General features: G+C 68.0%; 44 protein-coding genes and 1 tRNA gene (2 of these 45 running past the window's edge). 29 read left to right on the top strand and 16 right to left on the bottom strand.

The features are described from left to right. The 4 genes from ACVCMB_RS01025 to ACVCMB_RS01040 form a co-directional block, all read left to right on the top strand. Positions 1–1918 carry the 3' portion of a diguanylate cyclase domain-containing protein gene (locus ACVCMB_RS01025; protein ID WP_447105908.1) on the top strand. 1838 nt of this gene lie to the left of the window's left edge, so 1918 of the gene's 3756 nt are visible here — the last part of the coding sequence; the start codon falls outside the window, past its left edge; the stop codon is at positions 1916–1918. A gap of 178 nt (positions 1919–2096) precedes the next feature. Then, a complete protein-coding gene (locus ACVCMB_RS01030) occupies positions 2097–5816 on the top strand; it encodes an EAL domain-containing protein (RefSeq protein WP_447105909.1) in 3720 nt (1239 codons plus the stop codon). A 147-nt stretch (positions 5817–5963) separates the two neighbouring features. Next, a tRNA-Val gene (locus ACVCMB_RS01035) sits at positions 5964–6038 on the top strand. 155 nt (positions 6039–6193) lie between these two features. Continuing rightward, positions 6194–6535 carry a lipid-A-disaccharide synthase N-terminal domain-containing protein gene (locus tag ACVCMB_RS01040; RefSeq protein ID WP_395117545.1) on the top strand — a complete coding sequence of 114 codons (342 nt, stop codon included), beginning with the start codon at positions 6194–6196 and terminating at the stop codon, positions 6533–6535. A 56-nt stretch (positions 6536–6591) separates the two neighbouring features. On the opposite strand, the gene metH is transcribed toward ACVCMB_RS01040, so the two are convergent. The 3 genes from metH to ACVCMB_RS01055 are packed head-to-tail and all read right to left on the bottom strand — an operon-like array spanning position 6592 to position 11343. After that, positions 6592–9291 (bottom strand): methionine synthase, encoded by a 2700-nt coding sequence (metH, locus tag ACVCMB_RS01045; protein WP_447105910.1) that lies wholly within the window; start codon positions 9289–9291, stop codon positions 6592–6594. Further along, a complete protein-coding gene (locus ACVCMB_RS01050; RefSeq protein WP_447105911.1) occupies positions 9288–10388 on the bottom strand; it encodes a homocysteine S-methyltransferase family protein in 1101 nt (366 codons plus the stop codon). The genes metH and ACVCMB_RS01050 overlap by 4 nt, the downstream gene beginning before the upstream one ends. A gap of 25 nt (positions 10389–10413) precedes the next feature. Next, a complete protein-coding gene (locus tag ACVCMB_RS01055) occupies positions 10414–11343 on the bottom strand; it encodes an ArsR/SmtB family transcription factor (RefSeq protein WP_447099221.1) in 930 nt (309 codons plus the stop codon). 99 nt (positions 11344–11442) lie between these two features. On the opposite strand from ACVCMB_RS01055, the gene ACVCMB_RS01060 reads away from it, so the two are divergent. Then, entirely contained in the window at positions 11443–12636 is a 1194-nt protein-coding gene (locus tag ACVCMB_RS01060) for an acyl-CoA dehydrogenase family protein (RefSeq protein WP_395121363.1), read from the top strand. 199 nt (positions 12637–12835) lie between these two features. Here ACVCMB_RS01060 and ACVCMB_RS01065 read toward each other — a convergent pair whose 3' ends face one another. Together ACVCMB_RS01065 and ACVCMB_RS01070 are read right to left on the bottom strand one after the other, a co-directional pair. Further along, positions 12836–16003: a multidrug efflux RND transporter permease subunit gene (locus tag ACVCMB_RS01065; protein ID WP_447100581.1), complete on the bottom strand. Its 3168-nt coding sequence runs from the start codon at positions 16001–16003 to the stop codon at positions 12836–12838. Positions 16004–16015: 12 nt separating this feature from the next. Further along, the gene (locus tag ACVCMB_RS01070; RefSeq protein WP_447100580.1) at positions 16016–17209 is read right to left on the bottom strand and encodes an efflux RND transporter periplasmic adaptor subunit; all 1194 of its coding nucleotides are present in this window, start codon (positions 17207–17209) and stop codon (positions 16016–16018) included. A gap of 457 nt (positions 17210–17666) precedes the next feature. Between ACVCMB_RS01070 and ACVCMB_RS01075 the strand changes: the two genes are divergently transcribed. From ACVCMB_RS01075 to ACVCMB_RS01085, 3 genes are all read left to right on the top strand, one after another. Then, positions 17667–22592, top strand: a complete 4926-nt coding sequence (locus ACVCMB_RS01075; protein WP_447105912.1) for an NAD-glutamate dehydrogenase — start codon at positions 17667–17669, stop codon at positions 22590–22592. 148 nt (positions 22593–22740) lie between these two features. Next, positions 22741–23502 carry an NAD kinase gene (locus tag ACVCMB_RS01080; RefSeq protein WP_447099217.1) on the top strand — a complete coding sequence of 254 codons (762 nt, stop codon included), beginning with the start codon at positions 22741–22743 and terminating at the stop codon, positions 23500–23502. Positions 23503–23612: 110 nt separating this feature from the next. Beyond that, on the top strand, positions 23613–24536 hold the full coding sequence (locus ACVCMB_RS01085) for a 5'-nucleotidase (RefSeq protein ID WP_447105913.1): 924 nt from the start codon (positions 23613–23615) through the stop codon (positions 24534–24536). Positions 24537–24567: 31 nt separating this feature from the next. Here the strand turns inward: ACVCMB_RS01085 and ACVCMB_RS01090 are convergent, their stop codons facing one another. Further along, on the bottom strand, positions 24568–25203 hold the full coding sequence (locus ACVCMB_RS01090; RefSeq protein WP_447105914.1) for a LysE family translocator: 636 nt from the start codon (positions 25201–25203) through the stop codon (positions 24568–24570). After that, complete coding sequence (locus tag ACVCMB_RS01095; RefSeq protein ID WP_447105915.1) at positions 25200–26060, bottom strand: NIPSNAP family protein; 861 nt, start codon at positions 26058–26060, stop codon at positions 25200–25202. Before ACVCMB_RS01095 ends, ACVCMB_RS01090 begins: the two co-directional genes overlap by 4 nt. A gap of 94 nt (positions 26061–26154) precedes the next feature. Here ACVCMB_RS01095 and ACVCMB_RS01100 point away from each other — a divergent pair, with 94 nt between their 5' ends. Continuing rightward, the gene (locus tag ACVCMB_RS01100) at positions 26155–27156 is read left to right on the top strand and encodes a helix-turn-helix transcriptional regulator (RefSeq protein WP_447105916.1); all 1002 of its coding nucleotides are present in this window, start codon (positions 26155–26157) and stop codon (positions 27154–27156) included. On the opposite strand, the gene ACVCMB_RS01105 is transcribed toward ACVCMB_RS01100, so the two are convergent. Beyond that, a complete protein-coding gene (locus ACVCMB_RS01105) occupies positions 27098–27973 on the bottom strand; it encodes a DMT family transporter (protein WP_395117569.1) in 876 nt (291 codons plus the stop codon). The genes ACVCMB_RS01100 and ACVCMB_RS01105 overlap by 59 nt on opposite strands. A gap of 143 nt (positions 27974–28116) precedes the next feature. Between ACVCMB_RS01105 and ACVCMB_RS01110 the strand changes: the two genes are divergently transcribed. The 4 genes from ACVCMB_RS01110 (at position 28117) to ACVCMB_RS01125 (ending at position 32809) form a co-directional block, all read left to right on the top strand. Then, complete coding sequence (locus tag ACVCMB_RS01110; RefSeq protein ID WP_395117571.1) at positions 28117–29286, top strand: acyl-CoA dehydrogenase family protein; 1170 nt, start codon at positions 28117–28119, stop codon at positions 29284–29286. Between the two features lie 167 nt (positions 29287–29453). Then, complete coding sequence (locus tag ACVCMB_RS01115; protein ID WP_395117573.1) at positions 29454–29996, top strand: GNAT family N-acetyltransferase; 543 nt, start codon at positions 29454–29456, stop codon at positions 29994–29996. Continuing rightward, a complete protein-coding gene (locus tag ACVCMB_RS01120; protein ID WP_447099214.1) occupies positions 29993–30499 on the top strand; it encodes a hypothetical protein in 507 nt (168 codons plus the stop codon). The genes ACVCMB_RS01115 and ACVCMB_RS01120 overlap by 4 nt, the downstream gene beginning before the upstream one ends. A gap of 39 nt (positions 30500–30538) precedes the next feature. Next, positions 30539–32809, top strand: coding sequence for a thiamine pyrophosphate-dependent enzyme (locus ACVCMB_RS01125; protein ID WP_447105917.1), 2271 nt, complete (start codon positions 30539–30541; stop codon positions 32807–32809). Positions 32810–32855: 46 nt separating this feature from the next. Here ACVCMB_RS01125 and ACVCMB_RS01130 read toward each other — a convergent pair whose 3' ends face one another. The 4 genes from ACVCMB_RS01130 to ACVCMB_RS01145 form a co-directional block, all read right to left on the bottom strand. Next, a complete protein-coding gene (locus tag ACVCMB_RS01130; RefSeq protein ID WP_447105918.1) occupies positions 32856–33086 on the bottom strand; it encodes a hypothetical protein in 231 nt (76 codons plus the stop codon). A gap of 70 nt (positions 33087–33156) precedes the next feature. Then, positions 33157–34863 (bottom strand): diguanylate cyclase, encoded by a 1707-nt coding sequence (locus ACVCMB_RS01135; protein ID WP_447105919.1) that lies wholly within the window; start codon positions 34861–34863, stop codon positions 33157–33159. A 410-nt stretch (positions 34864–35273) separates the two neighbouring features. Beyond that, entirely contained in the window at positions 35274–38762 is a 3489-nt protein-coding gene (gene mfd, locus ACVCMB_RS01140) for a transcription-repair coupling factor (protein ID WP_447107199.1), read from the bottom strand. Between the two features lie 89 nt (positions 38763–38851). Then, complete coding sequence (locus ACVCMB_RS01145) at positions 38852–39454, bottom strand: GNAT family N-acetyltransferase (RefSeq protein ID WP_395117581.1); 603 nt, start codon at positions 39452–39454, stop codon at positions 38852–38854. Positions 39455–39654: 200 nt separating this feature from the next. Here ACVCMB_RS01145 and ACVCMB_RS01150 point away from each other — a divergent pair, with 200 nt between their 5' ends. Both ACVCMB_RS01150 and ACVCMB_RS01155 read left to right on the top strand, forming a co-directional pair. Next, entirely contained in the window at positions 39655–40056 is a 402-nt protein-coding gene (locus tag ACVCMB_RS01150; RefSeq protein WP_447105920.1) for an MmcQ/YjbR family DNA-binding protein, read from the top strand. Beyond that, the gene (locus ACVCMB_RS01155) at positions 40053–40454 is read left to right on the top strand and encodes a VOC family protein (RefSeq protein ID WP_447099210.1); all 402 of its coding nucleotides are present in this window, start codon (positions 40053–40055) and stop codon (positions 40452–40454) included. Before ACVCMB_RS01150 ends, ACVCMB_RS01155 begins: the two co-directional genes overlap by 4 nt. Positions 40455–40571: 117 nt before the next feature. Here ACVCMB_RS01155 and ACVCMB_RS01160 read toward each other — a convergent pair whose 3' ends face one another. After that, complete coding sequence (locus tag ACVCMB_RS01160) at positions 40572–41111, bottom strand: DUF2058 domain-containing protein (RefSeq protein WP_447105921.1); 540 nt, start codon at positions 41109–41111, stop codon at positions 40572–40574. Between the two features lie 332 nt (positions 41112–41443). Between ACVCMB_RS01160 and ACVCMB_RS01165 the strand changes: the two genes are divergently transcribed. The 4 genes from ACVCMB_RS01165 (at position 41444) to ACVCMB_RS01180 (ending at position 44706) form a co-directional block, all read left to right on the top strand. Further along, positions 41444–41863, top strand: a complete 420-nt coding sequence (locus ACVCMB_RS01165) for a GntR family transcriptional regulator (protein WP_447105922.1) — start codon at positions 41444–41446, stop codon at positions 41861–41863. Next, positions 41860–42744 carry an ATP-binding cassette domain-containing protein gene (locus ACVCMB_RS01170; RefSeq protein ID WP_447105923.1) on the top strand — a complete coding sequence of 295 codons (885 nt, stop codon included), beginning with the start codon at positions 41860–41862 and terminating at the stop codon, positions 42742–42744. Before ACVCMB_RS01165 ends, ACVCMB_RS01170 begins: the two co-directional genes overlap by 4 nt. Beyond that, positions 42741–43427, top strand: a complete 687-nt coding sequence (locus tag ACVCMB_RS01175) for an ABC-2 transporter permease (RefSeq protein WP_447105924.1) — start codon at positions 42741–42743, stop codon at positions 43425–43427. Before ACVCMB_RS01170 ends, ACVCMB_RS01175 begins: the two co-directional genes overlap by 4 nt. Before the next feature lie 94 nt (positions 43428–43521). Beyond that, positions 43522–44706 (top strand): acyltransferase family protein, encoded by a 1185-nt coding sequence (locus tag ACVCMB_RS01180; protein WP_447105925.1) that lies wholly within the window; start codon positions 43522–43524, stop codon positions 44704–44706. Positions 44707–44763: 57 nt separating this feature from the next. Here ACVCMB_RS01180 and ACVCMB_RS01185 read toward each other — a convergent pair whose 3' ends face one another. The 3 genes from ACVCMB_RS01185 to ACVCMB_RS01195 form a co-directional block, all read right to left on the bottom strand. Beyond that, on the bottom strand, positions 44764–45663 hold the full coding sequence (locus ACVCMB_RS01185) for a cation diffusion facilitator family transporter (RefSeq protein WP_447105926.1): 900 nt from the start codon (positions 45661–45663) through the stop codon (positions 44764–44766). A 131-nt stretch (positions 45664–45794) separates the two neighbouring features. Beyond that, positions 45795–46310 (bottom strand): Slp family lipoprotein, encoded by a 516-nt coding sequence (locus ACVCMB_RS01190; protein WP_447105927.1) that lies wholly within the window; start codon positions 46308–46310, stop codon positions 45795–45797. Positions 46311–46349: 39 nt separating this feature from the next. Then, a complete protein-coding gene (locus tag ACVCMB_RS01195) occupies positions 46350–47264 on the bottom strand; it encodes a 23S rRNA (adenine(2030)-N(6))-methyltransferase RlmJ (RefSeq protein WP_447105928.1) in 915 nt (304 codons plus the stop codon). A gap of 163 nt (positions 47265–47427) precedes the next feature. Here ACVCMB_RS01195 and ACVCMB_RS01200 point away from each other — a divergent pair, with 163 nt between their 5' ends. The 10 genes from ACVCMB_RS01200 to ACVCMB_RS01245 form a co-directional block, all read left to right on the top strand. Then, a complete protein-coding gene (locus ACVCMB_RS01200; protein ID WP_447105929.1) occupies positions 47428–47763 on the top strand; it encodes a hypothetical protein in 336 nt (111 codons plus the stop codon). 147 nt (positions 47764–47910) lie between these two features. Next, the gene (locus ACVCMB_RS01205; RefSeq protein ID WP_447107200.1) at positions 47911–48258 is read left to right on the top strand and encodes a hypothetical protein; all 348 of its coding nucleotides are present in this window, start codon (positions 47911–47913) and stop codon (positions 48256–48258) included. A 121-nt stretch (positions 48259–48379) separates the two neighbouring features. Next, the gene (locus ACVCMB_RS01210) at positions 48380–50113 is read left to right on the top strand and encodes a copper resistance system multicopper oxidase (RefSeq protein WP_447105930.1); all 1734 of its coding nucleotides are present in this window, start codon (positions 48380–48382) and stop codon (positions 50111–50113) included. After that, complete coding sequence (locus ACVCMB_RS01215) at positions 50110–51132, top strand: copper resistance protein B (protein WP_447105931.1); 1023 nt, start codon at positions 50110–50112, stop codon at positions 51130–51132. The genes ACVCMB_RS01210 and ACVCMB_RS01215 overlap by 4 nt, the downstream gene beginning before the upstream one ends. Positions 51133–51141: 9 nt before the next feature. Beyond that, positions 51142–52233 (top strand): c-type cytochrome, encoded by a 1092-nt coding sequence (locus tag ACVCMB_RS01220; protein ID WP_447105932.1) that lies wholly within the window; start codon positions 51142–51144, stop codon positions 52231–52233. A 2-nt stretch (positions 52234–52235) separates the two neighbouring features. After that, positions 52236–52688 carry a DUF411 domain-containing protein gene (locus tag ACVCMB_RS01225; RefSeq protein WP_447105933.1) on the top strand — a complete coding sequence of 151 codons (453 nt, stop codon included), beginning with the start codon at positions 52236–52238 and terminating at the stop codon, positions 52686–52688. A gap of 83 nt (positions 52689–52771) precedes the next feature. Further along, a complete protein-coding gene (locus ACVCMB_RS01230) occupies positions 52772–53194 on the top strand; it encodes a hypothetical protein (protein ID WP_447105934.1) in 423 nt (140 codons plus the stop codon). Positions 53195–53276: 82 nt separating this feature from the next. Further along, a complete protein-coding gene (locus ACVCMB_RS01235) occupies positions 53277–54548 on the top strand; it encodes a TolC family protein (RefSeq protein WP_447105935.1) in 1272 nt (423 codons plus the stop codon). After that, on the top strand, positions 54545–55840 hold the full coding sequence (locus tag ACVCMB_RS01240) for an efflux RND transporter periplasmic adaptor subunit (protein WP_447105936.1): 1296 nt from the start codon (positions 54545–54547) through the stop codon (positions 55838–55840). Before ACVCMB_RS01235 ends, ACVCMB_RS01240 begins: the two co-directional genes overlap by 4 nt. Next, positions 55837–57671: the 5' portion of an efflux RND transporter permease subunit gene (locus tag ACVCMB_RS01245; protein ID WP_447105937.1), read on the top strand. 1330 nt of this gene lie beyond the right edge of the window; the window shows 1835 of its 3165 coding nt (coding positions 1–1835); it begins with the start codon at positions 55837–55839; its stop codon lies beyond the right edge, outside the window. The genes ACVCMB_RS01240 and ACVCMB_RS01245 overlap by 4 nt, the downstream gene beginning before the upstream one ends.

Below are 57671 nucleotides of genomic sequence, written 5' to 3' on the forward strand. Positions count from 1 at the left end.
GGCGCGGGAGGCGTTCGAGGAACGCCTGGCGCGCCATCTGCAAACCCTGTGTTATCCCGAGCTGGAAGAAGCCGGCCAGCGCGCAGGCGCGATCCGCGCCGGTATCTGCCAGGCCGCGTGCGGGCTGGAAGAAGCGTGGCTGGCCGAGGCGATCGAGCAATTGCGCGGGATCCTCGCCGGCACCCTGGGACGCGGTCCGCGCGCCCAGCGCGATGCGCTGGCGATCGTGCTGCAGCGACTGGCGATGGACCAGCAATGGCAGCTGGAAAGCATGCGCGACCTGCAGCGCCGGCGTGACGCGGCGCTGGCGAAGATCCACGCCGCGGCGTGGTCGGCGCACGACAGCCTGGACTTGCTCGAAGACGCCGTACAGGTGCTGGCGGCGCACGAGGAACTGGTCGTCTGCGCCGCCGGTCGCCCGGATGCCTCCGGCGACATGGTCAGCGAGCTGGTGGCCGGCGCGGTGCCGGCCGAATACCTGCGCATCACCAACCACGGCGTGGCGCCGCCGCTGCAGGTCGATCGCGCCGCGGCACGGGCGGAAGAACCGCTGCGCCGCGCCTGGCAAAGCGGCGCCGTCGAACGCAGCGCGCACTACGGCAGCGATCCGGTGATGGCCTTGTGGCGCGACACCGCCGAACGCCACGGCATCGTTTCGCAGGTCGCGGTGCCGCTGTGCCTGGCCCCGGGCCGACCGGTGGCGCTGCTGGCGCTGTACAGCGGTTATGCCGGCGGCTTTCGCAGCGAGCACCAGCGCGCGTTCATCGCGCAGATCAAGCAGGTACTGGAACTGGCGCTGCTGCGCATGGCGCCGCAACGCCAGTTGGCGACCCTGCTGCCGGCCTTCGTGCGCCAGCGCTGGCGCAGTCTGCTGGCCGGCGGTGCGCTGCGCATGCACTACCAGCCGATGGTGCGCCTGGCCGACAACCAGATCGCCGGCTTCGAGGCGCTGGCGCGGCTGCGCGACGCCGCCGGCGGCCTGCAGCTGCCGGCCAGTTTCATGCCGGCGCTCGGTGCGGCAGGGCTGATGCGGCTGTTCCGCGACGGCATCATCCAGGCGGTGGCGCGGCAGCAGTCGCTGGCACGCAGCGGGCTGGCGCTGGGCATGTCGGTCAACGTGCCGGTGGCGGCGCTGCGCGATGCCCGCTACGCGCGCACGGTCGAGACCATCCTGCAGGCCAGCGGCTGTCCGCCCGACGCGCTGCGTTTCGAGGCTTTCGAGAACGCCAGCGGCATCGGCTGCTGGGCGTTGCTGGCCGAAACCGGCGTGCAGTCGCTGAAGTCGATCGAGCACCACGCGCCGGGCGACGACCGCGCGCTCAGCCGCAACCTGGTGGCGCGGCTGAGCCAGTCGCCGTTCGACCGCATCAAGGTCGACCACGCCATCATCGGCCAGGTCCGGTTCGACCCGCTGGGCACCCTGCGCGCGCTGCGCCAGTTGATCCGGGTCAGCCACGACCTGGGTCTGGAGGTGGTCGTCGAAGGCCTGGAATCGGCCGGCATGCTGGAGGCCGCCGCGATCCTCGGCGCGGATTTCGGCCAGGGCTTTGCGCTGGCCCACCCGATGCCGGCGGAGGCGTTGCCCGGGTGGCTGGGGACCGTCCGTTCTCCGCGGCCGGGCGCATCGCCGCGCCATGCGCTCGGCGCGCTGGCCAGCGCGCTGCGTTGGGAGGAGCGTTTCGCCGCGTTGTTCGACGTGCCCGATGCGCTGCGCCGCCACGTCCATGCCGGCGGCGGCGTCGGGGACTGGCTGCGCACCGCCGAGGGCGTCGGCGCGCCGTTGCGGCTGGCCTGGCGCGAGATGCTCGACGGCGCCGCCGCGGGGCCGTTCGACCCCGGCCACGGCCGGCGCCGCGACCGGCTGTTCGCGCTGCTGGTCGAGCACGCGCTGGCCGAGGAGCAGGCCCCGGTCCGTTGACCGGCGCGGGCCGATCTGCACAAGCGCAAATTGATGCGGCGACAGACCGATTTCCGGTAGGCTGATGATCGTTGCACCGAATCACCCACGACTGCCGCTTTGCCGGTGACTCCCGGCTTGTGCGGCAGGCAAACGCGCCGACACGATCCACGACGACGAGGAGCCGCCGAGGGAGTCCATGCCGAACCGAGCTGCCGTGCCCGGCGAACTGCGCGAGCGCTTCTATCGAAGCGTGGCGGAAACCTTGAGCCTGTTGCATGCCGCTCCCGGTCACGATCGCCGCCGGGCACTGCTGGAAGTCAGCCGCATCCTTGCTGCCACCATGAAGCTGCCGTTGGTGTGGATCGGCAGGCGCGAGAGCAACATGCACGCGGTCGAGGTGCTGGCCGCCGCGGGACCGGCGCAGGCCTATGCCGAGACCCTGCGCTTGAGCGATGCGATGGACGAGCCCGGCGGCCGCGGCCCGGTCGGCATCGTGCTGCGCGAGGAGCGCGCCCGCGTCACCCCGGTGGCCTCCGCCGAGTTTGCGCACTGGCGCGCCGCCGCCCGCCAGCACGGCTTCGGTGCCTGCATCGTGGCCGCCTCGCGTACCCGCGACGGCGGCCAGCTGGTGCTGGCCTCGTACTCGCGCGAGGGCGGCCCGGCGCTTGGCGAGGAGCTGCTGGACTGGGCCCAGCGCCTGGTCGACGAGCTGAGCCGGTTCTGGGACCACCAGATGCTGCTCGAACGCAGCATCCGCATGAGCCGTTACCGCGATGCGCAACGCACGATCCAGCGCGCGTTGCTGGAGCAACCCGACCCGGAAGCGATCTATCCCACCTTGGCGCGTGCGCTGGCGGACATCGCCGGCGCTGCGGCGGTCGACGTGTTCGCCGCCGTGGAGGGCCAGGACACCTTGCGCCGGGTGGCCCTGGTCGGGCCGATCGCCGAGGTGATGCTGACCCTGCCGATGCCGCCGCGGCACCAGGACGGCCCGCGCACCATCGCGCCTACCCAGGCGTTCATGCAGGGCACGCCGGTCATCCGGCGCAAACCCACGGCAGGCACGCCGAGCGACAACCCCTGGCGCCCCGAGCTGAGCGAGCACGCCAGTGCGGTCGGCTGCTGGCCATTGTTTGCCGGGCCCGTCGATGGCACCGACCCGAATGCGCGCACGCCGACCGGTGTATTCGTGGTGGTGACCGCCGAACCCGATGCGTTCGACGAGGAAATGTGCCGGTTGCTCGACGAGATCGCCGACGCCGCCGGGCTCGCCCTGCGCCAGCATGCGCAGCGCCACGCCCTGCGCCAGGAGCAGGAGCGGCAGACGTACCTCGCCTCGCACGACGACCTCACCGACCTGCCCAACCGGCGCGCGCTGGATCGCCATCTGGACGCGGTGCTGGCCAGCGCGCGGCGGCAGGGGCGGCGGGTCGCGGTCGGTCTGCTCGACCTGGACGATCTCAAACCGATCAACGATCGCCACGGCCACGCGGTGGGCGACCGAGTGCTGGCCGAGGTGGCCGAGCGGCTGCGGCTGCTGCTGCGCGGCGGCGACTACGTGGCGCGCTTCGGCGGCGACGAGTTCGTGCTGGTGTTCGACGACCTGCAGCACGAGAGCGACCTGGACGACCTGCTGGAACGGATCGGTGCCGCGTTGCTGCAACCGGTGCCCATCGACGGCCGGCTGCTGCCGATCGGCGCCAGCCTGGGCATCGCCACCTATGCCAGCGACGGCCATGCCAGTGGCGAGCAGTTGCTGCGCCTGGCCGACCAGGCGATGTACCAGGTCAAGGCGCGCAAGCGCCATCGCACGCGCTGGTGGGCGATGGCGCGCTCCGACGGCGCGCTGGCCACGGTGGAACCGGAAGGGCCGGTCGCACCCTACGGCGAGCAGGCCACCATGTTGCTGCGGGCCTGCCGCGACAGCTGGCAGCCGCGGCTGCAGGCGGTGGTGGAGAGTTTCTGCGCGGCGCTGCTCCAGCACGAAGGCATCGGCACGCTGCTGCGCGCGTTGCCGGACGGCGAGTACCGCGCGCTCAAGCTGCACATGCTGGCGCATCTGCAGGTGCTGGCCCGCGCGGACCTGGACCTGGCCGCCCACCGCAAGCGCGCCACGCGCACCGGCCTGTTCCACGCCGCCTGCGGGCTGGAGGAAGTGTGGCTGCTGGAGGCGATCGAGCAACTGCGCGACAACCTGGTCACGGTGCTGGCCTCGGCCGACCGCCGCGCGCTGGACGTGGTGCTGCAACGGCTGGATGCCGAGCGGCAATGGCAGCTTGAAAGCATGCGCGCGCTGCAACGCCGGCGCATGGCGCTGCTGGCCCGGCTCAATGCGCTGGCGTGGTCGGCCGAGGGCTATCTTGGCCTGATCCAGGGCGTGGTCGACATCCTCGCCTCGCACCAGGAATTTGCCGCCTGCGCGGTGGGGCGCCCGGACGATTCCGGCCGGCTGACCTACGAGGCGGTGGCGGGCAATGCGTTTGCGGCCTACCTGCGCGCGCTGAGCGCGGGCGAGGCATTGCCGATCCGCGTCGATCCCGATCACCCGGAGGGCGGCGGACCGAGCGGGCGCGCCTGGCGCACGGTCAGCATCCAGCGCTGCGTGCATTTCGGCAGCGATCCGGCCATGGCCAGCTGGCGCGACATGGCGCTCGGGCTCGGGGTGGTCTCCAGCGTTTCGATCCCGCTGTGTCCGTCGCGCGACAACCCGGTGGTGGTGCTGTCGCTGTACAGCCCGTATGCCGGCGGCTTGCAGAGCGAGGATCAACGTGCCTTCGTGGAGCAGGTCAAGTCGGTGCTGGACCTTGCGCTGGCGCGGCTGTCGCCACCGCGGCAGGGCGCCGAATTGCTGCCGTTCTTCGTGCGCGAGCGCTGGCGCGCGCGGATCGCCACCGATGCCTTGCAGATGCACTACCAGCCGCTGATCCGGCTGGCCGACGGCGCGGTCACCGAGTTCGAGGCGCTGGCGCGCTTGCGCGACGTGGACGACCAGCTGCTGGCGCCCGGCCGCTTCCTGCCCGCGCTGGATGCCGATGACCTGATCGTGCTGTTCCGGCATGGCCTGGCGCTGGCCACCGCCTGCCGGCAATCGCTGTGCGGTGCGGGCCACCCGCTGGACATGTCGGTGAACGTGCCGGCGGCGGCGCTGGAAGATCCCCGCTACGGCGCGGCTGCCGCCGCGGTCCTCGCCGACAGCGGTTGCCCGCCCGCGGCGCTGCTGCTGGAGATCCTCGAATCCCCGCTGGCCAGCGAACACCACGGCTCGCTGGACGAGCCGGGCATGCAATCGCTGAAGGCGCTGGGCGTTCGGCTGGTCGAGGACGACCTCGGTGCCGGCTACAGCTCGCTGATCCGGCTGCGCCAATGGCCGTTCGACCGCATCAAGATCGACCAGGCGATCGTGCTGCAGGCCCGGCGCGACCCTTTGAACACGCTGCGTTTCATCCGCCAGCTGATACGCATCGGCAACGACCTGCGGCTGGAGGTCGTGGTGGAAGGGCTGGAAACGCCCGACCTGATCGAGGCGGCCTCGCTGCTGGGTGCCGATTTCGGCCAGGGCTACGCACTGGCCCGGCCGATGCCGGCCGAGGCGCTGCAAGGCTGGCTGCGCGCGCATCGCCCCGCTCCGCGGGCGCAAGTCCCGCTCACCAGTCTCGGCGCGCTGGCCAGCGAGTTGCTGTGGGAGGAACAATTCGTCGCGCTGCCGGCCGAGTCCGCGTTCTGGGCCACCCACAGCGGACGCACCTGCGGCCCCGGCGAATACTTCCATCTGGCCGATCTCGACGACAGCCTGGGCGCCAGCCACCACGCCATGCACGTAGCCGCGCTGAAAGGCCCGCAAGACCCGCACTACCGCCGCCTGCGCGAAACGTTTCTGGCCGCACTGGTCGCCCACGTGCTCGAATCGTCGGGCTGATCGTGCCGGGGCAGGCGAGATCCGTGTCGCTTGCCCGGCCCAGCCATTGATCACCGGGCGCCGGCCATCCCAGCGTCGGTGCCGCGCCGGAGTTCGCGCGATGGTTGACCGGCTCGGCATGTATCCCTAAAATTGCGCGTTCTCGGCGGGCGATTAGCTCAGCGGTAGAGCACTGCCTTCACACGGCAGGTGTCGCAAGTTCGATCCTTGCATCGCCCACCATACAGAATCGCGAAAAGGCCACCCAGCGGGTGGCCTTTTTCGTGTTCGCGGCGAAGGAGACGGCCTTGCCGATCGCCGCCGGCTGCGGCGGCGTGCAAGGAGCGATGGTGGCGAATTGCTAGACTTGTCGCCTTTCCCGACGCAAGCGCACGCTCATGGCATTCCTCGACACCGAACTGGTTCGCATCCTTCACGCGCTGCAGCAGTTCGAGCTGACGCCGTGGAAGATCGTCGGCTTCGCCGGCACGCTGATGTTCACCAGCCGCTGGTTCGTCCAGCTCTACTACACGCGCAAGTACAAGCGCGTGGTGATGCCGTTGGCGTTCTGGTGGCTGTCGGTGTGCGGCAGCGTGTTGCTGCTGGCGTACTTCGTGTTCGGCAAGAACGACTCGGTGGGCATCCTCTCCAACTTCTTCCCGGTGTTCGTGTCGGTCTACAACCTGGTCGTGCACCTCCGCCATCGAAAGAACGGCATGACCGGCGACGCCACCGCTTGAGTTGACGCAGGGCGGGCCCTGCCCGCCGCCAGTGCCCGCCCTGCCCGGGCGATCGGTCAATCGGGGTCGTAGTCGAGGTTGGCGGCGAGCCAGCGTTCGGCCTCGGCCTGGCTCCAGCCTTTGCGTTTGGCGTAGTCCTGCACCTGTTCCAGGCCCAGGCGGCCGACCACGAAGTACTGGCTGCCGGGGTGCGAGAAGTACCAGCCGGAGACGGCGGCTGCCGGGTACATCGAGAAACCTTCGGTGAGTATGATGCCGGCGTTGTTCGTGGCGTCGAGGAGCTTGAAGAGCGTCGCCTTCTCGGTGTGATCGGGACAGGCCGGATAGCCGGGGGCGGGGCGGATGCCCTGGTATTTCTCGGCGATCAACGCCTCGTTGTCGAGGCTTTCGTCGGGCACGAAACCCCAGAACTCCTTGCGCACGCGCAGGTGCATGCGTTCGGCGAAGGCTTCGGCGAGTCGGTCGGCCAGCGCTTTCAGGATGATCGCGGAGTAGTCGTCATGGTCGGCGTGGAAGCGCTCGAGGTGCGGCTCGATGCCGAGGCCCGCGGTGACGGCAAAGCCGCCGATCCAGTCGGGCTTGCCGAACGACTTCGGCGCGATGAAATCGGCCAGGCACAGGTTGGGGCGTTCCACCGGCTTGTCGGCCTGCTGGCGCAGGTGGTGCAGCGTGGCCAGCGGCTGGGTGCGGGTGTCGTCGGTGTAGATCTCCACGTCGTCCATGAGGTTGGCGGCCGGCCAGAAGCCGATCACCGCGCGGGCCTTCAGCCACTTCTCGTTGACGATCTTGTCCAGCATCGCCTGCGCGTCGGCGAACAGTTCGCTGGCCTGCGTGCCGACCACGGCGTCGGTGAGGATGGCGGGATAGTGGCCGGCCAGTTCCCAGGCCTGGAAGAACGGTGTCCAGTCGATGGTTTCGCGCAGCTCGGCCAGCGGGTAGTCGTCGAACACGGTGAGGCCGGGCTGCACCGGCTGCGGCGGGTCGTAGTTGGCCCAGTCGCAGCTGAAGCGGTTGCCGCGTGCGTGCGCCAGCGTCACCAGCTTCTTGCCGGGGCCGCGGTGCTTGTGGCGCTCGCGCACCTCCGCGTACTCGCTGCGCACCTTGGCCAGGAAGCCGTCGACCAGCTCCTTGCTGACCAGCGATTGCGCCACGCCGACCGCGCGCGAGGCGTCCTTCACCCACACGCAGGCGGTTTCGTAGTGCGGCTCGATCTTGATCGCGGTGTGCGCGCGCGAGGTGGTGGCGCCGCCGATCAGCAGCGGGATGCTGAAGCCGCGCCGCTTCATTTCGCGGGCGACGTTGGCCATCTCCTCCAGCGAAGGGGTGATCAGGCCGGAGACGCCGATCATGTCGGCCTTCTCCTCGATCGCGGTGTCGAGGATCTTCTGCGCCGGCACCATCACGCCGAGGTCGATCACCTCGAAGTTGTTGCAGGCGAGCACCACGCCCACGATGTTCTTGCCGATATCGTGCACGTCGCCCTTGACCGTGGCCATCACGATCTTGCCGTTGCTCTTGCTGGTGTTGCCGCTGAGTTTTTTCTCCTCTTCCATGAAGGGCAGCAGCCACGCCACCGCCTTCTTCATCACGCGGGCGGATTTCACCACCTGCGGCAGGAACATCTTGCCGGCGCCGAACAGGTCGCCGACCACGTTCATGCCGTCCATCAGCGGACCTTCGATCACGTCCAGCGTGCGGGTGACGGTCTGGCGCACTTCCTCGGTGTCTTCCACCACGAACTGGTCGATGCCGTGCACCAGTGCGTGTTCCAGCCGCTTGCGCACCGGCAGTTCGCGCCAGGCCATGGCGTTGCTATTGTCCTGCTCGCGCGCGCCTTTCTTGTGCTTCTCGGCGATCTCCATCAGCCGCTCGGTGGCGTCGGCGCGGCGGTTCAGCACCACGTCTTCCACGCGCTCGCGCAGCTCGGGTTCCAGCTCGTCGTAGATCGCCAGCTGGCCGGCGTTGACGATGCCCATGTCCATGCCGGCCTGGATGGCGTGGTAGAGGAACACGCTGTGGATCGCCTCGCGCACGGCGTCGTTGCCGCGGAACGAGAACGAGACGTTGGAGACGCCGCCGGAGAGGTGCGAGTACGGGAAGCGCTTCTTCAGTTCCTTCGCCGCCTCGATGAAGTTCACCGCGTTGTCGGCGTGCTCCTCGATGCCGGTGCCGATCGGGAAGATGTTGGAGTCGAAGATGATGTCCTCGGGCGGGAACCCCACTTCCTCGGTGAGCAGCCGGTACGAGCGCTCGCAGATTTCCAGGCGGCGCGCCACGGAGTCGGCCTGGCCGTCCTCGTCGAACGCCATCACCACGGTGGCGGCGCCGTAGCGCAGGATCTTCCGCGCCTGTTCCAGGAACGGTTCCTCGCCTTCCTTCAGCGAGATCGAATTGACCACGCCCTTGCCCTGCAGGCACTTCAGGCCGGCTTCGATCACGCTCCACTTGGAGGAGTCCACCATCACCGGGATCTTGGCGATGTCCGGCTCGGCGGCGATCAGGTTGAGGAACTTCACCATTGCCGCTTCGGAATCGAGCAGGCCTTCGTCCATGTTCACGTCGAGGATCTGCGCGCCGCTCTCCACCTGCTGGCGGGCCACTTCCACCGCTTCGTCGTAGCGGTCTTCCTTGATCAGCTTCTTGAACTTGGCCGAGCCGGTGACGTTGGTGCGCTCGCCGATGTTGATGAACAGCAGGTCGGGGGTGATGACCAGCGGTTCGAGGCCCGACAGGCGGGTGTGGCGCGTCATGGTCATGCGGCCTCCGCTTGATCGACGCAAGGCAGCGCACGCGGCGCGCAATCACGCACCGCCTCGGCGATCGCCTTGATGTGAGCCGGCGTCGTGCCGCAGCAGCCGCCGACCAGGTTGAGCAGGCCGTCGCGGGCGAAGTCGGCGATCACGCCGGCCATGTGCTCGGGCGTCTCGTCGTATTCGGCGAAGGCATTCGGCAGGCCGGCGTTCGGGTGGGTGCTGACATGGCTTTCGGCGATGCTCGCCAGGGTCTGGATGTGTGGGCGCAGGTCCTCGGCGCCGAGCGCGCAGTTGAAGCCGACCGACAGCGGTTGTGCGTGGCGTACCGAGTAGTAGAACGCCTCGGCGGTCTGGCCGGAGAGCGTGCGGCCGGAGCGGTCGGTGATGGTGCCGGAGATCATCACCGGCACGCGCGCGCCGCGCTGGTGGAACAGTTCGGACAGCGCGAACAGCGCGGCTTTCGCGTTCAGCGTGTCGAAGATCGTCTCGACCATGATCACGTCGGCGCCGCCGTCGATCAGGCCGCTGGCCGCCTCGGTGTAATTCGCCGCCAGCTCCTCGAAGGTCACGTTGCGGAAACCCGGGTCGTTGACGTCGGGCGACAGCGAGGCGGTGCGGCTGGTCGGGCCGAGCACGCCGATCACGAAGCGTGGCTGCTGCGGCGTCTTCGCCGTCATCGCGTCGCAGGCGGCACGGGCCAGCTTTGCGCCTTCCAGATTCAGCTCGTGGGCCAGGTGCTGCAGCTTGTAGTCGGACTGGCTGATGCGGGTGGAGTTGAAGGTGTTGGTCTCGACCAGGTCGGCGCCGGCTTCCAGGTAGGCGTCGTGCACGCTGCGGATGATCTCGGGGCGGGTCAGGGTGAGCAGGTCGTTGTTGCCCTTGAGGTCGCAGCCCCCTGGATGGTCATGGGCATGACCGTCGTGCGCGTGCGCGTGGCCGTCGTGGCCGTGCTCGAAGCGCTCGCCGCGAAAGCCCTCTTCGTCGAGGTGGTGCGCCTGCAGCATGGTGCCCATGGCGCCGTCGATGATCAGGATGCGTTGGCGCAGCGCCTGTTTCAGGGCGGCGACGCGATCGGGGTGGAGCCAGGGCAGGGTGTTCATTGCAACGTCCTTGCAGACAAGAGGGTCAGGCGCGCTTGCGCGCCAGCAGGCTGATGACTTCGAAATGCGGCGCCTTGCGCTCGCGGCTGAGCCGGTTGCCGCTGAGCACGTCGAGCCCGGCGCTGCGCGCGTAGCCTTCGAGTTGCTCGATGCGGAAACCGAGATTGCGGTGGTCGAACGGCTCGACCGCGGCGCGGTGGTCGTGCTGGCCCAGCGTCACGGCCAGCAAGCGGCCGCCGGGGCGCAGCAGGCGGGCGGCCTCGGCCACCGCCTTGGCGGGGTGTTCGGCGTAGGTCAGCGCGTGCAGCATCAGCACCAGATCGAAGCGCTGCTCGCCCAGCTCCAGCGCGTGCATGTCGCCCTGGATCACGCGCACGTTGGCGAACGACTTCAGTCGTTTCGCGGCGGCCTCGACCACGCGCTCGCTGGAATCGACGCAGACGATCGAGTGCGCATGCGGCGCCAGCAGCTCGGCGGTGATGCCGTCGCCGGAGGCGATGTCGAGCACGTCGCCGGTGCCCAGCAGCTGCAGCAGCGAGCGCGCCAGCGTTTCCCAGGTGCGGCCGGGCGAGTAATGGCGCTCCATGTCGCCGGCGACGGTGTCGGCCCAGCCTTCCTCGCGGGCGCGGTTGGCCAGCACGCCGGGCAGTCGTGCGGTGTCCTCGCGCAACAGGGCGTCGTCGATGCTGGCGCGCAGCGAAACCACCAACGCGTGCTGCGCCTCGTCGCCCTCGTTGTTGGCGCGGTAATAAGCCGAGACGCCGGCGCGGCGGTCGCGCACCAGGCCGGCTTCCTTGAGCTTGGCCAGATGCGTGGATACCCGTGGCTGCGCCAGATGCAGCACCGCGGCCAGTTCGGCCACGGTCAGCTCCTCGTTCTCCAGCAGGGCCAGCAGGCGCACGCGGGTGGGGTCGGCGAGCAGGCGCAACACGCTGGACGCGGTGGCCAAGTCCATGATTATCCCTGTATCGCGATATAAAGATGTATAGGCTAGGCCGGGCTTTGCCATGCGTCAAGCGGGCTGCGCGGGGCCGATCGGCCATTTGCCGCTAAAATCGGCGGCTCGATTGCCTCAAGGAGCCCACCCGTGGATTTCCGTTTTACCGAAGACCAGTTGTCGATCCAGTCGATCGCCCGTGATTTCGCGCACAAGCGCATCGCGCCGGTGGCGGCCGAGCTGGACGCGAAGGGCGAGTTTCCGCTGGAGAACATCCGCGAGATGGGCCGGCTCGGACTGATGGGCATCGAGGTGCCTGAGGCGTACGGCGGTGCCGGCATGGACCCGATCGCCTACGTGCTGGCGATGATCGAGATCGCTGCCGCCGACGCGGCCACTTCGACGGTCATGTCGGTGAACAATTCGCTGTTCTGCAACGGCATCCTCAAGCATGGCACCGAGGAGCAGAAACAGCAGTACGTGCGCGCCATCGCCACCGGCGAGGCGATCGGTGCCTATGCGCTGACCGAGCCGCAATCGGGCTCCGACGCCTCGGCCATGCATACCCGCGCCACCAGGAACGCCAACGGCGACTGGGTGATCAACGGCAAGAAGAGCTGGATCACCTCCGGCCCGGTGGCGCGCTACATCGTGCTGTTCGCGATCACCACGCCGGGCATCGGCGCCAAGGGGGTGTCGGCCTTCATCGTCGATACCCGGCTGCCCGGCTTCCACGCCGGCAAGACCGAGCCCAAGCTCGGCATCCGCGCCTCGGCCACGTGCGAGATCGAGTTCACCGATTACGTGTTGCCAAAAGCCAATTTGCTGGGCGAGGAGGGCAAGGGCTTCTCGATCGCGATGGGCGTGCTCGATGCCGGACGCATCGGCATCGCCTCGCAGGCGGTCGGCATTGCCCGCGCCGCGTACGAAGCCACGCTGCAGTGGTCGCGCGACCGCAAGGCATTCGGCCAGCCGATCGGCACCTTCCAGATGACCCAGTCCAAGATTGCCGACATGAAGTGCAAGCTCGATGCGGCCACGCTGCTCACCCTGCGTGCCGCGTGGACCAAGGGCGAGGCCGAAAAGCACGGCGGTCGCTTCGGTACCGAGGCTGCGGTGGCCAAGCTCACTGCCTCCGAAGCGGCGATGTGGATCGCCCACCAGGCCGTGCAGATCCACGGCGGCATGGGCTATTCGAAGGAAATGTCGCTGGAACGCTACTTCCGCGACGCCAAGATCACCGAGATCTACGAAGGCACCAGCGAGATCCAGCGGCTGGTGATTGCACGGGCGGAGACGGGATTGCGGTGAGGCAGGGAATCGGGAATAGGGAATAGGGAATGGGGAATGGGGAATCGGACGAGCATGCGGCAGGCGCAATCCGGTTGATTGAGGCTCCGCCGCTCTCAAGGGAAACAAAAAACGCCCCGGCTGATACCGGGGCGTTTTTGTCAGGGGCTTGCGGGGCGTGCTTTTCCGATTCCCTATTCTCGATTCCCTATTCCCGGCTTCAAAGCCCCCGCTGCGGATCGGAGTCGAAGGTGTGTGGCCCCTGGATGCCCGGGTGGTCGTGGCCATCGAGCTTGTCGCCGAGCAGGCGACGCACCACCACGTAGAACACCGGGATCAGCAGCACGCCGAGGAAGGTGGCGAACAGCATGCCGCCGATCACGCCGGTGCCGATGGCGTGGCGTGCGTTGGCGCCGGCGCCGGAGGAGACGAGCAGCGGGAACACGCCGAGGATGAAGGCCAGCGAGGTCATCAGGATCGGGCGCAGGCGCAGGCGGGCTGCGTCGACCGTGGCCTCGCGCAGGCTGCGTCCGGCCTGCTGCTCGGCCACCGCGAATTCCACGATCAGGATCGCGTTTTTCGCGGCCAGGCCGATTACCGTGATCAGGCCGATCTTGAAGTAGATGTCGTTGGGAAGGCCGCGCAGCAGGGTGAACACCACCGCGCCCAGGAACGCCAGCGGCACGATCAGCAGCACCGAGACGGGGATCGACCAGCTTTCGTACAGCGCGGCCAGCGCCAGGAACACGATGAAGATCGACAGCACCATCAGCAGGGTAGCCGCGTTGCCGGAGAGGATCTCCTGGTACGACTGCCCGGTCCAGTCGTAGCCGAAGCCCTTGGGCAGGTCGTTGCGGATGATCCGTTCCATCTCGCTCATTGCCTCGCCCGAGGCGTGCCCGGGCGCCGGCGAGCCGACGACCTCGACCGCCGAGTAGCCGTTGTAGCGGGTCAGCGAGGGCGATGACACGTCCCACGTCGAGTGCACCACGTTGGCCAGCGGGATCATCTGCGCGGTGCCGTCGCCGGCCAGCTTGGAGCTGGGCGTGAAGATGTGCTGCAGCGCATCCGGGCCCATGCGGTAGGGCGCGTCGGCCTGCATGATCACGCGCTTGATGCGCCCGCCATAGGTAAAGTCGTTGACGTACACCGGCGCCAGCATCAGCCCGATCGCGTTGTAGATGTCGCCGATCGACAGGCCCATCGACTGCGCCTGCACGCGATCCACCTGCAGGTGCAGCTGCGGTGCTTCCTCCAGCTCGTTCGGACGCACGCCGGCCAGCTTGCTGTCCTGGTTGGCCTTGCCGATCAGGGTGTTGCGTGCCGCGGTCAGGGCGTCGCGACCGGCACCGCTGCGGTCCTGCAGGTACATGTCGAAGCCGCCGAACTGGCCCAGCCCCTGCACGGTGGGGATGTTGATCACGAAGATGCGCGCATCGCGGATCTGGTGCAGCTTGCGGTTGGCGCGCTGGATGAACTCGCTGGCGCCGACATCGCGGTCGGCCCAGTCCTTGAGCTTGATGAAGGCCATGCCGGCGTTCTCGCCGGAGCCGATGAAGCTGAAGCCGGTGACCTGCATCACCCCGTCCACCGCGGGGTCCTTGCGCAGGATGTCGCGCATCTGCGTCATGACCTCGGTGGTGCGCTGCTTGGTTGCGCCCGGCGGCAGCTGGATCACCGACATCGCGTAGCCCTGGTCTTCCTCCGGCAGGAAACTGCCGGGCAGGCGCGTGTAGAGGAAGCCGCCGAGCAGCGCGACCACCACGAACGCCAGCATCCACCGCGGCGCGTGGCCGATCGCGACGCCCACGTGGCGGGTATAGGTGTGTGTGGTCCAGTCGAACAGCCGGTTGAACTTGCGATAGACGACGTTCTTCTTCTTCTCGTGCTCCGGCTGCAGGAAGCTGGCGCACAGCGCCGGCGTGAAGCTCAGCGCGAGGAAGGCGGAGAAGCCCATCGACAGCGCGATGGTCAGCGCGAACTGCTTGTAGATGATGCCGGAGGCGCCGGGCTGCAGCGACGAGGGCACGAACACCGCCGCCAGCACCACGGTGATCGCCACCACCGCGCCGGTGATCTGGCCCATCGCCTTGCGCGTGGCATCCTTCGGCGAGAGACCCTCCTCGGTCATGATGCGTTCGACGTTCTCGATCACCACGATCGCGTCGTCGACCACGATGCCGATCGCCAGCACCATGCCGAACAGGGTCAGCTGGTTGATGGTGAAGCCGAGCACCAGCATGCCGAGGAAGGTGCCGAGCAAGGCCACCGGAATCACCAGGGTGGGGATGATGGTGGCGCGGAAGTTCTGCAGGAACAGCAGCATCACCAGGAACACCAGCACGATCGCCTCGATCAGCGTGTGCACCACCTCGTTGATCGAGATGGTCACGAAGGTAGTGCTGTCGTACGGGCTGAACCAGGTCACGCCCGGCGGGAAGCTGGGCGCCAGCTCATCCATCTTGGCGCGCACCGCGGTGGCCACGTTGAGTGCGTTGGCGCCAGGCAGCAGCTGGATCGCGAAGGCGCCGATCGGCTTGCCGTCGTACTGGGTATCGAAACCGTAGTTGCCGGGCCCGAAGCTGATCCGCGCCACGTCGCCCAGGGTGACGGTGGTGCCGTCGGTGTTGGTGCGCAGGATGATCCCGGCGAACTGCTGCGGCGTGGTGAAACGGCCTTCGGTCGACACCGTGGCGCTGAAACCCTGGCCGGGGATGGCCGGGTCCGCGCCCAGCGCGCCGGCGGCGAACTGCACGTTCTGCGAGCGCACGGCGGCGAGCACCTGGCTGGCCGACAGATTGTAGCCGTGCAGCTTGTCCGGGTTGAGCCAGATGCGCATGGCGTACTCGGAGCCGAACTGCCGCGTGCTGCCCACGCCCGGCACGCGCGAAATCTGGTCGAGCACCTGCGAGCCGACGATGTCGTTGAGGCGGTCGCGGTCGATGCCCGGGTTGGTCGATTGCAGCGCCACCACCATCAGGAAGCCGGCGTTGGCCTTGGCCACCACCACGCCCTGCTGGGTCACTTCGGAAGGCAGTCGCGGTGTGGCCAGCGCCACCTTGTTCTGCACCTGCACCTGGGCGATGTCGGGGTCGGTACCGCTCTCGAAGGTCAGCGTGATGCTGGCGCGACCGCTGGCGCTGGACGAGGAGCTGAAATACAGCAGGTGGTCGATGCCGGTCAGCTGCTGCTCGATGACCTGGGTGACCGTTTTCTCGGTGGTGTCGGCGCTGGCGCCGGGGTAGCTGGCGCTGACCGTGACCGACGGCGGCGCGATGTCCGGGTAGGATTCCACGCCCAGGTTGAGGATGGCCAGCACGCCACCGAGCGAAATCAGGATGGCGACCACCCAGGCGAAGACAGGGCGGTCGATGAAGAAGTTGGGCATGTCGGCGCTCCGTTACTGGCCGTTCGCGGAAGCGCCGCCCGCCGGCGCCGTGGACGTCGCGCCGGCCGGCGCATCGCGGTGCCAGGGACTCGGCTTGGCCGGCTCGCCTTCCTTCACGTTCTGGATGCCGGAAACCACCACCTTGTCGCCGGCCTTCAGGCCGCCGCTGATTACCCAGTCGCCGTCGCGCATGTCGGCCGTGGTGACGTCCTTGCGCACGACCTTGTTGTCCGCACCCACGGTCATCACGTAGGCGCCGGTGGTGTCGCGCTGCACCGCCTGCTGCGGCAGCACGAACACCTTGTGGCGCTGGCCCAGGTTGGCCTGCAAGGTCACGTACATGCCCGGCAGCAGCTTGTGCTTCGGGTTGGGGATGGTGGCGCGCAAGTCCACCGAGCCGGTCGCCGGGTTGACCGTGGCGGCGGAGAAATCGACCGTGCCCGGCTCGGCGTAGGTGCTGCCGTCGGGCAGGGTGATGCGCACGCTGGCCTTGTTCTGGCCGGCCAGGGTGACGTTGCCCTCGCTCTGCGCCTGGCGCATGTTCTCCAGCGATTCCACGCTGAGCGTGAAGTTCACGTACAGCGGGTCGATCTGCTCGACCGTGGTGAGCAAGGTGGCCGCGCCGCTGCCCACCAGCGCGCCCTCGGTCACCTGCTGCTGCCCGGCGCGGCCGGCGATCGGCGCGGTGACGTTGGCGTAGCCCAGGTTGATGCGCGCGGTCTCCACGTTGGCGCGCGCGGCCTGCACGGCCGCGGCGCTGCTGCGCTCGGCGGCCAGCGCGTTGTCGAGGTCGGCCTTGGACACGTAGCCCTTGGGCGCCAGTTCGCGCACGCGCTGCGCGGTGACCTTGTTGTTGGTCCAGCTGGCCTGGGCCTGCGCCAGCGAAGCCTTGGCCGCGTTCAACTCGGCCTGCAGCGGCGCCGGGTCGATCTGGAACAGCAACTGGCCGCGCGTGACGTCGGTGCCTTCCTCGTAATCGCGCTTGAGCAGCACGCCGGCCACCCGCGCGCGCACGTCGGCGCTGCGATAGGCGGAAAGGCGCCCGACCAGGTCGCGGGTCAGCGGCGAGTTCTGCGGTTGCACCGTGACCACGCCCACCTCGGGCGGCGGCATTTGCGGCGGACCGTTGCCGGTGCTCTTGCCGCAACCGGCCAATACCAGCAGGCACAGGCCCAGCAGCGGCGAGCGCAGTGACGAAGGCTTCATGGGGACTCCGGTTCTCTTTCTTGTTCGGGGTGTGGGGAGGGGCGTCGCATGCGCCGCGCGGGAATCCGTTTCCGCCGCGCATCGGGTGTTGCCGGTGGCGCCCGAAACGCCGCCGTGGCGGCGCTTCGGAGATGTCACAACGTACAAACTGGACTGCGCAGTATACATTTTCCGGCGGCGTCGTTTCCAGCGCGGGTCGCGCGCGCAACCTCGCATGGTCGGAGGCAGCGGTCGATGAATATCCGCCGCCGCGCCACGCGCCGTTCGACACGCCGTTCGACACATTGTTCGACATCCGCGCGGGCAGCGCTGCGCGGCGGATCATCCGCGCCGCGTGCGGCGCCTCGCAGACGTTCGCCCCGCCCCGCGCGCGGGTGGATTCGGGAGGTGCCGCGGCGTATCCTTCCGAGGATTTATCGCGGCCCTTCCCACCTCCGTCCAACTAACAGCAGATGCCATGAATGCGACCCTTGCGGCAAATGACCCCTCCCTCCCGTCCGTAGTGCTCGCCGAGCTGAAAAAGAGCGGCATGTCGCCCCAGCGCCTGACCCAGGCCGAGGTGTTCTGCACCGCCTTCTTCGCACGGGTCGCCGGCAGCGATGTCCAGCTGCACACGCCGGTGCAGTGGGCGGCGCTGGTCGGCAGCCTGCTGGAGTTCATGCAGCAGCGCCCGGCCGGTCGCGCCGCGGTGCGCGTGCTGAGCCCCGCGGACCTCCACGCCGGGCGCAGCCTGCTGCAGGTGGTCACCGACGACATGCCGTTCCTGATCGACACGGTGAGCATGGTGGTGTCGACCAACCTGCAGATCCACGCGGTGATCCACCCGGTGCTGACCGTCTCGCGCGACGCCGCCGGCGCGCTGCAGGAGCTGGGCGGCAAACAGGGTCACGCCGAGTCGGTGATGCATTTCGAGATCGACCGCCCGGCCGACGCCGCCGAGCAGGAGCAGTTGAAGGCGCAGGTCGAGGCGGCGCTGGAAGACGTGCGCGCCGCGGTCAACGACTGGAGCGCGATGCGCGAGCAGGCGCTGGCGGTCGCCGCCGAGCTGCCGCAGCGCAAGATCCCGCTGGACGAAGCCTCGGCGAAGGAGGCGGCTGCCTTCATGCGCTGGCTGGCGGAGGACAACTTCACCTTCCTCGGCTACCGCGAATACGAGGTGGTCGATGCCGACGGCGACCGCGTGCTGCGTTCGCGCGAAGCCTCGGGCCTGGGCATCCTGCGCAAGACCGACCGCTCGCTGGCCCCGCGCTCATTGCGCACCCTGGCCGCCAGCGAGCTGCCGCAATCCGGCGCCACCGACGCGATCATCCTGACCAAGACCAACGCGCGCTCGCACGTGCATCGCCCCGGCTACATGGACTACATCGGCGTGCTGCAGTTCGGGCCTGATGGCCGCGCGGTCGCCGAGCAGCGCTTCCTGGGCCTGTTCACCTCCAGCGCCTACATGGCGCGCCCGCAGGAGGTACCGCTGGTGCGGCACAAGGTCGAGGCGGTGCTGGCCCGCTCGGGCCTCAAGCGCGATTCGTACTCCGGCAAGTCGCTGCGCCACATCCTGGAAACGCTGCCGCGCGAGGAGCTGCTGCAGGGCACCGAGGAGGAGCTGTTCAACACCTCGATGGGCATTCTCGAACTGCGCCAGCGCGCACGCACGCGGCTGTTCGTGCGCCGCGACCGCTACGGGCGGTTCTTCACCTGCATGGTGTTCGTGCCGCGCGACCGCTTCAACACTTCGGTGCGCGAACGCATTGAAGCCACGCTGGGCATGGCGCTGCACGCGGTGCAGAGCGATTCCTCGGTGGAGATGGGCGAGTCGGCGCTGGCGCGGCTGACCATCGTGATGCGGCCGAAGATCGGCGACCAGCCTGCCTGCGACGTCGCCGAACTGGAGCACGCCGTGGCCGCGATCGTGCGCAACTGGCACGACGAGGTGCGCGACGCGCTGGTGCGCCTGCGCGGCGAACACGAGGGCGTGGTGCTGGCCAACCGCTACGCCCGCGCGCTGCCGGCCGGCTACGTCGAGGACGTCAGCCCGGCGGTGGCCGCGGAAGACATCCACGAGTTGTCGCAGCTGAGCGGCGAGCACGGCATCCGCATGTCGTTCTACCACCCGCCGCAGAACCCCGAGTCGCTGCGCTTCAAGGTGTACCGCAACGGCAGCGACATCTCGCTGTCCGAGGTCCTGCCGCAGCTGGAGAACCTCGGCTTGCGCGTGCTCACCGAGCATGTCTACGAGATACCCGGCGACACGCCGTTGTCGATCCAGGATTTCGACGTGCAGCCCACCGGCAAGCTCGCCTTCAGCGTGGAGCAGGTCGGCGCGCTGTTCGAGGATGCGTTCGAGCATGTCTGGCGCGGCGCCGCGGAGAACGACGGCTTCAACCGGCTGGTGCTCGGCGCCAAGCTCGATTGGCGCCAGGTGGCGATGCTGCGCGGCTACAGCAAGTATCTGCTGCAGACCGGCGTGACCTTCTCGCAGGCGTACATGGAGGAGACGCTCAACCGCTATCCGGCGATCGCCGGCTTGCTGGTGGAGCTGTTCCTGGCCAAGTTCGACCCGCGTCGCGAGGCGCTCTCGCCCGACGAGCTGAAGATCGCCGGGGCCACCCTGGCGGTGGAGATGCGCACGCTGATCCCGGCCAACGTGCAGGCCGCGCAGCCCGGCCTGATCGACGAGCTGGGCGCCGCGCTGGCGCGTCCGCGCGCCGAGCAGGTCAAGGTCGTGGAAGCTGCCATCGGCGTGCTGCTGGAGAACGTGGCCAGCCTCGACGAGGACCGCATCCTGCGCAGCTTCGTGGGCCTGATCCGCGCCACCCTGCGCACCAGCTTCTTCCAGCAGTGGGAAGGCGCGTACCGCGACTACATCAGCTACAAGATCGACTCGCACCAGGTCGCCGAGCTGCCCAAGCCGGTGCCGTACCGCGAGATCTGGGTGTGCGCCCCGCGCGTGGAAGGCATCCACCTGCGCTTCGGCGCGGTGGCGCGCGGCGGCCTGCGCTGGTCCGATCGCCGCGAGGATTTCCGCACCGAGGTGCTGGGCCTGGTCAAGGCGCAGATGGTGAAGAACACGGTGATCGTGCCGGTCGGCTCCAAGGGCGGCTTCTTCGTCAAGAAATCCCCCGACGGCGACCGCGACGCGGTGCTGGCCGAGGGCATCGCCTGCTACAAGCTCTTCATCAACGGCCTGCTCGACATCACCGACAACCTGGTCGAGGGCAAGGTGGTGCACCCGCACGACGTGGTGCGCCATGACGCGGACGATCCCTACCTGGTGGTCGCCGCCGACAAGGGCACCGCGAAGTTCTCCGACATCGCCAATGCCATCTCGATCGAGCACAACTACTGGCTGGGCGACGCGTTCGCCTCCGGCGGTTCGCACGGCTACGACCACAAGGGCATGGGCATCACCGCGCGCGGTGCGTGGGAGTCGGTCAAGCGCCACTTCCGCGCACTCGGCCGCGATTGCCAGAACGAGGATTTCACCTGCGTCGGCATCGGCGACATGTCCGGCGACGTGTTCGGCAACGGCATGCTGCTGTCCGAGCACATCCGGCTGCTGGCCGCGTTCGACCATCGCCACGTGTTCCTCGACCCGAACCCCGACGCGGCCCGTTCGTTCGTCGAGCGCAAGCGCATGTTCGACGTGCCGCGCTCGAGCTGGGACGACTACGACAAGTCGCTGATCTCCGCCGGCGGCGGCGTCTACCCGCGCAGCGCCAAGTCGATCCCGATCTCGCCCGAGGTGCGCGTCGCGCTGGGCCTGAAGCCCGACGTGGAGCACCTGGCGCCGAACGATCTGCTCAGCGCGGTGCTCAAGGCGCCGGTCGACCTGCTCTGGAACGGCGGCATCGGTACCTACATCAAGGCCAGCAGCGAAACCCACGCCGACGTGCGCGACCGTGCCAACAACGGCCTGCGCATCGATGGCGCCGAGGTGCGCGCGAAGATCATCGGCGAGGGCGGCAACCTGGGCATGACCCAGAAAGGCCGCATCGAGGCGGCGCAGAAGGGCGTGCTGCTCAACACCGACTTCATCGACAACTCCGCCGGCGTGGACACCTCCGACCACGAGGTCAACATCAAGATCCTGCTCAACGACGCCGTGCAGCGCGGCGAGCTGAGTTTCGATGCCCGCAACGAGCAACTGGCGTCGATGACCGACGAAGTGGCCGAGCTGGTGCTGTGGGACAACTACCGGCAGAACCAGGCGATCACGTTGATGGAGCACCAGTCGATCGGCCGCATCGGTTCGATGGCGCACTTCATCAAGACGCTGGAAAACGAGGGCACGCTGGACCGCCAGGTGGAGAACCTGCCGTCCGAGGCCGAACTGGCCGAGCGCAAGAGCCGCGGCCTGGGCCTGACCCGGCCGGAGCTTGCCGTGCTGCTGTCCTACGACAAGATGCGGCTGTTCCAGCAACTGCTGGACTCCGACGTGCCGGAAGACCCGTACCTGTCCAAGGAGCTGGTGCGCTACTTCCCCGCGCCGCTGCACGAGAAGTACGCCGAGCACATGCAGCGCCATCGCCTGAAGCGCGAGATCATCGCCACCGCGGTGACCAACTCCACGCTCAACCGCATGGGCGCGACGTTCATGATGCGCATGCAGGAGGACACCGGCAAAGGCCCCGAGGCGATCGCCAAGGCGTACACCGCGGCGCGCGAGATCCTCGACGCGCGCCAGTTGTGGGCGCAGATCGAGGCGCTGGACAGCAAGGTGGCCGAGGACACCCAGGTCGACGCGGTCAAGCAGATCTGGTCGCTGCTGCGCCACATGACGCGCTGGCTGCTCAACCGCCCCGGCGGCTCGCTCGACATTGCCGAAAACGTGGCGCGCTATCAGACGGGCGTTTCCGCCCTGCGCCAGGTACTGCCCGAGGTGCTCACGCCCACCGGCAAGGGCGACTTCGCCTGCACCCAGGAGAAATGGGAAGGCCTGGGCATGCCGGCCGAGCTCGGCCAGCGACTGGCCCGCATGCCGGACCTGCGCGCCGCGCTGGACATGGTCGAAGTCGTGCAGCAGAGCGGGCAGCCGATGGAAAAGGTGGCGCGGGTGTTCTTCGAACTGGGCGAAGTGCTGGATCTCGAGTGGCTGCGCGGCCAGATCGAGGCTTTGCCGGTGGAAGGTCACTGGCATGCGCAGGCACGCGGCTCGCTGCTCGACGAACTGAGCCACCAGCATCGTGCGTTGGCGCTGCAGGTGCTCGGCATGGCCGGCGCCACTGGCGACCTCTCGCCGGTGCAGGCCTGGCTGCAACGCGACGACGCCACCTTGCAGCACACCCGCAACATGCTGGCGGAAATCCTCACCCAGAACGCGGACTACCCGATCGCCTCGGTCGCCGTCCGTCGTCTGGCCCAGCTGGCACAGGTGCCGGTGGGTTGAGGGCAGGGAATAGGGAGTAGGGAATAGGGAATAGGGAATGGCAAAGGCGGCGGCGAGCAGGCTTGATCTGATGCGCGCGTTGCAGGGATGATCGGAACGGTCGGCTTGCCGGCTCTTCCGACTCCCTATTCCCTATTCCCGGCCTCCCATGCGCATCGCCTTCGTCGCCAGTGACACCAGTGTCGCCCAGCAGGCGAGGCGCAAGCTGGTGGAGCGGTACGGTGACGTGCCGGCGGTCGAGGCGGAGCTGATCGTGGCGCTGGGTGGCGATGGTTTCATGCTGCGCACCTTGCACCTGCACCACGCGCTGGACGTGCCGGTGTATGGCATGAAGCTGGGGCGGGTCGGCTTCCTGATGAACAAGCACAAGCTCGATGGCCTGCCCGAGCGGGTGGCGCGCGCGCACGCGGCGGAGCTGCATCCGCTGGAGATGCTGGTCACCGATGCGGATGGCGCCAGCCATCAGGCGCAGGCGTTCAACGAGGTGTCGTTGTTGCGCCAGAGCAATCAGGCCGCGCACCTGGAAGTGAAACTCAACGAGACGGTGAAGCTGCCCAACCTGGTCTGCGACGGCATCATGGTCGCCACGCCGGCCGGCTCCACTGCGTACAACCTGTCCGCGCACGGGCCGATCCTGCCGCTGGATGCGAACGTGCTCGCGCTCACCCCGATCAGCCCGTTCCGCCCGCGCCGCTGGCGTGGCGCAATCCTGCCGCACCGCACCCAGGTCACGCTGCGCATTCTCGATCCGGGCAAGCGTCCGGTCAGCGCCACCGCCGATTTCCATGAAGTGCGCGACGTGCGCGAGGTGGTCGTGCGCCAGGCCGAAGGACGCGGCGTGCGCCTGCTGTTCGACCCGGAGCACAACCTGGAGCAGCGCATCCTGGACGAGCAGTTCGCCGCGGAATGAGAGGTGAGTGGAGAGGAGTGAGAAGTGAGAGAAGGCCGACTCCGCTGTTGCTCGCTCTCACTCCTCACTCCTCTGCACTCACTCCTCGCCCTTTGCGGTAGATTCGCGGCATGAGCCAGCCAACCGTCCACGATCCCGTATCCACCACCGACAACCGCCTGGTCGTCGCCATCTCCTCGCGCGCGCTGTTCGACCTCGGCGACAGCCACGCGCTGTTCGAACGCGACGGGCTCGACGCTTACCGCTCGTTCCAGATCGATCACGAAAACGACATCCTTCAGCCCGGCGTGGCGTTCCCGCTGGTGCAGAAGCTGCTGGGCCTCAACAAGCTGGCCGGTGACGTGCCGCCGGTCGAGGTGATCCTGCTGTCGCGCAATTCCGGCGACACCGGCCTGCGCATCTTCAACGCGATCCAGCATTACGGCCTGGAAATCAGCCGCGCCGCGTTCACCAGCGGTGCGCCGACGTCCGACTACATCGCGCCGTTCAAGGCCGACCTGTTCCTCTCGGCCAACGCCGAGGACGTCGGCCGCGCGCTGGCCGCCGGCGTGGCCGCGGCGACGATCCTGCCCAGCACCGCGCCGCCGCGCATGAGCGAGCAACTGCGCATCGCGTTCGACGGCGACGCCGTGATCTTCGGTGATGAGGGCGAACGGGTATCGCGCGAGGAAGGCCTGGAAGCCTTCCATCGCAGCGAAACCGAACACGCCGCCGAACCGTTGTCGGTGGGCCCGTTCCGCGGCTTCCTCACCGCGCTGCATCACCTGCAGACCGCGTTTCCGGCCGAGGACTCGCCGATCCGCACTGCCTTGGTCACCGCCCGTTCCGCGCCCGCGCACAAACGCGTGATCCTCACCTTGCGCCGCTGGGGCGTGCGCATCGACGAGGCGCTGTTCCTCGGCGGCCGCGACAAGGGCCCGTTCCTCGACGCGTTCGGCGCCGACATTTTCTTCGACGACTCGCCGGCGAACGTGGAGTCCGCGCGCAAGCACGTGGCGACCGGGCACGTGCCGCATGGGGTCAGCAACCGCTGAGCGCGGTGTCGGCAGCGAATGGCGCGCCGGCTTACGCGCCGCGCCATCCCTCGAACCCGGTGAACATGGCCGCGGCGATCAGCAAGGCGCCCACGCAACGGGTCGCCAGCATTCCGGCCTTCGGCTTGCCTTGCAGCCATGCGCGGGCGCGGTCGGCGATCAGTGCCAGTCCGCCGTACACGCACAGCTGGTTGAGCGCGATGATCAGCCACAGCACCAGCGCCTGCATTGCGATCGGGCCATGCTCCGGGCGCAGGAACTGCGGGAAGATTGCCAGCATGAACAGGTAGGCCTTGGGGTTGAGCAGGCAGGTCAGCACGCCCTGGCGGAACGTCGCCGCGTGCGAGCGCCGTGGGGCATCCGGCCGCATCGTCGGCGCGGCGTCGCTGCGCATCAGCGAGAGGCCGATCCAGGCGATGTACAGCGCGCCGGCCAGCAGCAGCGCGTTGAATGCGCCGGGGATCCATTTCAGCAGCACGCTGATGCCCAACGCGGTCATCACGACATGGCACACGCCGCCGGCGACGATGCCGGCCAGTGCGGCGAAGCCGCGGCGGCGTCCGCCCGCCAGCGTGCTGCCCAGCACGAAGGCCATGTCCAGGCCGGGCAGCACCATGATGCCGAAGACCAGTGCGAAGAACAGCCACAGTTGCTCGACGTGGTTCATGGTGAAACCCCGGCGCCCGCGCCGGCAAGCCAGCGCAGGCGCGAGCGTGGGGTCGGGTCCATCACCACGCGTTCCGGCGCGCCGCGCAGGAGGCCGCCCGCCGTCAGCGATCGTTCGGCGGACGTCAGGAGTGGCGCGAGCCGGCGCTCCAGCGTGGCCTCGTCCCGGAGCACGCCCAGCCAGACCAGGAACGGACCGTCGGTGCGTATCGGCAACTGCGGGAAGTTGTTTGGCACATCCAGCGACACCAGCACGCCGGCCGGGTGCACGCCCTCGATGCGGTAGGCGTCGAACGCGGCCTCGGCCTGTTTCGCGAAGGCCTCCTCGCTGCCTTTCTTCACCGCGAAGATCTGCGCCACCACGATGCCCTGCGCGCCGCGTTCCTCGGTCACCGGATCGACCGCCGGCAGCACGCTGATGCCGTGTTCCGGATGCAGCGGGCGCAGCAGCATCACGTTGTCGCTGTCCGGCAGGATCGCGTTGACCTTGATCCGGTGTTCCTTCCACAGCGGCCCGTAGTAGAACGCCGCATTGACGATCGGGCGTGCATTGATGTCGTGGAAGCCGCGCAGCCAGGTGAAGCGGTTCGGTCGCCCGCGCTCGGTGAACTGGCCGAACACCATCGCGCCCAGCTGCTCGAAGGCCTCCGGGAAATACGCGTCGAAGTACTTGACGAAGTGCGCCAGCTCGCCGTCTGCGGTGACGTAGCGGCGGAATTCGACGACCTGGTAGTCCTTGAGGTGCTGCACGCTTTCCATCATGGGGGCCTCGTTCGCGGGTTTGCCGTGTGCCGACATGGCTGCACCGAGCGCGATGCCCGCGACGATGCCTGGTAACAGTCGCCTGAAGTGGTTCATGGGTATTCCTGGCCTGAACGCCGGCTGGCGCAGGACACACGCTAAAACCCATACAGGGCAAATTTCGCCCTGATTTGTCGCTACCATGGCCGCCATGGCGAAACCCACCACGCGCGTGCTGGCGGTGCTCGACCTGCTGCAGAGCCACGGCCGTATGAGCGGGCCCGAACTGGCGCGCCGGGTCGGCGTCGACGTGCGCACGCTGCGGCGCTACATCGTGATGCTGGAGGACCTCGGCATCCCGCTCACCGCCGAGCGCGGACGCCACGGTGCCTACATGCTGGTCGCCGGCTTCAAGCTGCCGCCGATGATGTTCACCAACGACGAGGCGGTGGCACTGTCGGTGGGCATGGTCGCGGCGCGCGGGCTGGGCCTGGCCGAGGCGGCGCCGGCGGTGGAAAGCGTGCAGGCGAAACTGGCGCGGGTGATGCCCGATGGCCTGAAGCGCCACGTGCGCGCGATCGCCGATACGGTCAAGGTCGATCTGCTGCCGGCCACAAACATGCCGACCAGCAACGCCGCGCTGATCACGCTGACCACCGCGGCGCAGGCGCAGCAGCGGGTGCGCATGAGTTACGACTCGGCCCAGGGCAGCCACACCGAACGCGAGTTCGATCCGTACGGCCTGGCCTGGCGCGGCGGTGCCTGGTATGCGCTGGGCATGTGCCAACTGCGCCACGGGCTGCGCTCGTTCCGGCTGGACCGGATGGGCAAGGTGACCTTGCTGGACCACCATTTCGAGCGGCCCGACGATTTCGATGCGCTGGAGCATCTGGTGCAGGGCATCGCCGGCATGCCACGCGGCCGCGACATCGAGGTGTTGCTGCATGCGGACCTGCCGACCGCACGGCGCGCGTTCTCGCTGGGCTTTGGCCTGCTGGAGCCACTGGATCGCGGCGTGTTGTTGCGCAGCAGCGCCGATGACCTGGCCTGGTTTGCCCGCCAGCTCGCCGCGGTGCCGTTCGATTTCGAGATCCGCACGCCATCGGCATTGCGTGCCGAGCTGGCGCGCTGCGCCGTGCGCCTGCAGAAGCTGGCTAGATCATCCGTACGCGCTTCCACCAGCGCGTCACCTGCTCCTCGCGCACGAAGGTGAACAGGCCGGCGCCCAGGATGATCGCGATGCCGGTCGCCATGGGCCAGTCCAGCCGGTCATGGAAGACCACGTAGCCGAGCAGCACGGCCCACAGCATCTGGCTGTACTGGGTTGGTGCGACGTGGTTCGCCGGCGCTATTTGCGTGGCCAGCATCAGCAGCACGGAGCCGAGTGCGGCGAGCAGGCCGTAGCCCAGCAGCAGGCCCCACTGGGCGAGGTCCGGCCAGCGGAAGTTGGCCAGCATCAGCAGGCCGGCCACCAGCATCGAGCCGACCATGCCGGCGCCGTACAAGGTGACGCGTTTCTCGTGCGGCCCGGCCATGCGCAGCGCGATCATCGAGACGGCGCCGGAAAGCCCGCACACGATCGCCGCCAGATGCCCGATGCCCAGCACGCGGAAGCCCGGCCGCAGCACCACCAGCACGCCGACGAAACCGGCCACCACCGCCGACCAGCGGCGCCAGCCCACGGCTTCCTTCAGCACCAGCACCGACAGGATGGTGACGAAGATCGGCAGCAGGAAGATCAGCGCGAACGCCTCGGCCATCGGCAGCGCGGTGAACGCCATCACCGCCGCGATGCTGCCCATCGCGCTGGCGAGCGCACGTACCAGCCACAGGCCGGGGCGCTGCGCCCGCACCACGTCGCGCCAGCGGTCGTCGCTTCCCTTGATGAAGGGCAGGGCCGTCAGCCCCAGCGCGGCGCCGAAAAACACGGCCTCGTAGGCCGGCAGCGAGCCGCGCAGCGACTTCACGAACGCGTCGCTGGCGGCGAAGGCGGCAAAAGCCATGAAGCCGAGCAAGACACCTTTGAACATGGATTTTCGGGGGGGCAGATGTGCGGCGGAGAGAGGGGGCGGGACAGGAGCGCTCCATACGCACCCGTCGGGGCCGCCCGGCCTGTGCGGGCGCATGGGTCGCGCTACAATACCGGCTTTTACGCGCCCCCTCTGGAGCTTCCATGGCTGTCCGTCTGAATCCGCTCGATCTGTACGATGTCCGCGCGCTGCTCAGCGACGAGGAGCGCATGGTGCAGGATTCCGTCGGCCGCTTCGTCGACGAGCGCGTGCTGCCGATCATCGGCGACTGCTTCGACCAGGGCCGCTTCCCTAAGGAGCTGATCCCGGAAATCGCCGGTCTGGGCCTGCTCGGCGCGACGATCCCAGAGCAGTACGGCGGCGGCGGCATGAACGGCGTCAGCTACGGCCTGATCTGCCAGGAGCTGGAGCGCGGGGACTCGGGCCTGCGCAGCTTCGCCTCGGTGCAGAGCTCGCTGTGCATGTACCCGATCTTCGCCTACGGCAGCGAGGAGCAGAAGCAGCAGTACCTGCCGCGGATGTCGGCCGGCGAAGTAATCGGCTGCTTCGGCCTGACCGAACCGCATGGCGGCTCCGATCCGGCCAACATGAAGACCAACGCGAAGAAGGACGGCGGCGACTGGGTCATCAACGGTGCCAAGATGTGGATCACCAACGGCAACCTGGCGCACATCGCGATCGTCTGGGCGCAGACCGACGACGGCATCCAGGGCTTCGTGGTGCCGACCGACACGGCCGGCTTCAAGGCGCAGGAAATCCACAAGAAGATGAGCCTGCGCGCCTCGGTCACCAGCGCGCTGTTCTTCGACAACGTGCGCGTGCCCGACAGCGCGCGCCTGCCGAACGTGAAGGGCCTGAAGGGCCCGCTCGGCTGCCTGACCCAGGCGCGCTACGGCATCACCTGGGGTCCGATCGGTGCGGCGCAGGCCTGCCTGAAGGAAGTGCTCGACTACACCGCCGAGCGCATGCTGTTCGGCAAGCCGCTCGCCTCCAACCAGGCGATCCAGCTGAAGATGGCCGACATGGCCCGGCGCATCACCACCGCGCAGCTGCTGTCGCTGCAACTCGGTCGCCTCAAGGATGCCGGCAAGATGCAGCCGACCCAGGTGTCGCTGGCCAAGTGGAACAACTGCCGCATGGCGATCGACATCGCGCGCCAGTGCCGCGACATCCTCGGCGGTGCCGGCATCACCACCGAGCACTCGGCCATCCGCCATGCGCTGAACCTGGAATCGGTAATCACCTACGAGGGCACCGAGACCGTGCACGAGCTGGTGGTCGGCCGCGAGCTGACGGGGATCAACGCGTTCTGAGGCATGGGCGCCAGGCGCCTTCCCGGCTCGTCATCCCGGCGAAAGCCGGGAGCCAGTGCCTTTCCCCATGCCGGAAACACTGGATGACCAGCTTCGCTGTGGTGAAGCTTCTCCGGCGTTCGCCGGAGTGACGGCGCCAGGCATCGCCGCTTAGGCCGGAGTGTTGTATGGGTTGGCAAGACATCCGCATTGAAACCGATCGCCTCATCCTCCGCCCGACCCGGCCGGAGGATTTCGAGGGCTGGGCGACGCTGATGGCCGACGCGGAGAACGCGCGCCACATCGGTGGCCCGCAGCCACGGGCAGTGGCGTGGCGCGGCTTCCTGTCCATGGCGGGGGCCTGGGCGATGCAGGGCTTCGGCATGTTTTCGGTGATCGAGAAAAGCAGCGGCCGATGGATCGGACGGCTCGGGCCGTGGTGTCCGGAAGGCTGGCCCGGCACCGAAGTGGGCTGGGGCTTGTTGCGCGATGCCTGGGGCAAGGGTTATGCGACGGAAGGTTCGGTGGCGGCGATCGACTGGGCCTTTGCCCAGTTGGGCTGGACCGAGGTGATCCACACCATTGCGCCGGACAACCTTGCATCGCAAAGCGTCGCGCGCCGACTCGGCTCAAGCCTGATCGGCCCCGGCCGCCTGCCCGAACCGTTCCAGGATCTGCCGGTGGAGATCTGGGGGCAGAGTCGCGAAGCCTGGGAACGCCGCCGCGCATGAGCCATCTCTCGCCCGCGCTGTATGCCACCCTGGCCGACGTGGTGCCCGATCTGCACGTGCACTGCGCCGATCCGTGGTGCCTGATCGGCAGCGTCGCGGCGTTGGTGCTTGGTGCCGAGGTCAGCGTGGCCGACGTGGACGTGCTGACCTCGCGCGCCGATGCGGACACGCTGATGCAGGTGTGGGCGCAGCAGCGCGAACCCGCATTCACGCCACCGGATGGCGACCGCTTCCGCTCGCATTTCGCCCGCTTCCGTTTTCCCGGCGCGCCGGTCGAGGTGATGGGCGGGCTTGAACTCCACCTCGACGGTCGCTGGCAGCCCGTGGCGCCGGGCAAGCTGGTGCTCGCCGGCGTGAACGGCCTGGCCGTGCCGGTACCGTGCATCGACGACCAGATCCGCCTGCTCGAAAGTTTCGGTCGCGAGAAGGATCTGCGGCGCGCCGCCGTGCTGCGCGCGCTGCGGGTACCGGCTTTCCCCTTGCCTGTTGTTTCATCCCGCTGAGCGACTCCGTTGTCGCCGGCCACCACTGACGAATCCGCCATGACCGCCATTCCGTTTGCCATCAGTTCCCGCCACAAGGGCTTCAACCGCGCCGAAGTGGTCGACCAGAACTTCATCGAGTTCGTGCAGCTGTGGCGCGGCGACGTGCATGCCGCACCGCGTGACGGCGAGGCGGTGCTGCCGGGCAGCGCGCTGGATGCGCGCGGGTTCCGCGAGCTGTTCGAATCGCAGCTGATCTCGCGCCACCTCGACCTGATGGCGCGCGTGCTGCGCGTGCAGAACAAGGTGTTCTACACCATCGGTTCGTCCGGCCACGAAGGCAACGCGATGGTGGCGCGGCTGACCCGCCACACCGATCCGGCCTTCCTGCATTACCGCTCCGGCGGTTTCATGGCCGAGCGCTTCCGCAAGATTCCGGGGATGGACCCGGTGATGGATTCGGCGCTGTCCTTCGCCGCCAGCAAGGACGATCCGGCTTCCGGCGGCCGCCACAAGGTGTGGGGCAGCAAGCCGCTGTGGGTGCTGCCGCAGACCTCGACGATCGCTTCGCACCTGCCCAAGGCGCTGGGCACTGCGGTGGCGATCGAGCAGGCGCGGCGGATCGGCCACCAGCTGCCGATTCCCGACGACAGCATCGCGATCTGCTCGTTCGGCGATGCCTCCAGCAACCACGCCACCGCGCAGACCGCGTTCAACACCGCGGCGTGGACGGCGTACCAGAAACTGCCGGCGCCGGTGCTGTTCGTGTGCGAGGACAACGGCATCGGCATCTCGGTGAAGACGCCGAGCGGCTGGATTGCGGCCAACTACCAGCATCGTGCCAATCTCGACTATTTCTTCGCGAACGGCCTGGACCTCGCCGAAGGCTACGCCCAGGTGCAGCGTGCGGTGGAGCATTGCCGCGGCACGCGCCGGCCGACCTTCCTGCACCTCAAGACCACCCGCGTGATGGGCCACGCCGGCACCGATTTCGAGATCGAGTGGCGCTCGATCGAGGAGCTGTTCGCGGTGGAGGCGACCGACCCGCTGCTGCGCTCGGCCGGCATCGCGCTGGCGTCCGGCCTGTATTCGAAGGATGAATTGCTGAACCTGTACGAGGCCACCCGCAGGCGCTGCTTCGCCGCTGCCGAGGACGCGGATTCGCGCCATCGGCTGACCTCGCTGGAGGACGTGATGGCCCCGCTGGCGCCGTACACGCCGGCCGCGGTGAAGGCCGAGGCCACGCGTGCCGACTACGCGGAGAAGCGCCTGGCCGTATTCGGCGGCGAGGCGAAGCTGCCGGAGAAACTGCCGCCGCGGCACCTGGCGATCCAGATCGGCCAGGCCCTGCACGACTTGCTGGCGAAGTATCCCGAGGCGCTGCTGTTCGGCGAGGACGTGGCGCAGAAGGGCGGCGTGTACACCGTCACCAAGGGCCTCAACAAGACCTTCAAGGGCAGCCGCGTGTTCAACACGCTGCTCGATGAAACGATGATCCTGGGCCTGGCCCAGGGCTACGCGAACATGGGCATGCTGTCGCTGCCGGAGATCCAGTACCTGGCGTACTTCCACAACGCCTGCGACCAGATCCGCGGTGAGGCGGCGTCGCTGCAGTTCTTCTCCAACGGCCAGTACCGCAACCCGATGGTGATGCGGGTCGCGTCGCTGGGCTACCAGAAGGGCTTCGGCGGCCATTTCCACAACGACAACTCGATCACCGCGCTGCGCGATATTCCCGGCCTGGTGGTGGGTTGCCCGAGCCGCGGCGACGACGCGGCGATGATGCTGCGCACGCTGATGGCATTGGCGAAAGTGGACGGCCGCGTGTGCGCCTTCCTCGAACCGATCGCGCTGTACATGACCAAGGACCTGTACGAGGCCGGCGACGGCCAGTGGCAGTTCGACTACCCGGCGCCGGACCAGGCGATGACGCTGGGCGAGGGCCGCATCTACAACGACGCGGCGAACGACCTGGTGGTATTCACCTTCGGCAACGGCGTGCCGATGGCGCTGCGCGCCGCGCGCACGATCGAAGCGGAACTGAAGTGGAAGGTACGCGTGGTCGACCTGCGCTGGCTGGCGCCGCTCAACGACGCCTTCATCGCGGCGCAGGCGAAGACCGCCAAACGCATCCTGGTGCTGGACGAAGGCCGCAAGAGCGCCGGCGTGGGCGAGGGCGTGATCACCGCGATCGTCGAGGGCGGCTGCGGCGCCACTCCGATCAAGCGCGTGGTCGGTGCCGACACCTTCACCCCGCTGGCCGGGGCGGCGCTGCTGGTGCTTCCGGGCGAGGCCGACGTGGTGGCGGCAGCGCACGCGCTCGTCGGCTAGGCATGCTCTGACCACGTCTTTGCCCGTCGTTCCCGCGAGGCGCGTTTCAACAGTCGAAGGGCTGGTAGAGCTTGTCGCTGTCCGGCATCGTACCGTCACGCCGCTGGGTCAGGTACGGCAGGATCGGTGGCCGTGACCGGGCATCGAAGCCATCGCCTCCCGCAGGAGCCCACTCGCGGGCGATGCCTTTGGGGCCGGGATCGGGATTTGTAAGAGCCAACGCATCGCCCGCGAGCGGGCTCCCGCGACCATCGGTCGCGAGTGGGGTCAGGATCATGACTGGACAACCGCGCGCCTCCGCCGGGGTGACGACTTGTTCGGACCTTCGCTGGCTGGCGCGCCGCGCTTCAGCGATCCTCGCGCCGCGTCTCCACCACGCGCAGGCGCTTTTCGCCGGCGGCGTGCGCGGAGCGGTTCGTGAATTCGTCCATGCACACGCGATTGCGGCCGCGCAGCTTGGCGCGATACATCGCCTGGTCGGCGCGGTCGATCAGCAATTCGAGCGTGTCGCCGCGCTGGCGCATGGCCACGCCGATGCTGACGCTGAGCAGTTGCTGCTCGTCGCGCACCGGAATCTCCAGCCGGTGCACGCGGCGGCAAAGGCGGGTGGCCACCTGCATCGCCTCCTGCGCGTCGATGCCGTCGAGCATTGCCACGAACTCCTCGCCGCCGTAGCGGCCGAACAGGTCGCCCGGCCGCAGTTCCGCGCTGAGCGTGGTGGCCACCGCCACCAGCGCGCGGTCGCCGGTGTTGTGGCCGTGGTGGTCGTTGAGCTGCTTGAAGTGATCCAGGTCGAGGAACAGCACGGCGATCGAAGGCGCCTGGCTGCTGGCCAGCAGCGCTTCGGCACGCTCGGTCCAGGCACGGCGGTTGAGCAGGCGGGTGAGCGCGTCGTGGTCGGCCAGCACCTGCACCACGTCGCGATCCTGGCGCAACTGCAGCGCGCGATCGGCCAGGCCCAGCGACAGCACCATCGCCTCGAAGGCGCCGCCGGCGAGGCTGAGATCGTTGAGCCAGTCAATGCGGGGCAGGGCGCCGTTGACCTGGGCGCTGGTCAGCGCGGTCAGCAGCAGCAACGGCGTCCAGCCGGCGAGGAAAAACCAGGCCTGGCGCGAGCCGCGCAGCGCGGCGATTGCCCCGGCCACCAGCAACAGCAGCGCGCCGATCATCAGCAACGGGTTGAGCAGGGCCTGGGCCATCGAGACCAGCAACGGGATGCCGCTGCAGCGCATCAGCACCAGCTGGATCATGCCCACAGCCACGGCGATCACCGGCACCTGCAGCAGCCGGGCATGGCGGCGCAGGTCGCAGAACCGCATCATGAACAGCGAGGCGAACGTCACCGACAAGGCCACCGCCACTGCGCCGACCATGGTGCTGGAGTCGACCAGCCATTGCCAGCGCAGCGGATGGAACACGAAACCGGTCTGCATGCCCTGGATCAGGGCGTAGCAGACGATGTAGCCGGCATACCAGGCGTAGGTGATGTCGCGCAGCATCAGCGAGAAGAACAACGCCATCATCACCATCGCCAGCATCACCGCGAAGCAGATGCTGGCGAACACCAGCCACTGGGTGTCGCGCTGCAGATACTCGTCCCACGACAGGATGCGAAAGCGGATCGGCGCGCTGACGGTTTGCGTCGGTTCCACGCGCAGCAGGATCGGCGTGGATGCGGACAGGTCCGCCGGCACGCGCCATGCCAGCCGGCCGTGGCCGTGGCCGTGGGCGCTGAAATCGTTCATCGCCAATCGATGCACCCGGTCGCCGTGGAACACGCTGATCGCACCCATCGGCGCCGGGTACACGGTGAGCACGCGATCCTCGTTGTTCCACGGCGGCTGCGCCGCGATCACCACCCAGCTGCCCAGCTCGTTGCGCGGAAAGCGTTGCAGCATGGACGGGTCGAAACTCTTCATGCGGCCGGCGTGGTAGGCGTCCATCACGCCCTGTGGCGTGTCACCGGCGACAACTTCCTGCCAGGCCCCATTCAGCGGCATGCCGTCGGCATGGGCTGCGCCGATCCCGAGCAGCAGCAAGCCGAGCCCCAGCATCCATGCGCGGATGCGTTGGCGGTGGCGTGCTGAAAATGTGACCGGCTTCTCCACTCGGCTTTCCCTGTTCTGCGCGACTTGCGGGGGAGCACGCGCGCAGGGCTTTTCTGTGGTCCGTGAGTCGATTTGTCCGTGGATACTGGCCTGCAGGGGTGCAAAGAAGGCCAACCTCCAACGCTGCACGATGTAAAGCCAGGATGTCAAGCACGGGTCATGCCATGTCGCGGCTTGCCGGGAGAGGCGGCCGGCGGCGGCGGGGAGGGCGGGGCGATGCTCTGATGGTCCAGGGGAACGGCCTGCAGGGACCAAAGCGGACGCTTTGGGTCACTCCCGACACCCGGGCCGGCAAGGTGATTCCGGCAGCCCGGTCGTGGCTTCCCTGCCGACGGAGGAGTCTGAGCTTGCCGCGCTCAGCGCGGGCGACGCGCGCCCAGCAGCGCCAGCACGTCCTGTGCGCTGCGGATGCGTTCGCTGGCGCCGGGCAGGTCCAGGATCACCTTCAGCTTGTCCTGGCCATCCAGTTTGTAGACGCGCGGCTGGGTCTGGATCAGCTTGATGATGGCCAGCGGATCGACCTCCGGCTTCTCGCGGAACACGATGCGGCCGCCGTTGGCGCCGAAGTCGAGTTTGCGAATGCCCAGCGGCGTGGCCATCAGCTTCAGGCTGGCCACGGCGAACAACTGCTTCGTCGGTTCGGGCAGCAGGCCGAATCGGTCGATCATCTCCACCTGCAAGTCGCGCAGGTCATCCTCGCTGCGGGCGCTGGCGATGCGCTTGTACAGGGTCAGGCGCGTGTGCACGTCGCCGAGGTAATCGTCGGGAATCAGCGCGGGCAGGTGCAGTTCGACCTCGGTCTCGTGCTCGGAGCTCAGGTCGAAGTCCGGCACCTTGCCCGACTTCAGCGCGCGTACCGCGCGATCGAGCAATTCGGTGTACAGGCCGAAACCGATCTCCTGGATCTGGCCGGATTGTTCGTCGCCGAGCAGCTCGCCGGCGCCGCGGATTTCCAGGTCGTGCGTGGCCAGGGTGAAGCCGGCGCCGAGCTCTTCCAGCGAGGCGAGGGCCTCCAGCCGTTTCTGCGCATCGGCGGTGATCGACTTGCGGTCGGGCACCACCAGATAGGCATAGGCGCGATGGTGCGAGCGACCGACGCGGCCGCGCAGCTGGTGCAGCTGGGCCAGGCCGAAGTGGTCGGCGCGGTCGATGATGATGGTGTTGGCGGTGGGGATGTCGATGCCGGTTTCGATGATGGTGGTGCACACCAGCACGTTGAAGCGCTGGCGGTGGAAATCCGCCATCACGCCTTCCAGCTCGCGCTCGGGCATCTGGCCGTGGGCGATGCGGATGCGCGCCTCGGGTACTAGCTCCTCAAGCTCGCGCACGGTGCGCTCGATGCTCTGCACCTCGTTGTGCAGGAAGTACACCTGGCCGCCGCGCGACAGCTCGCGCTGCAGCGCCTCGCGGATCGTCGCCGGGTCCCACGCAGAGATGAAGGTGCGCACGGCGCTGCGATGTGCCGGCGGGGTGGCGATCAGCGACAGGTCGCGCAAACCGGCCATCGCCATGTTCAGCGTGCGCGGGATCGGCGTGGCGGTCATCGTCAGCAGATCCACCTCGGCACGCAGCTTCTTCAGCTGTTCCTTCTGGCGCACGCCGAAACGTTGCTCCTCGTCGACGATGACCAGGCCAAGGTTCTTGAACTTGATGTCCGACTGCAGCAGCTTGTGCGTGCCCACGATCACGTCGATCTGGCCGTCGGCCAGGCGCTTCAGCGCTTCGTTCACTTCCCTGGTGGACTTGAAGCGCGACAGCACATCCACGCGCACCGGCCAGTCGGCGAAGCGGTCGGCGAAGTTGCGGTAGTGCTGCTGGGCGAGCAGGGTGGTCGGCACCAGCACGGCGACCTGCTTGCCGGCGGTGGCGGTGGCGAAGGCGGCGCGCAGCGCGACCTCGGTCTTGCCGAAGCCGACGTCGCCGCAGATCACCCGGTCCATCGCGCGCGGCGCGGCGAGATCGTCCAGCACCGCCTCGATCGCGCTTTCCTGGTCGGGAGTTTCTTCGAACGGGAAGCTGGAGCCGAATTCCTCCACCAGCTGACGGTCGATCGGCAACGACTCGCCGCCGCGCGCCTGTCGCTGCGCGTAGATCGCCAGCAGCTCGGCGGCGACGTCGCGCACCTTCTCCGCCGCCTTGCGGCGCGCGCGCTCCCACGCGTCGCCGCCCAGCGAGTGCAGCGGCGCCAGCTCCGGCGCGGTGCCGGAGTAGCGGCTTACCAGGCCGAGCTGCGAGACCGGCACGTACAGCTTGTCGCCCTTGGCGTACTCGATGGTGAGGAACTCGCCCGCCATGCCGCCGACGTCCATCGACAGCAGCCCCTGGTAGCGGCCCACACCGTGATCCACGTGCACGATCGGCGCGCCGACGGTGAGTTCGGTGAGATCGCGGATGATCGTGTCGGGATCGCGCGCCGTGCCACGCCGGCGTTTGCGCTCGCGCTCGTTGCGCACGCGCTCGCCGTAAAGCTCGCGCTCGGTGAGCACGGTCAACACCGGTTTGGTCAGTGCAAAGCCCTGCTCAAGCGGTGCGATGGTGATGGCGAAGCGCGGGAGGTTTTGTTCGTCATTCCGGCTTTCACCGGGGTGACGAGCGAGAAAGGCCGACCAGTCATCGACGTGCTCGGGTTTCAGCCCCGCGCTTGCCAGCGTATCGACCAGCGCCTCGCGCCGTCCCGCCGAATCCGCCGCGATCAGCACGCGGCCCGGGTAGCCGGCGAGGAAATGCCGCAGCGAGGTGGCCGGCTCCTCGCCCTTGCGATTCAGCGGCAGCTCCGGCGCCGGCTGGGTGCCGGTGTCGATGGCGTGCTCGTGGCCGGGCTCGACCACGTCCACGCGCAGGCGCTTGTTGAGCTGCTCGCGCAGCTTGTCCGGCGGCAGGTACAGCTCGGCTGGCGGCAGTACCGGGCGCTCGATGTCATGCGCGCGCTGGTCGTAGCGCTCCAGTGTCTGTGCCCAGAACTGGTCGGCGGCCTCCCCGGCACCTTCGCCGAGCACGAACAGCGCGTCGTCGGCGAGGTAGTCGAACAGCGTGGAGGTCTGCCGGAAGAACAAGGGCAGGTAGTACTCGATGCCCCCGGGCGTGACGCCCTCCTTCATGTCCTGGTACAGCGGGCAGCGGCGCACGTCGATCGGGAAGCGCTCGCGCAGATTGGAGCGGAACTCCTTCGCCGCTTCCTCGGTGAGCGGAAACTCGCGGGCGGGCAACAACTCGACGCGTTCCACCTGCTGCTGCGAGCGCTGCGTCTCGGGATCGAAGCTGCGGATCGAGTCGACCTCGTCGTCGAACAACTCGATGCGGTACGGCTCGGCAGTGCCCATCGGAAAGATGTCCAGCAACGCGCCGCGCACCGCGAAGTCGCCCGGCTCGGCCACCTGCGGCACGTGGCGGTAACCGGACGCTTCCAGTCGGCGCTGCTCGGCGGCCAGATCGAGCTGCTGACCCTTCGACATCACCAGGCCGGAGCCGGTGATGTGGGTACACGGCGCGATCCGCTGCATCAGCGTGGCCACCGGCACCACCAGCACGCCGCGCTTGACGCCAGGCAGGCGATACAGCGTGGCGATGCGTTGCGAGACGATCTCCGGATGCGGACTGAACGCGTCGTAGGGCAGCGTCTCCCAGTCCGGGAACTGCAGCACCGGCAGATCATCGGCAAAGATGCCCAGCTCCGCTTCCAGCGCCTGTGCGCGCTGGGTGTCGCGCGCCACCACCACCAGCAGGCCTTCATGCGTGCGCGCCGCCTCGGCCAGCAGCAAGGCGCGTGCCGAGCCGTGCGGCGGCAACCAGTAGCGGCGCTGCCTGGGTGTGGTGGGGAGGGGAGGATGCTTGATCGGGCTGGGCATAGCCGACAAGTGTAACGCGGCGCTCCAGTCGGGCCGTGCGGGGCGGGCACCGCCCGCCGCTCCCGATCATGGCGCCGTGATGAGTTGTCCTACAGTTTCAAGGTGATCAGCATGGTGCCCGGTTCGTCGGGAATCGCGCGCTGGGTGAAGCCGAGCTCCTTGCACAGTTGCAGCATCGGCCGGTTTTCCTGCAGCACGTAGCCCCACAGTTCGTACAGGCCACGGCGCCGGCAATCGTCGACCAGCCGCTGCATCAGCAGCGCGCCGAGGCCGATGCGGCTCCAGGCATGCTCCACCAGCACGGAGAACTCGGCCGTGTCGGTGGTATCGTCGACGTAGATGCGCCCCACGCCGCGCATCTCGGCCGGGTGGAGGGATTCGTCCATCAGCACGAAGGCGGTTTCGCGCGTCGGGTCGATCCGGCACAGCTGCTGCGCCATCGGCGTGGGCAGCTCGGACATCGCGTGCAGGAAGCGGCGACGGATCTCCTCCGGCGACAGGCGGGCGAAACAGCGCTGCATCGCCGCCACGTCACCCGGTTCGATCGCCCGCAGGGTGAGCTCCCGTTCGTCCTGCGTACGCACCTTCTCGCCGGCCGCCGGCGCGAGGGCCTTGCGGGCAAAGCGCAGGCTGCTTCGCGGTGGCAGCGAGGCATGCGGCGTGGGGGAGACGAAGTCGATCGCGGGAATCATGGGCGCTCCATACTTTTGCGTATTGTGTGCAATGCAGCATGATTATGCAACGGGCAACCGCCGACAGATCATGATGATTAGGTGAGCTTTGGCGTCACTTCCGGTCATTCATGTTGCGCCACAAGATGCGCCGCAGGACAAAGACAGCGCCTGCGCAACACCCCACAATGGATGCGGATTCCCCCGGCGGAGCAGCCTGCATGACCGACCAGCCACCCCGCGGCATCACCGTGGCCCAATTGCAGCGGCTGTGCAGCCGCTGGCCCGGCGTAACGCGCGACATCAAGTGGGGCGACAACCTGGTGTTCAGCGTGGGCGGCAAGATGTTCGCCATGACCCATGCCGATGGTCGCGAGGGCGGGCGCCTGGCGTTCAAGGTGGCGGACGAGCGATTCCTCGAACTCACCGACCTGCCTGGTGTCATTCCGGCCCCGTACCTGGCGCGGATGCGCTGGGTGTCGGTCACCGAACCACGACGTTTCGCCACGGCGGAGCTGCAGGCGCTCATCCTCGACGCGTATACGCTGATCCGCGCCAGGCTCACGAAGAAACTGCAGTCCGGACTGGGCCCGCTGCCCGTGCTCAAGGCAGGCAAGCCATGAAGCAGCATCTCGGCGCACTTGCGCTGCTGGTCGCCGACTACGACGAGGCGATCGCCTGGTACACCCGCGCGCTCGGTTTCGAGCTGATCGAAGACACCGACATGGGTGGCGGCAAGCGCTGGGTGCTGCTGGCGCCGCCCGGTTCCGGCGAAACCCGCTTGCTGCTGGCCAAGGCGAAGGGTGACGAACAGACTTCCCGCATCGGCAACCAGACCGGCGGCCGCGTGTTCCTGCTGTTGCACACCGACGACTTCCAGCGCGACTGGCAGCGCATGCGCGCCGAAGGCGTGCACTTTCGCGAGGAGCCGCGGCATGAGGCCTACGGCACGGTGGCGGTGTTCGATGATCTGTACGGCAACGGCTGGGATCTGCTGGAACCGCGGCGTAACCCGCCGTAACCGTTCCCCGAGGCCACCCGAGTCCCTGCAGGAGCCCGCTGGCGCGGCGATGCCTTGAAAGCCGGGATTCGGGATTCGGGATTCGCAAAAGCAACTGCATCGCCCGCGAGCGGGCTCCTACCAGATCAAATCGTCCGGCACCTGGAACTGCTTGTAATACTCATCGTCCGCACCATTGCCGCTACCGGCTTCGCTACGCGCGTGATCAAGCACGATCGCTGTCGCATCACGCTCGTATACCTTGTCGGCCGCAACACGCGGCAGCAATTCATAACCCTGATCATGCCGCACGATCACCAGCGTGCCGCTGGCCAACTGCGCACGCAGCGCCTCGTTCACCAGCACATCCCTGATCGTGCCGCCATCGGTGAACCGATAGGCAATCTCGCCATCGCGCTTCACCTTGTGCGCCTCGACAATCTGGCGCACCTGCGCGTGCGCTTCGTTCTGCCGCAGCTGCGCATTGCGCTCCGCCGCCAGCGCACGATCGCGCTCGGCCTTCTCCGCCTGCAACCGCTCCACCTCCACCTGCTCGGCACTCGGTGCCGCCGGCCCCTTGCCCTTGTGCTTCTTCGCCTGCTCGCGCACGACCTGCGCCGCCTTGGCCTTGTTGACCAGGCCGGCCTTGAGCAGTTGTTCTTGCAGGGGGTTGCGCATGAGGCAGAGGGATCCCGGGCAGAAGTGCTAAAGAGAATTGTAGCGTGTGACCGGTATGCGACCGTCGTCAGTTTGGGTGGCGTGTGCAACTCCTCGCCTTTACGCACCTAGCCGAAAAGTCTTCGCTTCCCCGATGCGGTCGATCTTTTGCCGCCCGATGTAATGCTCGGCATCTCGTTGCTTGAGCAGCCGCCCGAGCCATCCGTGCCACATGTCCATGAAAGGCGGAAATCCGCTCCGGATGTCTTCTGCCGATGGTTGTCCGATGGAAGCTTTCCTGCCGAGTGTCCCGATGGCTTTACGGCACGGAACTTGGTGGGTATACTGTGTATATGAAGTATGCACAGATCGACCCCGAACTGTTCCTGTCGGTCAGCGACAGCACGCCGATGTACCAGCAGATCGTCAACCAGATCACCACCAAGGTGATGGCTGGTGATTGGCCGGCGGGCCAGCCGTTGCCATCGATCCGGGAGTTGGCGAGTGCCAGCCGGGTCAGCGTGATCACGGTCAAGCGCGCCTATGCGGAGCTGGGCCAGGCCGGGGTGATCGTGACGCGGCACGGCATGGGTTCGTTCGTGGCCGAATCGCGGGATTTGTCGACAACCTTGCTGCGTGCCGAGTTCACCCAGCACTTTGATGCCATGTTGGCCAGCGCCCGACGGCTTGGCCTATCCGCGGAAGATATCCGGCGACTGCTTGACGAGCAGGCCGACTGGTCCGCCGATTCCACTGAAGGATCCACACCATGACGACTGCATTCTCCCTGTCCGGAGTGACCAAACGCTACGAGAACTTCGCGCTCCGGGACATCGATCTCAGCATGCCCGAGGGGCAGGTCATGGGGCTGGTGGGAGTAAACGGCGCGGGCAAGACCACGTTGCTACGCATTCTCAGCGGGCTGGCACTGGCCGATGCGGGTGCGGTCGAGGTGCTTGGACATGCCATGCCGGCGCAACAAGTTGCCGCGAAGAAGGACTTGGGATTCGCGACGGAAGACATGCGCCTGTTCAAGACCCGGACCTTGCGCTGGCACATGGATTTCGTGCGTGCGATCTATCCGGGCTGGGACGAGGCGTACGCCACCGAGCTGCTTCGCCGCTTCGACCTGCGCGCGGAACAGACGATGACTGGGTATTCGCACGGGCAGCGCGTTAAAGCGCTGCTGATGCTCAATTTCGCCCGCCGGCCGAGGCTGCTGTTGCTCGATGAACCGACCACGGGCCTCGACCCGGTGGCGCGTGACGAGGTGCTGGAGGCGCTCGCCGATGTTCTTCGCGACGAAGCGCGCAGTGTGATCTTTTCCTCTCACAACACCAAGGACATCGAGCAGATGGCGGACACCATCACCTTCGTTCACGACGGCGCGCTGCTGGCGTCCAGGGAGAAGGAAGCATTCCTCGACGATTGGCGCCGGATCGTCTGCCTGGGAGCGTGGGTGCCGGACAAGATCGCGTGGCCCGAAATCGCCGCGGCGCGACAGAACGGTTCGATCCTGGAACTGAAGGTGCGCCAGTTCAGCGACGGATTGCTGAAACGCCTGCAGGCGAAGGGCGTGGAAATTCGCAGCACCGAGCCGATGAGCCTGGAAGATATTTTCGTCACCACCGTGCGCGCTGGAGGTGTGGCATGAATTTCTCGTCACTCAACCTGCCGGTGATCAAGCTCCTGGTGGCGAAGGACTGGCTCCTGTTCCAGAAACAACTCGCGGCCTGCGTGCTCGCCGGGATCGTGGCGCTGTGCCTGATCGGCATGGCCACCGGCTGGAGTTTCTATCTTGGCTCGCTGCTGCTGATCATCGTGCTGGTCTCTGCCTCGTGCTTCTCGATCTCCACCTCGTTGCTGGTCGAACGCAAGGAGCACACGCTGGCGTTCGTGATGAGCCTGCCGGTGACGCCGCTGGACTATTACCTGGCCAAGCTGGTCGGCAGCCTGGTCACGTTTCTCGTGCCGTTCTTGGTGATGCTCGCTGGAACGATGCTGGTGATCCTGTTCACACCGTTACCGGACGGGCTCGTCGTCTTGTCGTTGTTGATCTTCGGACACGTGCTGCTGGCGTACACCGTGTCGTTGAGCGTCGCCATGGCAGTCGAATCCGAGGGGTGGAACATTTTCGCCATGATCAGCAGCATGGTGCTGATCAATCCGTTCATCATGCTTCTGGGGCAGCTCCCGGCGATCAGCGACCACGTCAAGACCGACACCATCGTATTCGGCCCGGTCGTGGTGTCGATCCTGCTTGGCCAACTGGTGGTCGGCGTTGCGGTCCTCATCGCGACCGGCTGGGTGCATTGCCGAAAGAAATCGTTCTACTGAACTGATCCCCGTTCACGCTTAGCCCTTCGACAAGCTCAGGACAGGCGTAGCCCGCGCAGCGGGTGGAGTCGAAGCGCGGCCATGCATCATTCCGATGAATCCGTCCGACCTGTTCGGAGGTCTCGCCATGCACGACACAATGCGCTTTCATTACATGGACAACCTGCGCGCGCTGGCCATGTTGTCCGGGGTGGTTTTCCACGCCGCGCTGGCTTACAGCCCGCTCCTGCATCCGTATTTTCCCACGGCCGATCGCGCGCAATCGCCTGCCCTTGATTGGTGCATCTGGTTCTTGCACCTGTTTCGCATGCCGCTGTTCTTTCTGGTTGCGGGCTTCTTTGCGGCGATGCTCCTGCGCAAGCGTGGTATGTGCGGCATGTTCCTCAATCGCATGCGACGCATCGCATTGCCGCTGGTGATCTTTTGCCCGCTGGTGCTCGCCGCGATGAGCTACAGCACGCTGCATGCGGCGGCGAGCGTGCAGAACCCGTCACCTGTGCTGGTGATGATCAAGCAGTTCTCGTTGATGGCGAACCCACCAGCACTGCCGCCCGGTACGGGCCACCTGTGGTTCCTCTACTACCTGTTGTTCTTCTATGTCCTGATCTGGGCGGCGAAAAGCCTGGAGCTGGGGGAGGTCGGGAACCTGGTGCGTGGCCTGAACCCCGCGTGGCAGTTGGCGTTGTTACCCCTGTTGCTGGTGCCGGCGCTCGCCTCGGTGACCGCTCCGCATCCCGCACCAGAAAGCCTGTTTCCCAAGTTCTGGGCTTTCGGGTTCTATGGACCATTCTTCGCGTTCGGCTATCTGCTTTTCGGCCACGAGGCCCTGATCGAGCGCTTCCGCCGTTTCGCATCGTGGCTGCTGCTGGCAAGCCTGGGCCTGTACGGTGTGTTCTGGTATCTGCTCAAGCGGCACGTGCCCACCGCCGCGGAGCCGTCTGCGACGCTGCCCATCGCGGCAGTCGAAGCCTGCGTCAGCGTCTGGATGACCTGCGTTTGCCTCGTCGCCGGCCGATCGTTGCTGAATCGGGGCAACTGTCTGTTGCGCTACCTCTCCGACTCGTCTTATTGGGTCTATATCATCCATCTCCCGGTCCTGTTCGTCATTCAGTACCGACTGATGGACATGGAGCTGTGGTGGGGGGCGAAGTTTGCGATCTCCGTCATGGCAACGTTCGCACTTTGCCTGCTCAGCTATCACGCTCTGGTGCGCAAGACCGTTATCGGAAAACTTCTTGGCGTCCGACCACCGGTGGCGGGACCAGCCACCGGGGGGTGATGGCGCGGGCGCTTGCGACGAACAACACGTTGTCACATGGCTTTCCCTCGCCGATGATCAATCCGCGTTGTCCGGCTCGAAGAAGCTCCAGCGCACGTCGCCGAACTCGGCCTTCATCGCGGCCTCGACGGTGTTGATGGCTTCGATGAGGTTGGCGGTGGGCTGCATGCGCGCCTTCACCGCCACCATCACGTCGGCGCCCATCTGCAGGGTGATCAGGTTGAGGACTTCGGCGACTTCGGGGCGGTTCCTCAGAAAGCCCATCAGCTCGTCGCGGCGGCGCGGTTCCACGCCCTGGCCGATCAGCAGCGCCTTCACCTCGATCGCCACCAGCACGGCGACGACGATCAGGAGGGTGCCGATGGCGATGGTGCCGGCGGCGTCGAACATCAGGTTGCCGGTGAACATGGTGGCGCCGATGGCGAGGGCGGCCAGGCAGAGACCGACGAGGGCGGCCAGGTCTTCGCCGAAGATCACCAGCAGTTCGCTGGAGCGGGTTTGGCGAAACCACGTCCACAGATCCTGGTCACCGCGGGCCTTGTTCACTTCCTGCATGCAGCCGCGCATCGAGATGCCTTCGACCACGATGCCGAACACCAGCACGCCCATCGCCAGCCACGGCCACTTGAGCGGTTCGGGATTCGTGAGCTTGTGCACGCCCTCGTAGATCGAGAACATGCCGCCCACGCTGAACAACAGGATGGCGACGAGGAACGACCAGAAGTACAGCGCACGACCCCAGCCCAGCGGGAATTCGTCGGACGGTGGACGCTTGGCCTGGCGGATGCCGAGCAGCAGCAAGCCCTGGTTGCCGCAGTCGGCCAGCGAGTGCACCGCCTCGGCCATCATCGCGCCGGAGCCGGTAACCACGGCGGCGGCGAGCTTGGCCACGAAGATGGCGAAGTTCGCGCCCAGCGCGAGGAAAATGGCCTTGATCGGGTTGGCGTGGCTGGACATGCGCGGGCTCGGGCGGGAAACGGGCGGCCATTGTAATGGACGCCAGCCGGGCCTCTCCGCGAGATGGCGGCGGACGCCTGCTGCCTCCGCGGCGAGGCCGTGAGGCGGGGTGCCCGCCTCCGGACAGCGACTCAGCGGATGCCGACGCCCACGCCAAGCCCGAAGTGCACGTTGCTGCGACCCTTCTGCATTTCCTCGGCGGTCCAGACGTGGGACTGCGCCACGTCGACCAGCGGGAACAGGTAGTCAGCCTGGCCAACCTGGCCGCCGCGGGTGCCGTTGAGTTTGCCGTCGACGGTCATCAGCGCGCCGGCGGGGTAGTCGAGCGGTTCGACGTAGCCGCGCAGCACGGCGATGAAGCGGCCGTTGCCGCTGTCGTTCGCCTTCGGCCGCTGCGAGGAATCCAGCGGGTAGGCCAGCAGCTCGATTTCGCTGTGGTCCTGGAAATTGCTGACGTGCACGATGCGCCCGCCCCAGATGACTTCGTTGCCGCTGTACTGCTCGGGCGTCTGCGCCACTTGCGCGGGGGTGGCGAGCACCGCGTTGCCGGTGGTCTTGTAGATCGGCGCGGGTGCGCAGGCGGCCAGCACGAGCAAGGCGGCGGGCAGGGCGAGCCGGATCAGCAGCGGGGCGGGGCGGTGGCGCATGGTCGTGGCTCCTGGGCGGACGCGAGAGACGGGGCCAGCTTAGCGACGGTTCGGCCTGGGCGGTAGTCGCGAGGCGGGCAGGGGGCTGGGCGTATTCAGCTGGCTGCCGGCCTCGTCCAGCAGCCAGTCGAGTTTTACCGTGGCCGGACGCTCGCGCGCCAGCAGGCCGGCCAGCACGCGCAGCGGTTCGCGCAGGGCATCGTCCAGTTTCCACGGCGCGTTGAGGATGACCATGCCTGAGCCGTTGAGGCGCAGCGGCGAATCGTCCGGGTGCACCAGCAGCTCGGCGCGCAGGACGCGTTTCACCCCGCTGTGCTGCAGGCGGCGCAGGAACGGCTGTACCTGGCTGCGCAGCTTGATCGGATACCACACCGCGTAGACGCCGGTGGGCCAGCGCTGCAGCGCCGGCTTCAGGGCCTGCTCGATCAGCTTGTACTCGGCGTCCTGCGCCTCGTAAGGCGGGTCGATCAGCACCAGGCCGCGCTTCTCCTGCGGCGGCACCAGCGCCTTCAGCGCCTCGTAGCCGTCGCGCTCGTGCACGTGCACCTGAGGGTTGCCGCGGAACAGGTCGCGCAGCTTGCATGCCGCCTCGGTATGCAGTTCGCACAACTGGGCGCTGTCGCCGGGGCGCAGCAGGCGGGCGACCTGCAGCGGCGAGCCGGGGTAGCGCTTCAGGCCCTGCGCGTTGTCGGCGCTGCCCAGGATGCCGTCGCGCCAGCGACGCAGCAGCGGCGGCAGTTTCTCCGCCGGGTGCAGGCGCGCGATGCCGTCCTTGAACTCGCCGGTCTTGCCTGCCTCGAAACCGTCCAGCGGATAGTTGCCGCTGCCGGCATGGGTGTCGATATAGCAAAACGGTGCGGGCTTGGCCTGCAGCGACTCGATCAGTGCCAGCAGCACGATGTGTTTCAGGACGTCGGCAAAATTGCCGGCGTGGTAGGCATGGCGGTAGTTCATGGCGGTCACGGGAATGGGGACACCCAGTATAGAGGGCCGATGCCGTGCTCCCCCGGTGCTACGTAACCTTTCCTGCACATGGGCCGGTGCAGGCTCCGCTTGTTGCAGCGTTGCAACCGGCCGGACGCGCGGCTCCGGCCGTCCACCTGCGCGGAGAATCATCATGAAGCTCCTGCCAAGAATCATGGTTTCGACGGCCGCTGTCGGCCTTTGCCTGGCATTCGGCACGGTCAGCGCCCAGGACACCGGAGGCATGGCGCCGGCACCGGCGTCGAGCAGCATGGGCCATATGGGCGGCATGCATCACAAGATGATGCGCCACAACAAGAACGGCAGCATGCACATGATGCCGGCCACGGTGAGGTCGGTGGATGCCAAGACCGGCATCGTCGAGGCGGACGCGGGAGGCATGTCGCTACGCGTGCACTTCCCGCCGGCTTCGGTGGCCAACCTGAAAGTCGGCGACAAGATCACGCTGCACATGGGCTATACCAAGTAGTTCGTCGGGTGACCGACGAACCATGGCGGGCGCCGGACATGGGCCGATGGACCCATGTCCAGAGTTGAGACTGGCCGGCACCGACCCTATGCTGTGCCGATGAATCACCTGCTTCGCCATGCCGCACGCTTGCCGTCCCTCCGGGCGATGGCATGGTTGGCGTGGCTGATTCTCGCGCTGGCACCGGTGCATGGCATGCCGCGCGGGATGGCCGGCGACGCGCTGCGGGGCGCGCCGGCACCGTCCGTCGCGCACGCGGTCGATCATGGTCCGGATGCCATGCCGGTCGCGTCCGGCTGCTGCGCCGACCACGGCCTCGGCCAGCACGACGCGATGACGTCGGCCCATTGCGCGGCGGCGTGCGGCAGCCTGCTGCAGGCGGCCACCCTGGCTGCTCTGGTGCCGGCGGCGCCGGAACCGCTGCACGTTTCCCCTCCCTTCGCGTCCGCGCCCAGCGTCGTGCACGCGCCACCGCTGCGGCCGCCAGCCGGCTGATCCTCGTTCGCTGCGACCGTGCCTTCATGCCCGCCTGGCGGCGGGCGTGGACGGCGGCCCGTGTCGGTACCGGCCACCGGTGCCTTCCCCGAAGGAGACCTGCGTGCATCCATTTCCCCCCATGCCTGCGACCGACCTGTCGCGGCGACGTTTCGTGCAGGGCCTGGCCCTGGGCGGCGCGGCAGCCGGCCTTGGCCTGTTGCGGCCCGCAAACGCCTGGGCGCTGACCAGCCCGGGGCAGCCCACCGTGCTCAGCGGCAACGACTTTGCGCTGGACATCGTCGAGCGCACCGTCAACTTCACCGGCGCCGCGCGGCCGGCGACCACCGTCAACGGCAGCGTACCCGGCCCGCTGCTGCGCATGCGCGAGGGCAGCACGGTGAATCTGCGCGTGAGCAACCACCTGCGCGTGCCCACCTCGATCCACTGGCACGGCATCATCCTGCCGTTCCGGATGGACGGCGTACCCGGCCTCAGCTTCGACGGCATCGCGCCGGGCGAAAGCTTCCTCTACCGGTTCCAGCTGCGCCAGAGCGGCACCTACTGGTATCACTCGCACTCGGGGTTCCAGGAACAGAACGCGCTTTATGGCCCGCTGGTGATCGATCCGGCCGGCCCGGAGCGCTACCCGACCGACCGCGACTACGTGGTGATGCTCAACGACTGGACCGACGAGGACCCGGAGCGCATCTACGCCAAGCTCAAGAAGCAGGGCGACTACTACAACTTCGCCCAGCCGACCGTGCCGGATTTCTTCCACGACGTGCGCGAGAAGGGGCTGGGCCAGGCGTTGTCGGCACGCAGGATGTGGAACGAGATGCGCATGAATCCGACCGACCTCGGCGACGTCTCCGGCTACACCTACACCTACCTGATGAACGGCGCGGCGCCGGCCGGCAACTGGACCGGCATCTTCAAGCCCGGCGAAAAGATCCGGCTGCGCTTCATCAACGGCTCCTCGTCCAGCATCTTCGACGTGCGCATCCCCGGCCTGAAGATGACGGTGATCGCCGCCGACGGCCAGGACGTGCAGCCGGTGCCGGTCGACGAGTTCCGCATCTCGGCAGCCGAAACCTACGACGTGATCGTCGAGCCGCAGGAGGAGCGGGCGTACACGCTTTTCGCCCAGTCGATCGACCGCAGCGGCTATGCGCGCGGCACGCTGGCGCCGCGTGCAGGCATGGAAGCCGAGGTGCCGGCGCTTGACCGGCGCGTGTGGCTCGGCATGCAGGACATGATGGGCGCGATGTCGCACGCGGACCATGGCGGCGGTGATGCCGCGATGCCCGGCATGGACCACGGCAGCATGGATCATGGCGGCATGACCACCGCACTCGCCGTGCACCACGCCCGCAGCGAATACGGCCCCGGCGTGGACATGCGCGTCGACATGCCGCGCAGCAATCTCGACGATCCGGGCATCGGCCTGCGCGACAACGGCCGCCGCGTGCTGACCTACGCCGACCTGCACACCGTCGACGGCCCGCTCGACGCGCGCGAACCCGGCCGCGAGATCGAACTGCACCTGACCGGCAACATGGAGCGCTTCATGTGGTCGTTCGACGGCATCAAGTACTCCGACGCCAAGCCGATCCATTTCAACACCGGCGAGCGCCTGCGCATCGTGCTGGTCAACGACACCATGATGAACCATCCGATCCACCTGCATGGCATGTGGAGCGAGCTGGAGAACCCGCACGGGCAGTTCCAGGTGCGCAAGCACACCATCAACGTGCAGCCGGCACAGCGCATCACCTATGCGGTCACCGCCGACGCGCCGGGACGCTGGGCCTACCACTGCCATCTGCTCTATCACATGGAGGCGGGCATGTTCCGCGAGGTGGTGGTGGCATGAGCACGAAGCGTCGCGACACCTCGATTGTTCTGCGTCGCGCGGCGTGGCTGGCCGCGCTGCTGCTGGCCATGCCGCTGGCGGCGACGGCGCAGAGCGCACCGGCTCCGGCCAGCAGCGCGGCGCCGACGGCGGTGGACCATGGCTCGGTGCACGGGATGGATCACGGCTCCATGCATCACGGCGCGCCGACGCCCGCGCCGGCGGCATCCACCCACGTCATGCCCGGCATGGATCACACGTCGGTGCACGGCATGAGCCACGGCCAGGCGCATGGCGCGGGCACAAACACGGAGCCGGCGCAGGGCGAGCACGCGCCCGCGGACGCACGCAGCGGCGATTATTCCGACGGCATCGCCGCCAGCCCCGCGCACGCCCTGCACATGCACGGCAGCACACCCGCCGGCATGCTGCTGGTCGATCAACTGGAAGCGTTCCACGGCCGCGACGGCAACGGCCAGTCGTGGGAGGCCGAAGGCTGGTACGGCAGCGACGCGGACAAGCTGTGGCTGCGCAGCGAGGGCGAACGCAGCGGTGGCAGGGTCGACGACGGCGAGGTCGAGGCGCTGTGGAACCACGCCGTCGCCGCGTTCTGGAGCACGCAGCTGGGCGTGCGCCATGATTTCGGCGCCGGCCCGCAGCGGGAGTGGGCTGCGTTCGGTGTGCAGGGTCTGGCGCCGTACTGGTTCGAGGTCGAGGCAACCGCCTACGTCGGGCCATCCGGTCGCAGCGCGGCGCGCCTGCGTGCGGACTACGAGCTGCTGTTCACCCAGCGGCTGATCCTGCAGCCGGAGCTGGAGGTCAATCTGCACGGCAAGTCCGACCCGGCACGCGGCATCGGCAGCGGCCTCACCGATGCCAAGCTGGGCTTGCGCCTGCGCTACGAGATACGGCGCGAGTTCGCGCCGTATCTTGGCGTAGTCTGGACGCGCCGCTTCGGCACCACGGCCGATTTCGCCCGCGCTGATCATCAGGCAGTCTTCGACCGGCAGTGGGTCGCCGGCCTGCGCATCTGGTTCTGAGGAGAGCCCATGAAACGACTCATCATCACCGTCGTGATTCTCTGCGTGATCGCCGCCGCCGGCGTCGGCGCCTTCGTCTGGTCCGGCGTCTACAACATCGGCGCCGACGACCACCACACCAAACCCGTCTACGCGTTGATGCAGGCGCTGCGCGAGCGCTCGATCGAACATCACGCAAGGGACATCGTGGTGCCGAACCTCGACGATCCGCAGCTGATCCTCAACGGCGCCGGCCAGTACGCGGCCATGTGCACCGGCTGCCACCTGGCGCCGGGCATGGCCGAAAACGAGATGCGTCCCGGCCTGTACCCGCTGCCGCCCGAGCTGGCGAAATTCCGGCCCGACCCGCGCGAAGCGTTCTGGGTCATCAAGCACGGCATCAAGATGAGCGCGATGCCGGCGTGGGGCGCCACCCACGACGACGCCACGATCTGGAGCATGGTGGCGTTCCTGCAGAAACTGCCCGGCATGACGCCGGCGCAGTATCAGGACATCGTGGCCCGGGCACCGCAGGACCACGACATGGATGAAGCGGGCGGCCACAGCCACAGCCATGGCAGCGCCGCTGACGACGATGCGCATGGCGCAGCGGTGATGGAGGGCATGGCGATGGCCGGCGACGCGGGCCACAGCCACGCTGACGCGGATGGCGATGCCGACGAACACGATACCGCGCCGGCGGTCGAGGCACCGCTGTCGATGGAAGGCATGACGCCGGGCGCGGTGCCGGCGGCGGAAACGGTGGCGCGGGCCTTCCAGGCCGCGTTGCAGCGTGGCGACCGCGAAGCTGTACTCGCACTGCTGGCGCCCGAGGTCCGCGTCAGCGAAGGCGGTCACACGCAGACACGCGACGAATACATCGCCGGCCATCTGGGCGAGGACATCAAGTTCCTGAAGGCTGCGAAGCTCACGCCGGTCTCGTTCGGCTCGATGCCGATGGGCGACACCGCGATGGTCGGCAGCGAAAGCGACATCGAGGTCACGATCAAGGGCAAGCCGACCACGCTGCGCAGCCGCGAGATGCTCAAGCTCGGCAAGGACGGCGACAGCTGGAAGATCGTGTCCATCCAGTGGCAAACCACCCCGGCAACCGGAGAATGACGATGAAACGATGGTTTTCCCGCATGGGCATCAGTTTGCTGTTTGCCGTGCTGTTCGCGCCGGCGGCGATGGCCGCGAACGCGTTGGACGTGTACAGCGACCCGTCCTGCGGCTGCTGCGGCGCCTGGGTCGATTACATGCGCGCGCAGGGCTACACCGTCACCGTGCACCAGGACCAGCCGATGGCGACGGTGAAGGCGCGCTTCGGCGTGCCGCCCGGTGCGATGTCTTGTCATACCGCGGTGATCGAGGGCTACGTGGTCGAGGGGCACGTGCCGGTGGAGGACATCCGCCGTCTGCTCGCCGAGCGGCCGGACGCCATCGGCATCGCCGCGCCCGGCATGCCGATGGGTTCGCCCGGCATGGAGATGGGTGCACCCGAACGCTACGACGTGGTGCTGATCGGCCGCGACGGCTCGACCCGGGTGTATGCGACGCATGGCCCCGCCGGGTGAGCCAAGTCGGTATCGTGCTTGCAATCCGCCGACTTGACCCGCGTCAATGACCTGCCCGTTGCCGACATTACAGTGCCCGTGAGATGAAACCCGCCTTCCGCCTCCGCCCCGTCGTCCGTCGCCGCCTTGCGTGGCTGGTGGTCGTGCTGCTGCTGTGGCAGCAGGTGGCGGTGGCGGCGTATGTCTGCGTCGCCGCACCGGTGCCACCGGCCACGGCTGCGCTGGCCGTGGCGGTGCATTCCTCCCCCATGGCAATGGCCGACGATTGCGCGGACATGGCGACGCCGGTCGATCCGCTGTGCCGGCAGCATTGCCAACCCGATCATGCCACCCAGGTCGACGCTCGCACCGCCTCGGTGCCGGCCAGCGCGCTGCCTGCGCTGCCGCCGGTGCTGCCGTCCATGACGGCCGTGACGTTGCCGTCCGAGCGGGCGTTGATTCAGCGCGAGCGTTTGCGAGCGCCGCCACCGATTCCCCGCTTGTTGTTCTGCTCGCTCCTGATTTGATCTGACACGTTGCGGTATCCACCGACGTGGTGCCGTGCCCGCGTGGCGCGGCGCAAAGCTCAGATCGACGGAGTGTTCATCCATGTTGTCCATTCATTTCGCCCGGCACCCGATGGTGACGGGCCTGGCCGCGCTCCTGTGGGTGGCCGTGGCCGCGGCGGCGCAGGCCGCCGAACCGCCACTGACCCTGGAAGCGGCCGTTCGGCAAGGCCTGGCGCGAGCGCCGCAGCTTGAGGCGCGTGCCGCCGACATCTCGGCCACGCGCGAGGACGCGGCGCGTGCCGGCCAGCTGCCGGATCCCACGCTGACGTTCGGGCTTTCCAACTACCCGGTCACCAGCCCGGGCGCTTTCAGCCTGCGCTCGGACGAGATGACCGTGCGTACGGTCGGCGTGATGCAGGCCATTCCGTCGCGCACGGCGCGTCGCGCGGAGCGCGCCCTGGCCAGCGCGCGCATCGATTTGGCGCAGGCCGACAGCGTGGCCACCGCGCAAAGCGTGCGCGAGCGCATCGCCGATGCCTGGATAGACGTGTGGGCGGTCGAGCAGCAGCGTGCGTTGTTGGCTGACCTGCACGACGAGGCGGCGTTGGCTGCGCGGATCGCGCAGGCCCGCCTGCGCGGTGGTGAGGGCAGCGCGGTCGACGCGCTGGCAGCGCAGGCCGAGGTCGCCACACTCGACAATCGGTTGGAGGCGGTCGACGCCGATCTCGCGGCCGCACAGGCAGGCTTGCAGCGCTGGGTGGGAACGCCAACCCGCACGCTTGGTGCGGCGCAGGACTTCGGTCAATTGCCGGTGGATGCCGCTCGCCTGGCGTCCAGCATCGACCGGCAGGTGCCGTTGCAGGCGTGGGCTGCGCGCGAACAGGTGGCGCAAGCGGCGCTCGAGCGGGCGCGTGCGGCCAGGCACCCGGATTGGAGCGTGAGCGCCAGCTATGGCAAACGTGCGCCGGGCCTGTCGGACATGGTGATGCTGGAGGTGGGCGTCAGCCTGCCGCTGTTCACGCGCAACCGGCAGGACCGCGGTATCAGCGCCCGGCAGGCGCAATGGGACGCCGTGCAGGCCGATCACGAGGACGCGCGTCGTGCCCAGCGCGAGGCAGTGACGCGGGCGGTGGCTGCCTGGCAAGGCTGGGGGCGGCAGATCGTGCGCTATCGGCAAACCCTGCTGCCGCTGGCACGTGATCGTGCGAAAACCGCGCTGGCTGGTTACCGCGGCGGCGGTTCGCTGCAACCGTGGCTGGATGCGCGCCGCGCCGAGATCGAGCTGCGCCTGAGCTACGCCGATGCACTGGCCGCTCGCGCACGGTCGTGGGCTTCGCTTGCCTATCTGCTGCCTTCGGAGGTGACGCCATGAAGCGTCCTTGGGTCGTTTTTGCCGCCATCGTCGCGGCGATGGCATTGCTCGTCGCCGGCTATCTCGGCGGCCGTCGCCAGGCCGCTACCGTATCGACGCACCTGCCGGCGACCGCGCCGGACACGGCCGGCAAGGTGCTGTACTGGTACGACCCGATGGTGCCGGAGCAGCATTTCGACAAACCCGGGCTGTCGCCGATGGGCATGGAAATGGTGCCGAAGTATGCCGATGGCAGCGCGGCGGCAGGTACCGTGCGGATCGATCCGGCCACCGTGCAGAACCTGGGCGTGCGCACCGCGCCGGTCGAGCGCCGCGTCCTGTCGAGCGCGCTGCGCGTGCCCGGCACGGTGGCGTGGAACCCGCGCGAGGCCGCCACGGTCAGCGCCCGCGTCGATGCGGTGATCGGCAAGCTGCGGGTGCGCGCGCCGTACACGCAGGTGACGGCAGGCGAGCCGCTGGCCGACCTGCTGGCGCCGCAGTGGAGCAGCGCGCTGGCCGAGTACGACGCGCTGCAGGGCGCGCAGTCGGCCGACGCGAAGGCCTTGCGCGGCGCCGCACGCGAGCGCCTGCAGGTGCTGGGTCTGAACGCTGCGGACATCCGCGCGGCACATCGCGGCGCGGGTGCGGCGATCACGCTGCATGCGCCGCAGGCCGGCGTGGTCACTTCGCTGGAAGTACGGGAGGGGCAGCGGGTGAGTGCCGGGCAGACGCTGATGACGTTGAACAGCCTGGCCACGGTCTGGGTCGAAGCGGCGCTGCCGCAGGCGGTCGCCGGTGCGGTGCGCGCCGGCACGCCTGTCACCGTCACGGTCGATGCATTTCCCGGGCAGGTGTTTCACGGCAGCGTGGAGACCTTGCTGCCGGATGTCGACAACGCCACGCGCACCCAGCGCGCACGCATCGTGCTGGCCAATCCGGACGGACGGTTGAGCCCGGGCATGTTCGTCACCGTGCAACTGCATTCCGCCGATGGCAAGGCGGTGCCGGTGGTTCCGGACGACGCGCTGATCGCCACCGGCCGGCAGACGCGGGTGATCGTGGCTGAAGCGGACGGCCATTTTCGTCCGCTCGCGGTGCGCACCGGGCGTTCGGCCGATGGTTACACGGAGATCCTGGATGGCGTGCACGGCGGCGAGAAGGTCGTCGTGTCCGGCCAGTTCCTGATCGATTCGGAGGCCAGCCTGTCCGGCGCGCTGGAGCGCCTGGGCGATGGCCGGGGCGGGCCCGCAGCAGCTACCAGCGCCGCGGACCGCGCCATGTCCCATCCGATGCCGATGCGAGGCCATCCATGATCGCCGCGCTGATTCGTGTCGCGATCGCGAACCGCGTGGCCGTGTTGCTGGCCGCGCTGGTGCTGGCCGCGGCCGGCGTGTTCTCGGTCATGCGCACGCCGCTGGACGCGCTGCCGGACCTGTCCGATACCCAGGTGATCATCCGCACCAGCTGGGCCGGGCAGTCGCCGCAGGTGGTCGAGGACCAGGTCACCTATCCGCTGGCCACCACCATGCTGTCGGTGCCCGGCGCCCGGACGGTGCGCGCGTATTCGTTCTTCGGCGACTCCTACGTCTACGTGTTGTTCGACGACAGCACCGACCTGTACTGGGCCCGCTCGCGCGTGCTGGAGTACCTGAGCCAGGTGCGCAGCCAGCTGCCGGCCGGGGTCAACCCGTCGCTGGGCCCCGACGCCACCGGCCTGGGCTGGGTCTACGAATACGCGCTGGTCGACCGCACCGGCAGGCACGATCTCGGCGAGCTGCGCGCGCTGCAGGACTGGTTTTTGCGCTATCAGCTGAAGACCGTGCCCGACGTCGCCGAGGTGGCCAGCCTCGGCGGCATGGAGCGCGCCTGGCAGATCGTGCCGGACCCGCAGGCGCTGGCCGCGCGCGGCATCACGGTGGCGCAATTGGCGGATGCGGTGCGCGCGGCCAACGGTGCCAACGGTGGCTCGGTGATCGAGCAGGGCGAGGCCGAGTTGATGGTGCGCAGCGAAGGCTACCTGCGCAGCCGCGCGGACTTCGAGAACGTGCCGATCACTACCAGCGCGAACGGCGTGCCGGTGCTGCTGCGCGAGGTCGCCACGGTGCGGCGCGGGCCGAGTTTCCGGCGCGGCATCGCCGAACTGGATGGCCAGGGCGAAGTGGCCGGCGGCATCATCGTGCTGCGCTCGGGCAAGAACGCGAAGGCCGCGATCGGGGCGGTCAAGGCAAAGCTCGCCGAACTCAGGCGCAGCCTGCCGGCCGGCGTCGAGATCGTGCCGACCTACGATCGCTCGCAGCTGATCGACGCGGCGGTGAGCAACCTGTGGGGCAAGTTGTTCGAGGAATTCCTGGTGGTCGCGCTGGTGTGCGTGCTGTTCCTGGGCCATCTGCGCTCGGCGCTGGTCGCCGTGGTCAGCCTGCCGCTGGGTGTACTCGTCGCGTTCATCGCGCTGCACCTGCAGGGCGTGACGGCGAACCTGATGTCGCTCGGCGGCATCGCCATCGCGATCGGCGCGATGGTCGATGCAGCGGTGGTGATGATCGAGAACGCGCACAAGCATCTGGAACACTGGCGCGACGCGCACGACGGCGAGGAGCCGCAAGGTGCGGCGCGCTGGTCGCTGCTCGCCGACGCGGCGGCGGAGGTCGGGCCGGCGCTGTTCGTCAGCCTGCTGATCATCGCGCTGTCTTTCATCCCGGTGTTTGCGCTGCAGGGGCAGGAAGGCAAGCTGTTCAAGCCGCTGGCGTTCACCAAGACCTACGCGATGGCGGCGGCGGCCGGGCTGGCGGTGACCCTGGTGCCGGTGCTGATGGGTTACCTGATCCGCGGGCGCATTCGCCCGGAGCGCGCCAATCCGCTCAACCGCGGCCTGATCGCGCTGTACCGGCCGATCCTGGAAGCGGTGCTGCGCCATCCGAAAGCGACCCTGGCGCTGGCCGGGCTGTTGCTGCTCACCGCACTGCTGCCGCTCGGCCGGCTCGGCAGCGAATTCATGCCGGCGATGGACGAAGGCACGCTGCTGTACATGCCCACGGCGTTGCCGGGATTGTCCTCGGGCAAGGCTGCGCAACTGCTGCAGCTCACCGATCGCATGATCAAGACCGTGCCCGAGGTCGACCACGTGTTCGGCAAAGCTGGCCGTGC

The organism is Rhodanobacter sp. UC4443_H10 (assembly GCF_052978325.1).

Coding starts and splice junctions, on each gene's coding strand:
- ACVCMB_RS01030 (WP_447105909.1), top strand. CDS start 2,097: ATGCCGAACCGAGCTGCCGTGCCCGGCGAACTGCGCGAGCGCTTCTAT.
- ACVCMB_RS01040 (WP_395117545.1), top strand. CDS start 6,194: ATGGCATTCCTCGACACCGAACTGGTTCGCATCCTTCACGCGCTGCAG.
- metH (WP_447105910.1), bottom strand. CDS start 9,291: ATGACCATGACGCGCCACACCCGCCTGTCGGGCCTCGAACCGCTGGTC.
- ACVCMB_RS01050 (WP_447105911.1), bottom strand. CDS start 10,388: ATGAACACCCTGCCCTGGCTCCACCCCGATCGCGTCGCCGCCCTGAAA.
- ACVCMB_RS01055 (WP_447099221.1), bottom strand. CDS start 11,343: ATGGACTTGGCCACCGCGTCCAGCGTGTTGCGCCTGCTCGCCGACCCC.
- ACVCMB_RS01065 (WP_447100581.1), bottom strand. CDS start 16,003: ATGCCCAACTTCTTCATCGACCGCCCTGTCTTCGCCTGGGTGGTCGCC.
- ACVCMB_RS01070 (WP_447100580.1), bottom strand. CDS start 17,209: ATGAAGCCTTCGTCACTGCGCTCGCCGCTGCTGGGCCTGTGCCTGCTG.
- ACVCMB_RS01075 (WP_447105912.1), top strand. CDS start 17,667: ATGAATGCGACCCTTGCGGCAAATGACCCCTCCCTCCCGTCCGTAGTG.
- ACVCMB_RS01080 (WP_447099217.1), top strand. CDS start 22,741: ATGCGCATCGCCTTCGTCGCCAGTGACACCAGTGTCGCCCAGCAGGCG.
- ACVCMB_RS01085 (WP_447105913.1), top strand. CDS start 23,613: ATGAGCCAGCCAACCGTCCACGATCCCGTATCCACCACCGACAACCGC.
- ACVCMB_RS01090 (WP_447105914.1), bottom strand. CDS start 25,203: ATGAACCACGTCGAGCAACTGTGGCTGTTCTTCGCACTGGTCTTCGGC.
- ACVCMB_RS01095 (WP_447105915.1), bottom strand. CDS start 26,060: ATGAACCACTTCAGGCGACTGTTACCAGGCATCGTCGCGGGCATCGCG.
- ACVCMB_RS01100 (WP_447105916.1), top strand. CDS start 26,155: ATGGCGAAACCCACCACGCGCGTGCTGGCGGTGCTCGACCTGCTGCAG.
- ACVCMB_RS01105 (WP_395117569.1), bottom strand. CDS start 27,973: ATGTTCAAAGGTGTCTTGCTCGGCTTCATGGCTTTTGCCGCCTTCGCC.
- ACVCMB_RS01110 (WP_395117571.1), top strand. CDS start 28,117: ATGGCTGTCCGTCTGAATCCGCTCGATCTGTACGATGTCCGCGCGCTG.
- ACVCMB_RS01115 (WP_395117573.1), top strand. CDS start 29,454: ATGGGTTGGCAAGACATCCGCATTGAAACCGATCGCCTCATCCTCCGC.
- ACVCMB_RS01120 (WP_447099214.1), top strand. CDS start 29,993: ATGAGCCATCTCTCGCCCGCGCTGTATGCCACCCTGGCCGACGTGGTG.
- ACVCMB_RS01125 (WP_447105917.1), top strand. CDS start 30,539: ATGACCGCCATTCCGTTTGCCATCAGTTCCCGCCACAAGGGCTTCAAC.
- ACVCMB_RS01130 (WP_447105918.1), bottom strand. CDS start 33,086: ATGATCCTGACCCCACTCGCGACCGATGGTCGCGGGAGCCCGCTCGCG.
- ACVCMB_RS01135 (WP_447105919.1), bottom strand. CDS start 34,863: ATGCTGGGGCTCGGCTTGCTGCTGCTCGGGATCGGCGCAGCCCATGCC.
- mfd (WP_447107199.1), bottom strand. CDS start 38,762: ATGCCCAGCCCGATCAAGCATCCTCCCCTCCCCACCACACCCAGGCAG.
- ACVCMB_RS01145 (WP_395117581.1), bottom strand. CDS start 39,454: ATGATTCCCGCGATCGACTTCGTCTCCCCCACGCCGCATGCCTCGCTG.
- ACVCMB_RS01150 (WP_447105920.1), top strand. CDS start 39,655: ATGACCGACCAGCCACCCCGCGGCATCACCGTGGCCCAATTGCAGCGG.
- ACVCMB_RS01155 (WP_447099210.1), top strand. CDS start 40,053: ATGAAGCAGCATCTCGGCGCACTTGCGCTGCTGGTCGCCGACTACGAC.
- ACVCMB_RS01160 (WP_447105921.1), bottom strand. CDS start 41,111: ATGCGCAACCCCCTGCAAGAACAACTGCTCAAGGCCGGCCTGGTCAAC.
- ACVCMB_RS01165 (WP_447105922.1), top strand. CDS start 41,444: ATGAAGTATGCACAGATCGACCCCGAACTGTTCCTGTCGGTCAGCGAC.
- ACVCMB_RS01170 (WP_447105923.1), top strand. CDS start 41,860: ATGACGACTGCATTCTCCCTGTCCGGAGTGACCAAACGCTACGAGAAC.
- ACVCMB_RS01175 (WP_447105924.1), top strand. CDS start 42,741: ATGAATTTCTCGTCACTCAACCTGCCGGTGATCAAGCTCCTGGTGGCG.
- ACVCMB_RS01180 (WP_447105925.1), top strand. CDS start 43,522: ATGAATCCGTCCGACCTGTTCGGAGGTCTCGCCATGCACGACACAATG.
- ACVCMB_RS01185 (WP_447105926.1), bottom strand. CDS start 45,663: ATGTCCAGCCACGCCAACCCGATCAAGGCCATTTTCCTCGCGCTGGGC.
- ACVCMB_RS01190 (WP_447105927.1), bottom strand. CDS start 46,310: ATGCGCCACCGCCCCGCCCCGCTGCTGATCCGGCTCGCCCTGCCCGCC.
- ACVCMB_RS01195 (WP_447105928.1), bottom strand. CDS start 47,264: ATGAACTACCGCCATGCCTACCACGCCGGCAATTTTGCCGACGTCCTG.
- ACVCMB_RS01200 (WP_447105929.1), top strand. CDS start 47,428: ATGAAGCTCCTGCCAAGAATCATGGTTTCGACGGCCGCTGTCGGCCTT.
- ACVCMB_RS01205 (WP_447107200.1), top strand. CDS start 47,911: ATGGCATGGTTGGCGTGGCTGATTCTCGCGCTGGCACCGGTGCATGGC.
- ACVCMB_RS01210 (WP_447105930.1), top strand. CDS start 48,380: ATGCCTGCGACCGACCTGTCGCGGCGACGTTTCGTGCAGGGCCTGGCC.
- ACVCMB_RS01215 (WP_447105931.1), top strand. CDS start 50,110: ATGAGCACGAAGCGTCGCGACACCTCGATTGTTCTGCGTCGCGCGGCG.
- ACVCMB_RS01220 (WP_447105932.1), top strand. CDS start 51,142: ATGAAACGACTCATCATCACCGTCGTGATTCTCTGCGTGATCGCCGCC.
- ACVCMB_RS01225 (WP_447105933.1), top strand. CDS start 52,236: ATGAAACGATGGTTTTCCCGCATGGGCATCAGTTTGCTGTTTGCCGTG.
- ACVCMB_RS01230 (WP_447105934.1), top strand. CDS start 52,772: ATGAAACCCGCCTTCCGCCTCCGCCCCGTCGTCCGTCGCCGCCTTGCG.
- ACVCMB_RS01235 (WP_447105935.1), top strand. CDS start 53,277: ATGTTGTCCATTCATTTCGCCCGGCACCCGATGGTGACGGGCCTGGCC.
- ACVCMB_RS01240 (WP_447105936.1), top strand. CDS start 54,545: ATGAAGCGTCCTTGGGTCGTTTTTGCCGCCATCGTCGCGGCGATGGCA.